60 protein-coding genes, 3 tRNA genes and 2 pseudogenes (1 of these 65 only partly in view) are annotated in these 53,549 nt (G+C 68.7%); 31 read left to right on the top strand and 34 right to left on the bottom strand.

Annotated features, from left to right (window positions below; genetic code table 11):
• Positions 1 to 21, bottom strand: the start of a protein-coding gene (locus BN1959_RS01730; RefSeq protein ID WP_053947001.1) for a DUF7544 domain-containing protein. 978 nt of this gene lie to the left of the window's left edge; the window shows 21 of its 999 coding nt (coding positions 1-21); it begins with the start codon at positions 19 to 21; its stop codon lies off the left edge, out of view.
• 303 nt (positions 22 to 324) lie between these two features.
• Here BN1959_RS01730 and BN1959_RS01725 point away from each other — a divergent pair, with 303 nt between their 5' ends.
• Genes BN1959_RS01725 through BN1959_RS01705 form a run of 5 tightly spaced genes read left to right on the top strand, consistent with a single transcriptional unit; the run spans position 325 to position 5,135 of the window.
• Entirely contained in the window at positions 325 to 1,560 is a 1,236-nt protein-coding gene (locus BN1959_RS01725; RefSeq protein ID WP_053949293.1) for an ABC transporter substrate-binding protein, read from the top strand.
• Positions 1,561 to 1,572: 12 nt separating this feature from the next.
• Positions 1,573 to 2,559: a branched-chain amino acid ABC transporter permease gene (locus tag BN1959_RS01720; protein ID WP_079978579.1), complete on the top strand. Its 987-nt coding sequence runs from the start codon at positions 1,573 to 1,575 to the stop codon at positions 2,557 to 2,559.
• Positions 2,560 to 3,666, top strand: a complete 1,107-nt coding sequence (locus tag BN1959_RS01715; RefSeq protein WP_079978578.1) for a branched-chain amino acid ABC transporter permease — start codon at positions 2,560 to 2,562, stop codon at positions 3,664 to 3,666.
• The gene (locus BN1959_RS01710) at positions 3,659 to 4,432 is read left to right on the top strand and encodes an ABC transporter ATP-binding protein (protein WP_053947000.1); all 774 of its coding nucleotides are present in this window, start codon (positions 3,659 to 3,661) and stop codon (positions 4,430 to 4,432) included. Before BN1959_RS01715 ends, BN1959_RS01710 begins: the two co-directional genes overlap by 8 nt.
• Positions 4,425 to 5,135, top strand: coding sequence for an ABC transporter ATP-binding protein (locus BN1959_RS01705; protein WP_053946999.1), 711 nt, complete (start codon positions 4,425 to 4,427; stop codon positions 5,133 to 5,135). Before BN1959_RS01710 ends, BN1959_RS01705 begins: the two co-directional genes overlap by 8 nt.
• A gap of 133 nt (positions 5,136 to 5,268) precedes the next feature.
• Here the strand turns inward: BN1959_RS01705 and BN1959_RS01700 are convergent.
• From BN1959_RS01700 to BN1959_RS01685, 4 genes are all read right to left on the bottom strand, one after another.
• Positions 5,269 to 5,343 (bottom strand) — tRNA-Val (locus BN1959_RS01700).
• A gap of 42 nt (positions 5,344 to 5,385) precedes the next feature.
• Entirely contained in the window at positions 5,386 to 5,649 is a 264-nt protein-coding gene (locus tag BN1959_RS01695) for a DUF7553 family protein (RefSeq protein ID WP_053946998.1), read from the bottom strand.
• 43 nt (positions 5,650 to 5,692) lie between these two features.
• A complete protein-coding gene (locus BN1959_RS01690) occupies positions 5,693 to 6,232 on the bottom strand; it encodes a cob(I)yrinic acid a,c-diamide adenosyltransferase (RefSeq protein ID WP_053946997.1) in 540 nt (179 codons plus the stop codon).
• Entirely contained in the window at positions 6,229 to 6,468 is a 240-nt protein-coding gene (locus BN1959_RS01685) for a glutaredoxin family protein (protein WP_053946996.1), read from the bottom strand. Before BN1959_RS01685 ends, BN1959_RS01690 begins: the two co-directional genes overlap by 4 nt.
• Before the next feature lie 600 nt (positions 6,469 to 7,068).
• Between BN1959_RS01685 and BN1959_RS14960 the strand changes: the two genes are divergently transcribed.
• Positions 7,069 to 7,236 (top strand): DUF7838 family putative zinc beta-ribbon protein, encoded by a 168-nt coding sequence (locus tag BN1959_RS14960; RefSeq protein ID WP_202594631.1) that lies wholly within the window; start codon positions 7,069 to 7,071, stop codon positions 7,234 to 7,236.
• Between the two features lie 24 nt (positions 7,237 to 7,260).
• Here BN1959_RS14960 and gcvPB read toward each other — a convergent pair whose 3' ends face one another.
• From gcvPB to gcvT, 5 genes are all read right to left on the bottom strand, one after another.
• Entirely contained in the window at positions 7,261 to 8,721 is a 1,461-nt protein-coding gene (gene gcvPB / locus BN1959_RS01680; protein WP_053946995.1) for an aminomethyl-transferring glycine dehydrogenase subunit GcvPB, read from the bottom strand.
• Positions 8,718 to 10,040, bottom strand: coding sequence for an aminomethyl-transferring glycine dehydrogenase subunit GcvPA (gene gcvPA / locus BN1959_RS01675; RefSeq protein ID WP_053946994.1), 1,323 nt, complete (start codon positions 10,038 to 10,040; stop codon positions 8,718 to 8,720). The genes gcvPB and gcvPA overlap by 4 nt, the downstream gene beginning before the upstream one ends.
• A gap of 127 nt (positions 10,041 to 10,167) precedes the next feature.
• Complete coding sequence (locus BN1959_RS01670; RefSeq protein WP_053946993.1) at positions 10,168 to 10,482, bottom strand: hypothetical protein; 315 nt, start codon at positions 10,480 to 10,482, stop codon at positions 10,168 to 10,170.
• Positions 10,483 to 10,557: 75 nt separating this feature from the next.
• Entirely contained in the window at positions 10,558 to 10,938 is a 381-nt protein-coding gene (gene gcvH / locus BN1959_RS01665) for a glycine cleavage system protein GcvH (RefSeq protein WP_053946992.1), read from the bottom strand.
• Positions 10,935 to 12,044, bottom strand: a complete 1,110-nt coding sequence (gcvT, locus tag BN1959_RS01660; RefSeq protein ID WP_053946991.1) for a glycine cleavage system aminomethyltransferase GcvT — start codon at positions 12,042 to 12,044, stop codon at positions 10,935 to 10,937. Before gcvT ends, gcvH begins: the two co-directional genes overlap by 4 nt.
• Before the next feature lie 89 nt (positions 12,045 to 12,133).
• Between gcvT and BN1959_RS01655 the strand changes: the two genes are divergently transcribed.
• The 5 genes from BN1959_RS01655 (at position 12,134) to BN1959_RS01635 (ending at position 14,635) form a co-directional block, all read left to right on the top strand.
• Positions 12,134 to 12,421, top strand: coding sequence for a hypothetical protein (locus BN1959_RS01655; protein WP_053946990.1), 288 nt, complete (start codon positions 12,134 to 12,136; stop codon positions 12,419 to 12,421).
• Entirely contained in the window at positions 12,418 to 12,810 is a 393-nt protein-coding gene (locus BN1959_RS01650) for a hypothetical protein (RefSeq protein ID WP_053946989.1), read from the top strand. Before BN1959_RS01655 ends, BN1959_RS01650 begins: the two co-directional genes overlap by 4 nt.
• On the top strand, positions 12,800 to 13,342 hold the full coding sequence (locus BN1959_RS01645) for a DUF7504 family protein (RefSeq protein ID WP_053946988.1): 543 nt from the start codon (positions 12,800 to 12,802) through the stop codon (positions 13,340 to 13,342). The genes BN1959_RS01650 and BN1959_RS01645 overlap by 11 nt, the downstream gene beginning before the upstream one ends.
• A gap of 76 nt (positions 13,343 to 13,418) precedes the next feature.
• On the top strand, positions 13,419 to 13,793 hold the full coding sequence (locus BN1959_RS01640) for a translation initiation factor IF-5A (protein ID WP_053946987.1): 375 nt from the start codon (positions 13,419 to 13,421) through the stop codon (positions 13,791 to 13,793).
• Positions 13,793 to 14,635 (top strand): arginase family protein, encoded by an 843-nt coding sequence (locus BN1959_RS01635; protein WP_053946986.1) that lies wholly within the window; start codon positions 13,793 to 13,795, stop codon positions 14,633 to 14,635. Before BN1959_RS01640 ends, BN1959_RS01635 begins: the two co-directional genes overlap by 1 nt.
• Before the next feature lies 1 nt (position 14,636).
• On the opposite strand, the gene BN1959_RS15185 is transcribed toward BN1959_RS01635, so the two are convergent.
• Positions 14,637 to 15,047 carry a hypothetical protein gene (locus BN1959_RS15185; RefSeq protein ID WP_237560294.1) on the bottom strand — a complete coding sequence of 137 codons (411 nt, stop codon included), beginning with the start codon at positions 15,045 to 15,047 and terminating at the stop codon, positions 14,637 to 14,639.
• A 255-nt stretch (positions 15,048 to 15,302) separates the two neighbouring features.
• On the opposite strand from BN1959_RS15185, the gene BN1959_RS01625 reads away from it, so the two are divergent.
• Positions 15,303 to 16,124 (top strand): MBL fold metallo-hydrolase, encoded by an 822-nt coding sequence (locus tag BN1959_RS01625; RefSeq protein WP_053946985.1) that lies wholly within the window; start codon positions 15,303 to 15,305, stop codon positions 16,122 to 16,124.
• Here the strand turns inward: BN1959_RS01625 and BN1959_RS01620 are convergent.
• Entirely contained in the window at positions 16,121 to 17,074 is a 954-nt protein-coding gene (locus BN1959_RS01620) for a DUF5787 family protein (protein WP_053946984.1), read from the bottom strand. The two genes, BN1959_RS01625 and BN1959_RS01620, sit on opposite strands and share 4 nt — an antisense overlap.
• A 131-nt stretch (positions 17,075 to 17,205) precedes the next feature.
• Here BN1959_RS01620 and BN1959_RS01615 point away from each other — a divergent pair, with 131 nt between their 5' ends.
• From BN1959_RS01615 to BN1959_RS01570, 10 genes are all read left to right on the top strand, one after another.
• Positions 17,206 to 18,444, top strand: coding sequence for a translation initiation factor IF-2 subunit gamma (locus tag BN1959_RS01615; protein ID WP_053946983.1), 1,239 nt, complete (start codon positions 17,206 to 17,208; stop codon positions 18,442 to 18,444).
• Positions 18,441 to 18,827, top strand: coding sequence for a twitching motility protein PilT (locus tag BN1959_RS01610; RefSeq protein WP_053946982.1), 387 nt, complete (start codon positions 18,441 to 18,443; stop codon positions 18,825 to 18,827). The genes BN1959_RS01615 and BN1959_RS01610 overlap by 4 nt, the downstream gene beginning before the upstream one ends.
• 1 nt (position 18,828) lies before the next feature.
• Positions 18,829 to 19,395 carry a DNA-directed RNA polymerase gene (locus BN1959_RS01605; protein ID WP_053946981.1) on the top strand — a complete coding sequence of 189 codons (567 nt, stop codon included), beginning with the start codon at positions 18,829 to 18,831 and terminating at the stop codon, positions 19,393 to 19,395.
• Positions 19,396 to 19,593, top strand: a complete 198-nt coding sequence (spt4, locus tag BN1959_RS01600) for a transcription elongation factor subunit Spt4 (RefSeq protein ID WP_049979771.1) — start codon at positions 19,396 to 19,398, stop codon at positions 19,591 to 19,593.
• A 1-nt stretch (position 19,594) separates the two neighbouring features.
• The gene (locus tag BN1959_RS01595; RefSeq protein WP_053946980.1) at positions 19,595 to 20,125 is read left to right on the top strand and encodes a GTP-dependent dephospho-CoA kinase family protein; all 531 of its coding nucleotides are present in this window, start codon (positions 19,595 to 19,597) and stop codon (positions 20,123 to 20,125) included.
• Between the two features lie 567 nt (positions 20,126 to 20,692).
• The gene (locus BN1959_RS01590; RefSeq protein WP_053946979.1) at positions 20,693 to 21,010 is read left to right on the top strand and encodes a 30S ribosomal protein S24e; all 318 of its coding nucleotides are present in this window, start codon (positions 20,693 to 20,695) and stop codon (positions 21,008 to 21,010) included.
• A gap of 6 nt (positions 21,011 to 21,016) precedes the next feature.
• On the top strand, positions 21,017 to 22,609 hold the full coding sequence (locus tag BN1959_RS01585) for a bifunctional N(6)-L-threonylcarbamoyladenine synthase/serine/threonine protein kinase (protein WP_053946978.1): 1,593 nt from the start codon (positions 21,017 to 21,019) through the stop codon (positions 22,607 to 22,609).
• Positions 22,610 to 22,661: 52 nt separating this feature from the next.
• Positions 22,662 to 22,949 (top strand): DUF5808 domain-containing protein, encoded by a 288-nt coding sequence (locus tag BN1959_RS01580; RefSeq protein WP_053946977.1) that lies wholly within the window; start codon positions 22,662 to 22,664, stop codon positions 22,947 to 22,949.
• A gap of 312 nt (positions 22,950 to 23,261) precedes the next feature.
• Positions 23,262 to 23,888 (top strand): non-canonical purine NTP pyrophosphatase, encoded by a 627-nt coding sequence (locus BN1959_RS01575; protein WP_053946976.1) that lies wholly within the window; start codon positions 23,262 to 23,264, stop codon positions 23,886 to 23,888.
• A 102-nt stretch (positions 23,889 to 23,990) separates the two neighbouring features.
• Positions 23,991 to 24,461: a GNAT family N-acetyltransferase gene (locus BN1959_RS01570; protein ID WP_053946975.1), complete on the top strand. Its 471-nt coding sequence runs from the start codon at positions 23,991 to 23,993 to the stop codon at positions 24,459 to 24,461.
• Positions 24,462 to 24,474: 13 nt separating this feature from the next.
• Here BN1959_RS01570 and BN1959_RS01565 read toward each other — a convergent pair whose 3' ends face one another.
• The gene (locus BN1959_RS01565; RefSeq protein ID WP_053946974.1) at positions 24,475 to 24,945 is read right to left on the bottom strand and encodes a DUF7384 family protein; all 471 of its coding nucleotides are present in this window, start codon (positions 24,943 to 24,945) and stop codon (positions 24,475 to 24,477) included.
• Between the two features lie 390 nt (positions 24,946 to 25,335).
• Here BN1959_RS01565 and BN1959_RS01560 point away from each other — a divergent pair, with 390 nt between their 5' ends.
• Both BN1959_RS01560 and BN1959_RS01555 read left to right on the top strand, forming a co-directional pair.
• A complete protein-coding gene (locus tag BN1959_RS01560; RefSeq protein ID WP_053946973.1) occupies positions 25,336 to 25,947 on the top strand; it encodes a hypothetical protein in 612 nt (203 codons plus the stop codon).
• A 42-nt stretch (positions 25,948 to 25,989) separates the two neighbouring features.
• Positions 25,990 to 26,361: a cupin domain-containing protein gene (locus BN1959_RS01555; RefSeq protein WP_053946972.1), complete on the top strand. Its 372-nt coding sequence runs from the start codon at positions 25,990 to 25,992 to the stop codon at positions 26,359 to 26,361.
• On the opposite strand, the gene BN1959_RS01550 is transcribed toward BN1959_RS01555, so the two are convergent.
• From BN1959_RS01550 to BN1959_RS01540, 3 genes are all read right to left on the bottom strand, one after another.
• Entirely contained in the window at positions 26,358 to 26,993 is a 636-nt protein-coding gene (locus tag BN1959_RS01550) for a hypothetical protein (protein ID WP_053946971.1), read from the bottom strand. The two genes, BN1959_RS01555 and BN1959_RS01550, sit on opposite strands and share 4 nt — an antisense overlap.
• Before the next feature lie 79 nt (positions 26,994 to 27,072).
• Positions 27,073 to 27,144, bottom strand: a tRNA-Thr gene (locus BN1959_RS01545).
• 53 nt (positions 27,145 to 27,197) lie between these two features.
• Positions 27,198 to 27,863, bottom strand: a complete 666-nt coding sequence (locus BN1959_RS01540) for a DUF7114 family protein (protein WP_053946970.1) — start codon at positions 27,861 to 27,863, stop codon at positions 27,198 to 27,200.
• 146 nt (positions 27,864 to 28,009) lie between these two features.
• On the opposite strand from BN1959_RS01540, the gene BN1959_RS01535 reads away from it, so the two are divergent.
• Entirely contained in the window at positions 28,010 to 28,732 is a 723-nt protein-coding gene (locus BN1959_RS01535; protein ID WP_053946969.1) for a DUF3105 domain-containing protein, read from the top strand.
• 22 nt (positions 28,733 to 28,754) lie between these two features.
• Here BN1959_RS01535 and BN1959_RS01530 read toward each other — a convergent pair whose 3' ends face one another.
• Positions 28,755 to 29,588 carry an NAD+ synthase gene (locus BN1959_RS01530; RefSeq protein WP_053946968.1) on the bottom strand — a complete coding sequence of 278 codons (834 nt, stop codon included), beginning with the start codon at positions 29,586 to 29,588 and terminating at the stop codon, positions 28,755 to 28,757.
• Between the two features lie 165 nt (positions 29,589 to 29,753).
• Between BN1959_RS01530 and BN1959_RS01525 the strand changes: the two genes are divergently transcribed.
• The 3 genes and pseudogenes from BN1959_RS01525 (at position 29,754) to BN1959_RS01515 (ending at position 31,559) form a co-directional block, all read left to right on the top strand.
• Positions 29,754 to 29,824: transfer RNA gene (locus BN1959_RS01525), tRNA-Gly, on the top strand.
• A gap of 80 nt (positions 29,825 to 29,904) precedes the next feature.
• Positions 29,905 to 31,160: pseudogene (locus BN1959_RS01520) on the top strand (RNA-guided endonuclease InsQ/TnpB family protein).
• A gap of 69 nt (positions 31,161 to 31,229) precedes the next feature.
• A complete protein-coding gene (locus tag BN1959_RS01515) occupies positions 31,230 to 31,559 on the top strand; it encodes a DsrE family protein (RefSeq protein WP_053946967.1) in 330 nt (109 codons plus the stop codon).
• Here BN1959_RS01515 and BN1959_RS01510 read toward each other — a convergent pair.
• The 5 genes and pseudogenes from BN1959_RS01510 to BN1959_RS01490 all read right to left on the bottom strand — a co-directional run bounded on the left by BN1959_RS01510 (position 31,556) and on the right by BN1959_RS01490 (position 34,731).
• The gene (locus tag BN1959_RS01510; RefSeq protein ID WP_053946966.1) at positions 31,556 to 32,461 is read right to left on the bottom strand and encodes an acyltransferase; all 906 of its coding nucleotides are present in this window, start codon (positions 32,459 to 32,461) and stop codon (positions 31,556 to 31,558) included. The genes BN1959_RS01515 and BN1959_RS01510 overlap by 4 nt on opposite strands.
• Before the next feature lie 259 nt (positions 32,462 to 32,720).
• Positions 32,721 to 33,155, bottom strand: coding sequence for a DUF5807 family protein (locus tag BN1959_RS01505; protein WP_053946965.1), 435 nt, complete (start codon positions 33,153 to 33,155; stop codon positions 32,721 to 32,723).
• Positions 33,156 to 33,333: 178 nt separating this feature from the next.
• A pseudogene (locus tag BN1959_RS01500) lies at positions 33,334 to 33,747 on the bottom strand (DUF7112 family protein); the annotation flags it as partial.
• Positions 33,748 to 33,765: 18 nt separating this feature from the next.
• Entirely contained in the window at positions 33,766 to 34,161 is a 396-nt protein-coding gene (locus BN1959_RS01495) for a 30S ribosomal protein S6e (RefSeq protein ID WP_053946964.1), read from the bottom strand.
• A gap of 75 nt (positions 34,162 to 34,236) precedes the next feature.
• Entirely contained in the window at positions 34,237 to 34,731 is a 495-nt protein-coding gene (locus tag BN1959_RS01490; RefSeq protein WP_053946963.1) for a DUF7529 family protein, read from the bottom strand.
• Positions 34,732 to 34,815: 84 nt separating this feature from the next.
• Between BN1959_RS01490 and BN1959_RS01485 the strand changes: the two genes are divergently transcribed.
• Positions 34,816 to 35,124 (top strand): DUF7573 domain-containing protein, encoded by a 309-nt coding sequence (locus tag BN1959_RS01485; protein ID WP_053946962.1) that lies wholly within the window; start codon positions 34,816 to 34,818, stop codon positions 35,122 to 35,124.
• A gap of 72 nt (positions 35,125 to 35,196) precedes the next feature.
• On the opposite strand, the gene mutL is transcribed toward BN1959_RS01485, so the two are convergent.
• Genes mutL through engB form a run of 3 tightly spaced genes read right to left on the bottom strand, consistent with a single transcriptional unit; the run spans position 35,197 to position 40,197 of the window.
• Complete coding sequence (gene mutL / locus BN1959_RS01480; protein WP_053946961.1) at positions 35,197 to 36,864, bottom strand: DNA mismatch repair endonuclease MutL; 1,668 nt, start codon at positions 36,862 to 36,864, stop codon at positions 35,197 to 35,199.
• Entirely contained in the window at positions 36,861 to 39,518 is a 2,658-nt protein-coding gene (gene mutS / locus BN1959_RS01475) for a DNA mismatch repair protein MutS (RefSeq protein ID WP_053946960.1), read from the bottom strand. The genes mutL and mutS overlap by 4 nt, the downstream gene beginning before the upstream one ends.
• A gap of 55 nt (positions 39,519 to 39,573) precedes the next feature.
• A complete protein-coding gene (engB, locus tag BN1959_RS01470) occupies positions 39,574 to 40,197 on the bottom strand; it encodes a GTP-binding protein EngB (protein ID WP_053946959.1) in 624 nt (207 codons plus the stop codon).
• Positions 40,198 to 40,331: 134 nt separating this feature from the next.
• Between engB and BN1959_RS14295 the strand changes: the two genes are divergently transcribed.
• Positions 40,332 to 41,768, top strand: coding sequence for a TIGR00341 family protein (locus tag BN1959_RS14295; protein WP_202594630.1), 1,437 nt, complete (start codon positions 40,332 to 40,334; stop codon positions 41,766 to 41,768).
• On the opposite strand, the gene BN1959_RS01460 is transcribed toward BN1959_RS14295, so the two are convergent.
• From BN1959_RS01460 to BN1959_RS01440, 5 genes are all read right to left on the bottom strand, one after another.
• A complete protein-coding gene (locus BN1959_RS01460; RefSeq protein ID WP_053946957.1) occupies positions 41,666 to 42,631 on the bottom strand; it encodes an NOG1 family protein in 966 nt (321 codons plus the stop codon). The two genes, BN1959_RS14295 and BN1959_RS01460, sit on opposite strands and share 103 nt — an antisense overlap.
• Before the next feature lie 71 nt (positions 42,632 to 42,702).
• Positions 42,703 to 43,872, bottom strand: coding sequence for a CBS domain-containing protein (locus BN1959_RS01455; RefSeq protein WP_053946956.1), 1,170 nt, complete (start codon positions 43,870 to 43,872; stop codon positions 42,703 to 42,705).
• A gap of 46 nt (positions 43,873 to 43,918) precedes the next feature.
• On the bottom strand, positions 43,919 to 44,689 hold the full coding sequence (locus BN1959_RS01450; RefSeq protein WP_053946955.1) for an ABC transporter permease: 771 nt from the start codon (positions 44,687 to 44,689) through the stop codon (positions 43,919 to 43,921).
• Positions 44,686 to 45,687, bottom strand: a complete 1,002-nt coding sequence (locus BN1959_RS01445; RefSeq protein WP_053946954.1) for an ABC transporter ATP-binding protein — start codon at positions 45,685 to 45,687, stop codon at positions 44,686 to 44,688. Before BN1959_RS01445 ends, BN1959_RS01450 begins: the two co-directional genes overlap by 4 nt.
• Positions 45,688 to 45,779: 92 nt before the next feature.
• Entirely contained in the window at positions 45,780 to 46,277 is a 498-nt protein-coding gene (locus BN1959_RS01440; RefSeq protein WP_053946953.1) for a DUF367 family protein, read from the bottom strand.
• A 77-nt stretch (positions 46,278 to 46,354) separates the two neighbouring features.
• Here BN1959_RS01440 and BN1959_RS01435 point away from each other — a divergent pair, with 77 nt between their 5' ends.
• The gene (locus BN1959_RS01435) at positions 46,355 to 46,705 is read left to right on the top strand and encodes a nuclear transport factor 2 family protein (RefSeq protein WP_053946952.1); all 351 of its coding nucleotides are present in this window, start codon (positions 46,355 to 46,357) and stop codon (positions 46,703 to 46,705) included.
• A 3-nt stretch (positions 46,706 to 46,708) separates the two neighbouring features.
• Here BN1959_RS01435 and serS read toward each other — a convergent pair whose 3' ends face one another.
• From serS to BN1959_RS01415, 4 genes are all read right to left on the bottom strand, one after another.
• Entirely contained in the window at positions 46,709 to 48,085 is a 1,377-nt protein-coding gene (gene serS, locus BN1959_RS01430) for a serine--tRNA ligase (protein WP_053946951.1), read from the bottom strand.
• Between the two features lie 609 nt (positions 48,086 to 48,694).
• Entirely contained in the window at positions 48,695 to 49,087 is a 393-nt protein-coding gene (locus BN1959_RS01425; RefSeq protein ID WP_053946950.1) for a hypothetical protein, read from the bottom strand.
• Positions 49,088 to 49,261: 174 nt separating this feature from the next.
• Positions 49,262 to 51,139 carry a cation:proton antiporter domain-containing protein gene (locus tag BN1959_RS01420; RefSeq protein WP_053946949.1) on the bottom strand — a complete coding sequence of 626 codons (1,878 nt, stop codon included), beginning with the start codon at positions 51,137 to 51,139 and terminating at the stop codon, positions 49,262 to 49,264.
• A gap of 87 nt (positions 51,140 to 51,226) precedes the next feature.
• Positions 51,227 to 53,209, bottom strand: a complete 1,983-nt coding sequence (locus BN1959_RS01415) for an AMP-dependent synthetase/ligase (protein WP_053946948.1) — start codon at positions 53,207 to 53,209, stop codon at positions 51,227 to 51,229.
• Positions 53,210 to 53,549: the final 340 nt, after the last annotated feature.

The following is a 53,549-nucleotide window of genomic DNA, read 5'->3' as shown; positions in this document are numbered from 1 at the left end:
CTCCAGAGCGTACAGCGTCATCGAGTTACCCCCATCGACGGGCTGGGCTCGGCGAGCAACACTCGGGGACCGCGTTGGAGGGACATACGCTCGTCTGTCGGTTCGCAACGAGATATAGCTTCGGCCCTGTTTGCGGCGTTCGGACAGTGACAAAGCGACGACGTGAGGCGTAGACGGGGACGCGAGTGGTGGCGGGGCGTGAGGGAACGGACGAGGGCCGTGACGCCCGTACGGCCCCGCACTCGAGACCCCGCGCCGTCGGGCACCGCCGACCCCGAGAGGGGCAAGGGGTATATGCGCTGCAGCCCATTTATGAACGTCAACATGGTACACAATACCAAACGTCTCAGCAGGCGGGACATGCTCCGAGCGACCGGCGTCGCCGGTATCGCGGCGACCGCGGGCTGTGTCGATCTCGGCGGCGGCGGCGAGAGCGGCCCCTACGAGATCGGGATGGTGGACTCCCAGACCGGATCGCTGTCCGCCTTCGGTGAGCGGAACCAGCGGGGTCGCGACCTCGCGCTGTCGGCCGTCAACGACGTCGGCATCGGCGGGCGCGAGCTCTCGATCAGCGTCCAGGACTCCCAGAGCCAGCAGTCGACCGGGGTGAGCGCCGCCCAGCAGCTCGTCAATCAACAGGGCGTGCCGTTCCTCATCGGCGCGGTCGGCTCCGGGGTCTCGATCGCGATCTACCAGAGCGTGATCGAGGGGACCGACGTGGTCCAGCTCTCACAGAACTCCACGAGCCCCGGCCTCACCGACTACCCGGGGCTGCTCCGGATGTCGCCGACCGGGCGCACGCAGTCCTCCGCGCTCGCGGACATCATCAGCGAGGACGGCAACGAGTCGGTCGCGCTGACGTACGTGAACAACGACTACGGCTCCGGCATCACGCAGGCGTTCCGGGACGCCTACGACGGGGAGATCCTCTACGACTCCTCTCACGACCAGGGGCAGTCCTCCTACAGCAGCGTCGTCAGCCAGATGGCGAACACGGACGCCGACGCCTGGCTGTTCATCACCTACCAGCCGGAGTTCACGACGATGACCCAGGAGGCGTACAGCAGCGGCGTCGAGGGGCAGGCGACCTGGTACGGCGCCGACTCCGTCCAGGGCTCGGACGTGCTCGACAACACGCCCGAGGGGAGCCTCGAAGGGATGAAGGTCGTCCTCCCGTCGGCGCCGGTCGATCAGGAGAACTACCAGTCGTTCGCCTCCGAGTTCGAGTCCGAGTACGATCGCGAGCCCACGGTGTGGGCGGCGTACGCCTACGACTGCGTGGTGACGGCCGCGCTGTCGATCCAGGCCGCCGACGAGTTCACCGGCGCGGCGCTGGGCGACGTGGTCCGGGACGTCACCCGCCCGGAGGGCGAGCAGGTGACCTCCTTCGAGGCCGGAAGCGAGATCCTCGCCGACAGCGGCAGCGCCAGCGACGTCGATTACCAGGGCGTCAGCGGCCCGATCGACTTCGACGAGAACGGCGACCCCGTGGCGTACCTCCAGATCCTCACCGTGCAGGATCACGAGTACGAGTCGACGGGCTTCATCACGGGCGAGTAACCCGATGCGCCAATGATCGGCAGTCTCTCCGCCGCCGGCGTGCTCGCGTCGGCAGTCGCACAGCTGGGCGGCAGCTACCTCCCACAGCTGTTGAACTACCTCGCGAACGGCGTCGTGTTCTCGGCGATCATCGTGCTCGGGGGAATCGGGCTCTCGCTCGTCTACTCGATCGCGAACTTCGCGAACTTCGCCCACGGCGACACGATGACCGTCGGCGCCTACGCCGGCCTCGTCACGCTGGGCGCCATCGGCACCGCCGGGCCGACGCTGTTCGCGCTTCCGCTGGGGTTCTACGCGGCACTGCTTGCGGGTATCGCCGTCGCGGCCGTCGTCGCCGTCGCCACGCACTACCTGATCTACGAGCCGCTGGACGTGGACTCGATCGGCCTGCTCATCACGAGCATCGGCGTGGCGTTCGTCTACCGGGCGCTCGTCCAACTCCGGTTCGGCTCGGGGACGTACGAGTACGGCATCACCGTGCTCCGACCGATCCCCTGGATCGAGGACCTCACGGGCATCACGCTCACCGAACACGAGGTCGCGATCGTGCTGGTCTCGGCCACGCTCGTCGTCGCGCTCCACGTCGTGCTCCAGTACACGACGCTCGGCCGGACGATGCGAGCCACCGCCGACAACGAGGAGCTCGCGAAGGTGTCGGGCATCCGCACCGAGCGCGTCATCACGTCGATGTGGGTGATCGGTGCGGGGCTGGCCGGCGCCGCCGGCGTGTTCCTCGGGCTGTACAACCAGCTCAGCCCCCGAATGGGGTTCAACCTCCTGCTCGTCGTGTTCGCGGCCGTCATCCTCGGCGGGATCGGCAGCGTCTACGGCGCGATGCTCGGCGGGTTCGTCATCGGGATGGTGAACCGACTCACGCCGGTGCTCACGGACGTCGGCATCCCCATCGAACCGGCGTACGCCAACGCGATCGCGTTCGTCATCATGGTGCTCGTGTTGCTCGTTCGCCCGACCGGCATCGCCGGGGAGGAGGTGACGTAGATGGCCGACGAAACACGCTCCGCCTTCGAGGAGAGCGAGGACACGAGACAGGCACAGATCGAGCGGGCGACGAACGCCGTACTCGTGGCGGCGGCGCTCGCGCTGGTCGGCGGCACGCTGGTCGGCCTCGTCTCGCCGTCCTACCTCGTCTTCCTCGTGTCGCTGGCTGCGATGTACGGCCTCCTCAGCCTCGGGCTGAACGTCCAGTGGGGGTACGCCGGCCTCATCAACTTCAGCGTCGCCGCGTTCTTCGGCCTCGGCGCGTACGTGCCCGTGTTGCTGTCGGCGAGCGGGTCGCCGATCACGGACGCGGTACCGCCCATCGTGGGGCTGTTCGCCGCGGTCGTCGTGACAGTGCTGCTCGCGCTCGCGATCGGGATCCCGACGCTGAGCCTGCGCGAGGACTACCTCGCGATCGCCAGCCTCGGCCTCGCGGAGGTCGTGCGGTTGGTGTTCCGGAATCAGGAGAACTGGACCGGCGGGACCAGCGGCGTCGGCGGCGTCCCGCTGTTCTTCGAGGGCGTCCCCGTGCTGGAGACGCTCCCGCGGGACATCGGCACCGTCGACTTGGGGATTTACACCCTCAGCTTCCAGTTCTGGAACGGGCTGCTGAACGCCCTCGTCGTCGGCAGCTTCGTGCTCGTCTCCTACCTCGTGCTGCGGCGGGTCCACCGCTCGCCGTGGGGGCGCGTCCTGCGGACGATCCGCAGCGACGAGGACCTCGCGGAGGCGCTCGGGAAGAACGCGTACGCGTTCCGGATGCAGGCGTTCGTGCTCGGCAGCGTCGTCACGATGCTCGCCGGCGTCTACTACGCGTACTCGAACTACTTCCTCACGCCCGACATCTTCGACCCGATCTACACGTTCTACGCGTGGATCGCGGTGATCCTCGGCGGCAGCGGCTCCAACCGCGGCGCGCTGTTCGGCGGCGTCGTCATCGTCGCCATCATCGAGGGGACGCGGGCCTTCGGCCTCAGCGCGTCGTGGCGGCTGTTCGCGGTCGGCCTGCTGATCATCCTGGTGATGCGGTTCCGGCCGCAGGGCGTGCTGCCGCCCCGCGACGAACTCATCTGGCCGGGCGCTCGCGGGGGTGGGAGCGATGAGTGACCCCGTGCTCCGCACCGAGAACCTCCGGAAATCCTTCGGCGGCCTCACGGCCACCGACGACGTGACGATGGAAGTCGAGCGCGGCACCATCACGGGGATGATCGGCCCCAACGGCGCGGGCAAGTCGACGTTCTTCAACCTCGTGTCGGGGTTCTACGAGCCCGACGGCGGCCGCGTCGTCGTCAACGAGACGGAGACGACGGGGATGGAGCCCCACGAGGTGACCGAACACGGGCTCGTCCGGACGTTCCAGACCCCCCGGAAGCTGGAGGGGATGACCGTCCGGGAGGCGATGCTCGTCGGGCCCCAGAACCAGCTCGGCGAGTCGTTCCTCCCGCTGTTCACCCAGCCCGGGACGGTCGCCGCGGAGGAGCGCCGCAACCTCGAACGCGCCGAGGCGCTGCTGGAGCGCTTCGAGATCGACCACCTCGCCGGCCAGCCCGCGACCGACATCTCGGGCGGCCAGCTGAAGCTCGTCGAGCTCGCGCGGGCGATGCTCGCCGAGCCGGATCTGCTGCTGCTGGACGAGCCGGTCGCGGGCGTGAACCCGACGCTCGCGAACAAGCTCGCCGACATCATCGAGGAGCTCCACGAGGACGGGATCACGTTCCTCATCATCGAGCACGACATGGGGTTCATCATGGATCTCGCGGACCCGATCGTGGTACTCAACCAGGGCGCCGTCCTGATGGAGGGCAGCGCCGAACAGGTCCGCAGCGACGACCGTGTCGTCGAGGCGTACCTCGGGGGTGGGAGCGATGTCTGAGCCCGTCCTCGACGTCGACTCGGTCGACGCCGGCTACGGCGACGTCCAGGTGCTCGACGACCTCTCGATGCATCTCCAGTCGGAGGAGATCGTCTGCCTCGTCGGGCCGAACGGCGCCGGGAAGTCGACCGTCCTGAAGACGGTGTTCGGGCTGTTGACCCCGTGGGAGGGCTCGGTGCGGTTCCGCGGCGAGGAGATCTCCGGCGCCGAGCCCCCGGATCTCGTCCGGCAGGGGATGGGGTACGTCCCGCAGGTCGACAACGTGTTCGGCTCGATGACCGTCGACGAGAACCTCCGCATGGGCGGGGTGTCCCGCGACAGCGGCGTCGAGGAGACGATGGACCAGCTGTACGACCGCTTCGACATCCTCGACGACAAGCGGCGGGCGAAAGCCAGCACGCTCTCGGGCGGCCAGCGGCAGGTGCTGGCGTTCGCCCGTGCACTCATGACCGAGCCGGACGTCCTGCTCATCGACGAGCCCTCGGCCGGGCTCGCGCCGAACATCGTCCAGGACGTGTTCGAGAACGTCCAGACCGTCAACGAGCTGGGGACGGCGATCTTGATGGTCGAACAGAACGCCGTGGAGGGACTGGACATCTCCGACCGCGGCTACGTCCTCGATCAGGGGACCGTGCGGTTCGAGAACGACGCCGACGCGCTGCTTGACAACCCCGAGGTCGGCCAGCTCTACCTCGGCGGCTGACCGCCGGGGCGAAGATACCGACCTCGTGGCGTCGGCGCTCGCTTACTACCGAGTCGGGAAACACAGCCGCTTCGGCGACGACGACAGGCCGCCGGAGATACGGGACCCTCACTGATCGACGACGCAGAGAAAGTGGGTCGGCCAAGATTTGAACTTGGGGCCTGCTCCGTGTGAAGGAGCCGTCATAACCGGACTAGACCACCGACCCTTCACCACGAACAACGCCGAGGGCGGACTTAAGCGTACTGTCTCACTCCTCGCGCTGCTCCCGGAACGCGGTCACCCGTTCGCGGGCGTTTTCGATCGCCTCCCGGGCTTCGCCCTCGGCGCGCTGCTCCAGTTCCTTCAGGTCGGACTGGAGCGTCTCGAGTCGGCTCGGTTCGGGCACTTTCTCCGTGCCCGTGAGCTTCCGAACTCGCTCCTCCAGCGGTTCCAGTTCCTCCTCGACGCCGGCCTTGGCGTGTTCGACTGCCCGACCCAGGTAGTAGCGCGCGTCCTCGAAGTGACTGGCCATGTCTAGTGTTGGGTGTTCGAGGTCGAAAAGCTTTGAGGCCGCCTCAGTACGTCGGCGACTCCTCGGGCACGCCGTCGCGCTGGTTCACGAGCCGCGCGGCGGTGAACAGGTAGTCCGAGAGACGATTCAGGTAGCGGATCGCCTCGGCGTTGACCGCCTCGTCGTCCTGTTCGGCCAGCGCGACCGCGCGGCGTTCCGCGCGACGGGTGACCGCGCGGGCCTGATGGAGGCGCGCGCCGGCGTCGCCGCCGCCGGGGAGGATGAAGGAGGTGAGCGGTTCCAGTTCCTCGTCGGCCTCGTCGATCCAGTCCTCCAGTTGGTCGATATCCTCCGGGCCGATCTGCGGGTCGTCCTCGCCGGTGTCGGGGTTGGCGAACTCCGCCTGCACGACGTGGAGACAGTTCTGGACCTGCTTGAGCTGGTCGTCCACGTCGTCGTACCCCGTCGGGCGCACGCGACCGACGAGCGCGTTGGCCTCGTCGACGGTGCCGTAGGCTTCGATGCGGTGGTCTGTCTTCGAGACGCGTTCGGCGTTGCCGAGGTCGGTCTGGCCCTCGTCGCCCCGGCCGGTGTAGACGGTCACGCGAGGGTCCGCTCCACGTACTCGACGATGTTCGCGCTCTCGGCCATGGTGACGCCGTGGGCCTCGTCGACGAGCACGGGCACCGCGCGCTGATTGCTCACGCGGGCGACCTCGTCGCGCTCGGAGTGGAGCGCGTCGACCCAGACCGTGTCGTACTCGACGCCCGCCGCTTCGAGGGCGTCGTGTGCCTTCTCACACCACGGGCAGCCGTCCAGTGCGTACAGCGTAACGGACATACGTGGGGGTTGGGTGGGATGGGGGAAGTAGCTTGTTACGACGGTGTTCGGTGTGGTTGGTCCGGTTGGGTGTTTTCTGCTTTTTTCGTGATTGACGTCGAACTGGGGACGACGATCGTGACCGTGATCCGAGACCTCGGTGTTTTGACCGCGAACAGCAACAGCAGCTCGGTGCGAGACCACTTGCGACCGCAACCGCCCCGCACAGCCCTCAATCCTCCCCAGCCGATTCGCTCACTTCGTTCGCTCATCCCTCGCGCGCTCGTTCGCCCACGGAGGGGCTCACGTCGCGCGCCGACAGCCACCGCGGTGCGGTGGCGGTGGACGCCTTGCCGGCGCCAATCACGGCGCCGGCGGGGGGAGGGGTGGGGACTCCGTGCTGCGCCGAACCTCGTGTTCGGCGCACTGCGGTCACAAGTGGCCAAGCATCGAGCTGCTGTCGCCGTCGCGGTCGCTGTTCCATGTGCCAACGACCGAGATACCGTTGCTGTCGCGGTCGCAGTCACGTACACACCCCTCGAACCGACCAATTCGACCGTACTCACGGCGTCGATGGAAGAAACGACATCTTCAACACGCCCACGACCGAACTCCACAGCCATGAGCCTCGAAGCCGAACACGAGTGTCCGGACTGTGGGGGAACGCGGACGTTCTGGAAGACCGCGTCGATGAACCTCCACCTCGGGAAGAAGACGAAGTGGCAGTGTGAGGACTGCAACTACGGCTTCATTCAGGTCAACGGGATCAGCACCCAGCAGACCGCATAGCGCGGACCCCGTTTTCTCGGCTCGCTACTCTTCGCCCAGCGCCTGCCACGAGAGTCGCGGGTTCCGTGCGGCGCCCGTCTGGTCGATCCGCCGGGCAGTCGTCCGATTCGGCGCGTCGTGACGCTCTGCCTCGGTCGACCCCAGCGCGTTGTCGAACGCCGCCGCGAGGTCGTCCAGCGACTGCTTGCTCTCGATCTCGGTCGGCTCGGTCAGCATCGCTTCGGGCACCATCTCCGGCCAGTTCGTCGTCGGCGGGTGGACGCCGAAGTCGAGCATCCGTTTGGCCACGTCGGCGGCCGCGGCGTCGCCGGCGGTCGCCGCGAACTCGTGGTGGAACGGTCCGTACGGCACGTCGAGGTCGATCTGCTCGGCGAGGTAGTTCGCATTCAGCACCGACTTCGCGCTGGCGTCGCGTAGGCCCGCGTCGCCCAGCCGGGCGATGTAGGCGTACGCCTTCACGAGCACGAGCCAGTTCCCCTGGAACCCGTGGACGCGCTCGATCGCCTCGTCGGTCTCGGCCAGTTCGTAGCCCGAGTCCGTCTCCTCCACCCGGGGGTTCGGGAGGTACGGTGCGAGTTCCTCGGTGACGCCGACCGGGCCCGCCCCCGGCCCACCGCCGCCGTGGGGCGTCGCGAACGTCTTGTGGACGTTGTAGTGCATGATGTTGAACCCCATGTCCCCGGGCCGCGCACGGCCGAGCAGGGCGTTGAGGTTCGCGCCGTCGTAGTAGAGCAGGCCGCCGGCGTCGTGGACGACGTCCGCGATATCCTCGATGTCGCGCTCGAACAGCCCCACCGTGTTCGGGTTAGTGAGCATCAGCGCCGCCGTGTCCGAAGAGACCGCAGCCTCCAACGCCTCCATGTCGACTCGGCCGTCGTCGCCGGAGGGGAGTTCGACCACGTCGTAGCCAGCCAGCGCCGCCGTCGCGAAGTTCGTCCCGTGGGCGGAACTCGGGATCAGCACCTCGCTGCGGTCCTCGCCGTTCGCGCGGTGGTACGCCCGGGCGATCGCGATCCCGGTGAACTCACCCGCCGCGCCCGCGGGCGGCTGGAGCGTCACGGCGTCCATCCCGCCGATGCGGGCGAGGTAGTCCTGTAGCCCCGCAAGCAGCCCGAGCGTCCCCTGAATCGAGTCGGGCGAGCGGTCGGGGTGGACCGCCGCGTTCGGATCGGCGGCGACGTCCTCGGTCACCGGGGGGTTGTACTTCATCGTACACGAGCCAAGCGGGTACGGCCCCGACTCGATGCTCCAGTTCATCTGGGAGAGCCGGGTGTAGTGCCGCGCCACCTCGGGCTCTTCGGGGTTGGGCAGCGTGAGCTCGTCACGGGTCAGCTCCTCGGGCAGCGCGTCGCCGGGTTCGACGGTGTCGCTGCGCTTCTCGCTCAGCAGCGGCTCGTTCTCGTCGTCGCCGACCGCGTACCTCGCCTGGTCGTACGTTCGTCCCGGCTCGCGGTCGCTCGTCCCGTCCGGTCCGTTTCCGCTCATGCCGCCACCTCCTCGAACGCCGCGACGAGATCGTCCGCCGCGTGGGCGTTCGCGTCGGTAATACAGACCTGCAGGCGGTGATCGCCGATCACGTGGACCGCGAACCCCTCCTCCTGCAGGTCGTCGGCGATCGCCTTCGCGGGCTGGTCGGTGCCGACGACGAACTCGCGGAAGTGGTGACGGTCGTCGACGGGCGCGCGGAGGCCGGTGATCTCGTCGATGTCGTCGGCCAGATCGCGGGCGAGCGTCACACAGTCCTCCGCGAGGCCGACGAGCCCGTCGGCGCCCAGATACGCCGCGTGCATCGCCGCCCGGAGCGCGACCCACGCCTGATTGGTGCAGATGTTCGAGGTGGCGCGCTCCTTGCGGATGTGCTGCTCGCGGGTCTGGAGCGTCAGCGTGTACGCCCGGGTGCCCGATTCGTCCTCGCTGGCGCCGACCAGCCGCCCGGGCACCTGCCGAAGGAACTCCTCCTTGCAGGCGAACAGGCCGAGTCCCATGCCGTAGGCGGCGGGCAGGCCGAGCACGCCGGCCTCGCCGACGACGACGTCGGCGCCGACGCTGGCCGGCTCTTCGAGAATCGACAGCGCGACGGGGTCCGAGCCGAGACAGAACATCGCGTCCGCCTCCTCGGCGATCTCACCGATCTCGGCGAGGTCGGGCTCGATACAGCCCCGGACCGTCGGCGTCTCGGCGTAGACGAACAGCGTCTCTTCGTCGACCGTGTCGGCGAGCGCATCGATGTCGGCGGTTCCCTGCTCGGATGGGTACTCTTCGATCCGGAGCGCTGCGCCGTCGACGTAGTTCGCGAGCACGGAGCGTTTCCCCTCCCGGAGCTGCTCGGGCACGAGCACGACCTCGCCGTCGGCGCTGCGAACGCGCTCGGCGAGCAGCGCGGCCTCGCCCAGCGCGGTCGCGGCGTCGTACATCGAGCAGTTCGCGATCCCCAGCCCGGTGAGCTCCACGAGCATCGACTGGTACTCGAACAGCGCCTGCAGGAACCCCTGCGTGATCTCGGGCTGGTACTGCGTGTAGGACGTGAGGAACTCCGAGCGCTGCGAGAGGCTGTCGACGACGCTCGGCACGTAGTGCTCGTAGTGCCCGCGACCGAGGAACTCAGTCAGGTCGTCGTTCTCCGCCAGCAGCCCCGAGAGCTCCCGGCGAAGCGCCTGCTCGCTCCGCGCGTCGATGCCGAACTCGCCGTCGAACGCGACGGGCTCGGGGATGTCGAACAGTTCGGCCTCGTCGTCGGCGCCGACGGCGTCGAGCATCGCCGCCGTCTCGGCGTCGGTGTGAGGGGCGTACGGACTCCCGCTCATCGTCTCCCTCCGTGGTGAGAACTGCCGTTGCTCATGGTCGAAACCGTGGTCCCTCGGGGACAAAGACGTGCCGACTCCGGCGCGTGACTGGGGGTGCCTGTACAGGGTCGTGGTGACTGGGGACGGCTCAGCTCCCGATGCTCTCTCCCGACTCGAAGCTCGCGACGTTCACGGCGACGAACAGCGCCAACAGCACGGCGCCGCCAACGCCGAAGACGAGCGCGGTGGTGCGTTGCTGGGCGGGCGTGAGGTCGAACCGACCAGCCGCCCACGGGGTCGCGACGGCCCCCGAGAGAAGCAGGAACAGGCCCGAACCGCCCAGCCACACGCCAGCCAGCGGCGACGCGCCGACCACGGGCACGCCGTAGCCGAGCAGGGAAACGCCGAGGGCGGCGACGACGACGGGGAGGAACCCGATCGATTGCTGGCTGGATCTGGTCACGACTGTTCTCTCTGTCGCTCGGGTGTAGCTATTGCGGGGCGTTGAGGACCCGAAGAAAACGGTGCTGCCGGCGGCTCAGGCGATCTGCGCTTCGTACTCTTCGGCGTCCATCAGCTCCTCGAACTCCGACTCGTCGCTGGGCTCGACTTCGAGCAGCCAGCCGTCGCCGTAGGGGTCCTCGTTGACCAGTTCGGGCTGGTCGTGGAGCGCCTCGTTCACGGCGACGACCTCGCCCGAAACCGGGGCGTAGAGGTCCGACACCGCCTTGATCGACTCGACGACGCCGAACGCCTCGTCGTGGCTGATCTCCTCGCCCTCGTCGGGCAGTTCCACGAACACCACGTCGCCGAGTTCGTCCTGCGCGAAGTCGGAGATGCCGATTCGGGTGGGCTCGTCGGTGGTGACCCACTCGTGCGATGCGAGGTAGTTCCGGTCGTCGGGTACGTCGAAGCTCATTGGTCGATGAAGGGGGGTGTGGTGACTGCCGCTCGTTTCTCCTCGCCGCGGATCACGACGTGGAGTTCGGTGCCGTCCTCAGCCAGCTCGGTCGGGAGGTAGCCCAGCGCGATCGGCTCGCCCAGCGTGGGGCTCATCGTCCCGCTGGTGACCTCGCCGACGGGCTCGCCGTCGTGGGTGATCTCGTAGCCGTGGCGGGCGACGCCGCGCTCCTGCAGCGTGAGCCCGGTGAACGTCACCGCGACGCCGGCCTCCTGCTGGGTCGCCAGCGCGTCCCGGCCGACGAACTCGGTGTCGAGGTCGACGGTGAAGCCGATGCCGGCCTCGTACGGGGTTCGGGGGTTCTCCTCGGGGTGGAAATCCTGCCCGGAGAGCAGCAGGCCGGCCTCCATCCGGAGGGTGTCCCGCGCGCCGAGCCCGCAGGGCTGGCAGTCGAACGCCGCCCAGACCGTCTCGGCGTCGTCGGTCGAACAGAGGATCTCCACGCCGTCCTCGCCAGTGTAGCCCGTGCGGGCCACCAGACAGTCGACGCCGGCGACGGTCGCCTCCGTCGCCGTGAACCGCGAGAGGTCGGCGATCGCGTCGCTCTCCTCGGCCAGTGGAGCGCCGACGGTGTCGACTGCGTCCGCGGTGAGCCCGATCGCGTCCGGACCCTGTACTGCGAACATCGCCCAGTCCGCGGTCTCGTTCTCGACCGTGGCGTCGAGTTCGTGCTCGTCGCGGTAGTCGACCCACCGCTTCTCGGCCGCCTCATCGTGGCCGGCGTTGGGGACGAACAGGTAGTCGCCGTCGGGCAGGCGGTAGATCATCGTGTCGTCCTGGATGATCCCCGACTCGTCCGTGATGCAGGTGTACTGGGCGTCGCCCGCCCCCATCGCGGAGACGTCGTTGGTCGTGAGCCGTTGCATCAGGGTCTCGGCGTCGGGGCCCTCGACGCGAATCTCCCCCATGTGGGAGACGTCGAAGATCCCGGCGGCCTCCCGGACGGCGGCGTGTTCGTCCCGGATGGAGTCGAACTCCACGGGCATCTCCCAGCCGCCGAAGTCGGTGAACCCCGCGCCGCGGTCCTCGTGGACCCCGTACAGCGGTGGTCGCCGTGTGGCCATAGAGGCAGTGCCGGTGGCGGGAAGTAATGTCTTGCCATCCGCCCCCTGCGGTCACAAAGGCTAACTACGATACGGTTCAGCAATCCCGTGTGCCAGCGCTGGTCGAACTGTTCCGGGTCGGGCAGATCATCGTGCTGTCGGCGACGCTGCCGTTCGCGATCGTCGCCGCGCGCGGCTTCCGCGGGACGCCGTTCGGGCGGGTCGTCCGCCCACTCGTCCCGATCACCGTCGCGTACCTCGCGATCGCGACGACGAAGCTGGTGGCCCCCGCCGCGGCGACCACCGCCAGCCGCGCCTTCGGCACGCTCGCCGTCGTCCTGATGGCGTGGACCGCCGCGCAAGCGATCCTGCTCCTGAGCGGACGGAGGGCATTATGAGCAGCCACCTCCTGCTGACGGTCCAGACCGCCGTCCTAGTCACGATCTCGCTGGCGATCCTCTACCCGGTCGTCGCCTACTCCCGCTCGGTGCTGCACACCGAGGCGATCGTGGCGCTGGCGGCATCGACGCTTGTGTTCACCGTCGGCTCGCTAGTCGAACAGGCGCTCGGACGCCCGGTCGTCGCCGAGGGGATCTACCTCCTCTCGGGGATCGTGCTCGGGCTGGCCGTCTGGCTGTTCGCACGGGAGTTCGTCCGCCCCGGAGAGACCGCGTTCGGGGCGGACGACGACCCGGCGCAGGGGCCTCCGTCAGAGTTCACCGACGTTCGATCAGACGCGGCCGAGGGCGGGTTCGCGGGTGCCACGGAGGAGGACGATGGCGAGTAGCGAGTACGACAGCCCCGCCGGCCCGAGGCTCGATATCGCCCCCGGCGAGGCGGCGTTAGCCCGGCTCTCGGGCCGGACGTCGGCGGTCGAGCGCCTCCCACAGGACGTCTACGAGAACCTCCTCGTCGTCACCGTCGACGCGCCGGAACGGATCGAAAAGGCGGTCAGAAACGGCGGCGGCGACCCCGCGAACGTGGGGATCGTCCCGGTGTCCGCGTCGCCGGTGCGTTACGACGGCACCTGCTGGATCGCCGATCGAGTGTCACCGTCGGATCTGACGGGGATCAGCATCCAGTTTTCCCGCGGCGAGCGCTACCTCCGCGAGGGGTCGGGCTGGGTCGTCGTCGACGGGCTGGGGACGCTGCTGATGTACAACGAGGAAGGGAAGCTCTACCGCTTGTTCTCCCACCTGATCAGCCGTGCTCGGGAGCGACAGCTCCGGCACGTCACCGGCGTCGACCCCGACGTACTCACCTCGGAGACGCTCGCGCGCTTCCAGGGGCTCCACGACCGATCGATCGAGATCGAGTGATCGGCGGAACCGCGCCGACGGCGGGCTCTCGGCCCGTTCCAAGAGGTTTATACCGTTCACCCGGGAATCCGCAGGTATGGCGAAAGAGCAGAAGCAGGTGCGTGAACTGCAGGAGGGGAGCTACGTGATGATGGACGAGGCCCCCTGCGAGATCAACCACTACAGCACTGCCAAGCCGGGGAAACACGGCAGCGCGAAAGCCCGCGTCGAGGGCGAGGGCGTGTTCGACGGGAAGAAGCGGAGCCTCTCCCAGCCCGTCGACGCGAAGATCTGGGTCCCGATCGTCGAGCGCAAGGGCGGCCAGGTCGTCTCCGTCGACGGGGACGACGCCCAGATCATGGACCTCGACACCTACGAGACGTTCACGATGCGCGTCCCCGAGGACGAGGAGCTCAGCCCGGACGACGAGATCGAGTACCTCGAGTACGAGGGCCAGCGGAAGATCGTGTGATGGGGTTTCCCGGCGCCGTCGCCGAGCGCGAGCACGCCGACTACGCGATCGTCGGCGCGCCGCTCGACGTCTCGACGACGTTCCAGCCGGGAGCCCGGTTCGGCCCGGAACAGATCCGGCGGTTCGCCGCGTCCTACGACGACTACGACCGCCGCACCGACCAGCAGTTCTCCGAGGTGGGCGTCCACGACGCCGGCGACGTGCGGGCGTGGGACGACGCCCCCGAGTACCTCGACTTCCTCGGCGGCAGCCTCGCCGATCTCGTTCGCGACGACGTGACGCCGCTGCTGCTTGGCGGCGAGCACACCGTCACCGCCGCGGGCGTCCGCGCGACGGACCCCGATACCCTGGTCGTCCTCGACGCCCACCTCGACCTCCGGGAGGCGTACGACGGCAACCCGTGGAGCCACGCCGCCGTCACGCGACGCGCACTCGACGGCGACCCCGAGGGCGAACCGCTCTCGACCGTCTCGGGGACCGCCGACCGTGCGGTGATCCTCGGCGCTCGCACCGGTTCGGAAGCCGAGTGGGAACGCGCCGAGCGCGACGACGTGACGGTCGTCCCCCCCGAAGACGTGAGCGACTGGACCCCCGACTTCGACGACGAGTCGGTGTACCTCTCGGTCGATATCGACGGCGCGGATCCTTCCGTCGCGCCCGGAACGGGGACGATGGAGCCGTTCGGCCTCGCCGCGCGGGAGATGCGCGACGTGGTTCGAGAGGTCGCGCCGTACGCGATCGGCTTCGACGCCGTCGAGGTGAACGACCGGGACGACGGGCAGGCCGCCGCGCTGGCGGGGAAGCTGCTCAAGGAGTTCGTGTTCGCCCACGCCGACGACTGAGCTAGCTACCCAACGCTACCTTCTCGACTGCGCCGATCACTGCGTAGAGCACCACACAGCCGGGCCAGAGGAGGAGGTAGAAGCCGAACGCGGTCGGATCAACAGGTGTCGCTCCGGAGGCGACGACTCGGTACGTCCCGAAGGCGGAACCGACGAGCAGGAACACTGAGATGGCTCCCGGTGCACGCAGGCCGTACCGCGCGTAGAGCACTGCCGGCACGAACCCGAGTGCGAACATCCCGCCGACGAGGTAGAACACGTACAGCGGCTCGGTACCGACGGAGGCCAGCAGATCCTCGAAATCGAAGAGCGACCACAGCAGGAACGACAGCAGGGCGTGGCCGCCTCCCACTGCGAGGCTCGACGAGAGCGGTCGTTCGTCGACGTACTCACGGAGGGTATTCGGGGACACGCGTGCCACGTACCGTGTGGGAAATAAATCCTTTCTGGGGAGATCAGCAGCGGACTGGACCGCTCGGTGCGGTAGCCGGCTCACCGCAACCGAACTGAACCCCCGTTTCAACCGACCCCGAAAGACGGACCAACGAAGCGAACGTGACGCCTTGTGCCTCTCCGTTGCTCGTGACCGAACGGGCGTAGAGTGGAGGTCACGTCGAATTAACACGACCCCGACCACTAAGTCCTCGGCCGCCCCCTCCCGAACTGAATGCGCGTCACCCTCCTCGGCACCGGCGACACCACCGGCACCCCGACGGTCGGCTGTGACTGTGCCACCTGCGAGCGCGCCCGGGAACGCGGCGTCGAGCGCTCGCGGTTCTCGGTCCACGTCGAGAACGAGCGCACTGGCGACTGTCTGCTGATCGACGCCTCGCCCGACTTCCGCCATCAGTTCGCCGAAACCGGCGCCGACCTCCCTGACGCGGCCGTCGTCACCCACATCCACTTCGACCACCTCGACGGATTGGGCAACTTCTACCGCCTGCTCGACGACCTGCCCGTCCACGCCGCGAGTGAGGTCGACCCGTTCACCGGCGAGAGCGTCGCCGACTCGGTCCGGGAGCGCTACGACTACCTCGACGTCGTGGAGGTCTTCGGGCAGGAACCTCTGACGACCTTCTCGGTCTGCGGCTTCGAACTCACGCTCGTCCCCGTCGAACACCCGCCGATGGCGTGCTACGGGCTGGCCGTCGAGGACCCCGAAACCGGCGCGAAGCTCTCGCTGTCGGGCGACACGAGCTACGATATCTCCGAGGCGAGCCGCGACGCGCTCCGGGACCCGGACCTCCTGCTGGCCGACGCGATCGTCCCGGCGTCGCTGGCGCCGAAACACCCCATGGGTGGCTCGGACATCGTGGACGACGTGCCGATGACGTTCGGCACGAAACACATGACCCGCGAGGGGGCGATCCGGCTGGGCGAGGACCTGAACGCGAGCGAAACGCGGCTGGTCCACCTCGCACACTACTACCCGCCCGAGGAGGCGTTCGAGGAGCCGCTGGCCGTCGACGGCGAGGTGTACGAGCTCTAGAACCGATCGAGCCCGGCCTGCTCGCGTCCGACGCCTTCCGGGTTCTGGACCCACGCGCTCCGTTCTTCCCGGCGTCCTTCTGGATCTCCGTTCGACACCTCCCCGGGCTCGTACCCCGGGCAGTCGCTCCCGCAGTCCATCGACGGTGCGACCGGGCGGTCGTGGAACGAACAGTGGGGAACGCTCGCATCTGTCGCCGAGCAGCGCGTACAGCCCGGGAACGACTCGGGGCGCCACCCCTTCCCCCACGCGCGCTCGGCGATCCGGCGACGCTGGCGGGCTTTCGCGTCGGCATCGACGATCGCCACGTCGGTCCGCAGCGGCTCCTCGGCGCGAAGTTCGACCCCCAGCTCCTCGACGGGGAGCGACGACGCCTCGCGGACGGCTTCACGCTCCCCGGTCTCGGGGTCGAACCGCCAGACGCCGACCGGGTCGGGGATACGGTTCAGGTGGGCGCCGGTGACGTAGCTCTCGGTCGCGAGCCACACCTCGTCGAACAGCGCCAGTGCGGTGTCGAACCGCAGTTGGAACTCGAGATCGCCCGGGCGGCCGAGGTCGGGCTTGTTCTCGATCCCGACGAGTCGGTCGACCCAGTCGGGGTAGCGGGCAGTCTGCCGGACGTACGTGCGGCCGCCCCGGCGATCGCGCTCGAAGAAGCCCAGTTCGGCGGCGCGCTCGGCGACGGCCGCCGCGCGTTCGGGGCCACAGTCGAGCGCGTCGGTGACGGGCACCGCCTCGCCGGCGCCGACGGCGCCCTCGATGGCGAGCGGGGGGATTGTCTCGCTGGTGACGGCCGCGCGGTCCGTCACCGCCTCGGTGGGGACGACGCCGACCACGTCCATCACGCGGGCGCCGGGTTCCTCGACGGCGGCGCCCAGTTGGCGGGCGACGATCCAGTCGGTCGCGGCTTCGAGGCGGGCCGACAGCGCGAGTTCGAACGCGACCTCCACGGGCGGCCGTGGGTGGCCGGCGGACAAAAGCGCGTCTCTCCCGCCGACGCGGCCGCCGCGAGGCCCGGAGAACAGCACCTTTATCAGTCGCTCGGGGCGAATTTAGAGTAGAATTCCTCTCAGGAGGTCACATGGTGACGGAGAACTCAACACAACCGGAGGTGAACATCGGACTGGTCGGTCACGTCGACCACGGGAAGACCACGCTCGTGCAGGCGCTGAGTGGTTCGTGGACCGACAAGCACAGCGAGGAGATGAAACGCGGGATCTCCATCCGACTGGGGTACGCCGACGCGACGCTGCGTCGGTGCCCCGAGGAGGAGGAGCCCGAGTGCTACACGGTCGAGGAGCACTGCGACGAGCACGACGTCGACACCGAGGTCGTCCGCGACGTGTCGTTCGTCGACGCCCCGGGTCACGAGACCCTGATGGCGACGATGCTCGCCGGCGCGGCGATCATGGACGGCGCGGTGCTCGTCGTGAGCGCCACCGAGGACGTGCCCCAGGCCCAGACCGAGGAGCACCTCATGGCGCTGGACATCATCGGCATCGAGAACGTCGTCATCGCCCAGAACAAGGTCGACCTGGTCGACGGCGAACGGGCGCGAGAGAACTACCGGCAGATCCAGGAGTTCGTCGAGGGGACCGTCGCCGAAGACGCGCCGGTCGTCCCGATCAGCGCCCAGCAGGAGGTCAACATCGACCTGCTGATCGACGCGATCGAGCGGGAGATCCCCACGCCCGAGCGCGACCCCACCGCGGACTCCCGGATGTTCGTGGCACGGAGCTTCGACATCAACAAGCCGGGGACGACCGCCGACTCGCTGCTCGGCGGCGTCGTCGGCGGCTCGCTCGCCCAGGGGACCCTGAGCGAGGACGACGAGATCGAACTCCGCCCCGGCCGGGAGGTCGAGGAGGGCGGCGAGAGCGAGTGGCGGCCCATGACCACCACCGTGCGCTCGATTCAGGCCGGTGGCAACCCCGTCGAGGAGGCGACGCCGGGCGGGCTGCTCGGCGTCGGCACCGGACTGGACCCCTCCTACACGAAGGGCGACGCGCTCGCGGGGCAGGTCGCCGGCGAACCCGGCACGCTCCCCCCAACCGTCGAGGGGTTCGAGATGGACGTGGAGCTGCTCGAGCGCGTCGTCGGCGAGGACGAGGAGGAGGTCGAGGAGATCTCGACGGGCGAGCCGCTGATGCTCACCGTCGGCACCGCCACCACCGTCGGCGCCGTCACCAGCGCCCGCGGCGGCGAGTGTGAAGTGTCGCTCAAGCGCCCCGTCTGTGCGGAGGCCGGGGCGAAGATCGCGATCAACCGCCGCGTGGGCGCGCGCTGGCGGCTCATCGGCATCGGCACCCTGAAGGAATGAGGACGACGGCGGTGCTCGACACCAACGCCCTGATGATGCCGGTCGAACTCGACGTGCGCGTGTTCGACGAGCTCGACCGGCTGCTCGGGGCGTACGACGCTGTCACCCCCCGAGCGGTCGTCGCGGAGCTGGAGAAACTCCGCGACGGCAACGGGGAGGCGGGCACCGCCGCCGCGGTCGGCCGCGATCTGGCCGACCGCTGTCGGATCGTGGAGACGGAGGAACCGTACGCCGACGACGCCGTCATCGCGGCCGCGAAAGCGGCCGACGGCGACGTGTACGCGGTGACCAACGACCGCCCGCTTCGCGACCGCCTGCTCGATGCGGGCGTTGACGTAATCGGTTTAAGGGGGCGGAACACACTGGAGATAACTGAAACCTAGCATGTACAAACGGGTACGACTCAAGGACACGGTCGAGGTGCCGCCGCGGAACCTCGCCGACGTGACGGAGGAGCGGGTGAAAGCCCTGCTCCAGGACAAGCTCGAGGGACGGATGGACGAGGACGTGGGTAGCGTCGTCAGCGTCGTCGAGGTGCACGACATCGGCGACGGTGCCGTGTTGCCCAACCGGCCGGGCGTCTACTACGAGGCGGAGTTCGACGCCATCACCTACGACCCGGACATGCAGGAGGTCGTCGACGGCACGGTCGTCGAGGTCGTGGAGTTCGGCGCGTTCGTCGGGATCGGCCCGATCGACGGCCTGCTCCACGTCTCCCAGATCTCCAACGAGTATCTGGCGTACGACGGCGAGAACCAGCAGCTCGCCTCCTCGGATACGAACAAGACCCTCGGCGTCGACGACGCCGTGCGCGTCCGGATCGTCACCAAGAGCATCGACGAGCGCAACCCCCGGGACTCCAAGATCGGCCTGACGGCCAAACAGCCCGGGCTCGGCAAGCACGAGTGGCTGGCCGAGGAGTTCGAGCAGCGACAGGAGGAGGAAGCGTAGATGGCCGACCCGCGACTGGCGTGCCGGGAGTGTCACTACGTCAACGACCCGGACAGCCAGAGCTGTGACTACTGTGGCTCCTCCAGCCTGACCGAGGACTGGGCGGGCTACGTGATCATCAACCACCCCGAGGAGAGCGACGTGGCCGACGAGATGGAGGTCACCGAGCCGGGGAGCTACGCGCTGAAGGTTCGCTAACGTGCTCACGCTGCCGCCCGAGCTTCGCGAGGCGTTCAAGGAGCCGTTCGGCCCGCTCTTTACCGACGTCGAGTCGCTGCTCGCCGAGGCCGAGCCGCCGATCATCGCCGTCGGCGACATGGTCACCTACCACCTCCGGCAGGCGGGCCACGAGCCACACGTCTCGGTCGTCGACGGGCTGACCGAACGCGCCGCGATCCCCGACGACGTCCGGGAGGCGCTCGAGGACGCCGGCGAGCACCGGACCGAAGTCGTGAACGAGCCCGCAGAGCTCTCCCGAGAGCTACTGCTCGCGCTTCGGGAGGCCGTCGACGCCGAGGCCGACACGCTGCTAGTCGTCGAGGGCGAGGAGGACCTCGCGACGCTGCCCGCGGTGCTGGCGGCGCCGCTGGGCGGGAGCGTTGTTTATGGCCAGCCCGGCGAGGGGATGGTGTTGATTCGCGTGACGGAGGCAGCCCGGGCGGAGATGCGCGATCTGTTAGTGCGGTTCGACGGTGATGCGGACGCGGCGCTTGCGGCGTTAAGTGTGTAGGTTCGGAGTTTTCTACTACAGAGTCGTGGGGTGGCAGTCGACGATGGAACAGCGACGGCACCAGCATCTCGACGCGAGACTACTTGTGACCGCACCGCCCACAGACCTCCCCAGCCGACTCGTTCCTTCGCTACCGCTCAGTCACTCGTCCCTCGCGCTCGGCTCGCGCACGGAGGCGCGAGCGCTTCGCGCCGACAGCGACCGCGGTGCGGTGGCGGTGGACGCCTCGCTGCCGTCGGCGAGAATCGAAGATTCTCGTCTGCCAATCAGAAATCTTCGATTTCTGATGGCGGGCCTCGTGCCCGGCACACTGCGGTCGCAAGTGGTCCAGCGTCGAGATGCTGTCGCGGTTGCTGTCTCAGTCACCAACGATCGAACTGCTGTCGCGGGTGCTGTCCCAGTTGCCAACGATCGAACTGCCGTCGCTGTTGCTGTTTCCCCCGTCGACAGCCCCTCCGCCACGACCACCGAATGTTCCACACCGACACCCATCCGACACGACACAGCCTGACAGTAGCCCTTCGAAATCCTTTTGCCGTTTTCCGGCGCATCTTCGGGCAACTGACCATGGAGATCGAAATCGTCGACGAGACCGAGAACCCGATGTTGCACCGCACCGACGTCCGCTTCGAGCTCACCCACGAGGACGCCACGCCCTCGCGCCTGCAGGTCCGCGACAGCCTCGCGGCGACGCTTGACAAGGGCTCGGACGAGGTCGTGATCCGCAAGCTGGACACGAAGTTCGGCATGCGCAAGACGATCGGCGACGCGAAAGTGTACGAGTCGGCCGACGACGCCCGCGACGTCGAGCAGGACCACATGCTCCAGCGGAACAAGATCGAAGCCGACACCGAGGCCGAGGAAGCCGCCGCGGACGCCGAGTAACGCCGGATGCGCGTTCTGGGTGTCGAGGGCACGGCGTGGTGTGCGAGCGCCGCCGTCCACGACACCGCGACCGACCAGACGTTTATCGAGTCCGACGCCTACGAACCGGAGAGCGGCGGCATTCACCCGCGCGAGGCCGCCGAGCACATGGGCGACGCGATCCCGCGGGTGATCGAGACCGCGCTCGCCCACGCCGACGGCGACATCGACGCGGTCGCGTTCTCGCAGGGCCCCGGACTGGGCCCGTGTCTGCGCGTCGCCGGCACCGCCGCGCGGGCGCTCGCCGGTACGCTCGACGTGCCCCTCGTCGGCGTGAACCACATGGTCGCCCACCTCGAGATCGGGCGCCACGAAGCGAACTTCGACTCGCCGGTCTGTCTCAACGCCTCGGGCGCGAACGCCCACCTACTCGGCTTCCACGACGGCCGCTACCGCGTGCTGGGCGAGACGATGGACACGGGCGTCGGCAACGCGATCGACAAGTTCACGCGCCACCTCGGCTGGAGCCACCCCGGCGGCCCTAAGGTCGAGGCAGCCGCCAAAGACGGCGAGTACGTCGACCTGCCCTACGTCGTCAAGGGGATGGACTTCTCGTTCTCGGGGCTGATGAGCGCCGCGAAGGACACCGTCGACGGGGGGGCAGCCGTCGAAAACGTCTGTTTCTCGCTGCAGGAGCACGTCTTCGCGATGCTGACGGAGGTGAGCGAGCGCGCGCTCTCGCTGACGGGCAGCGACGAGCTCGTGCTCGGCGGCGGCGTCGGGCAGAACGACCGCCTGCGGGAGATGCTCGCGGCGATGTGCGAGCAGCGCGGCGCCGAGTTCTACGCGCCTGAGCCGCGCTTCCTCCGGGACAACGCGGGGATGATCGCCGTCCTCGGTGCGGAGATGGCCGCCGCCGGCGACACGATCGAGATCGCGGACAGCGCGATCGACCCGAACTTCCGCCCGGACGAGGTGCCCGTGACCTGGCGGGAGAACGAGTCCGTGGCGGTGGGCCACGGCGCGACCGCGGGGGGGCCCTCGGGGCTCACCGATCCTCGCCGCGGCGCGGAGGCCGTCGTCGACGTGCAGGACGGCGTGGTGGTGAAACGCCGGATACCCAAGGCGTACCGCCATCCCGACCTCGACGCGAAACTCCGCCGGGATCGGACCGTCCTCGAAGCGCGACTGCTCAGCGAGGCGCGTAAGGCGGGCGTGCCGACGCCGCTGGTCCACGACGTGGACGTGCCCGAAGCGACCCTTCGACTCCAGCACGTCGGCGACACGGACCTCGCAGACGCGCTCACGACCGAGCGGGCGCGAGTGCTCGGGGAACACCTCGCCCGGCTGCACAGGCGGGAGCTGGTCCACGGCGACCCGACGACGAAGAACGTCCGCGTCGGCGACCGACTGTTCCTGATCGACTTCGGGCTGGGGTACCACTCCGGCCACCCGGAGGATCACGCGATGGACCTCCACGTGTTCGAGGGCTCCGTCGAGGGGACGGCCGCCGAGCCGGCGCCGGTCTGTCGGGCGTTCGAGGACGGTTACGCCGGCGTCGGCGACGACGCGGTGCTGGAGCGCCTCGCGGAGATCCGCGGACGCGGCCGCTACCAGTAGCTGCCGGCGCGCGGTCCAAAACGATTTATCGCCGCCGGTCCACGGTTCGCCCATGGGAGACAACGAGAGCGGCAAGCCCGAGTCCGGCGAGCTGTTCGGTATTCCGTACAACTTCGAGGAGCCGAGTATCGGTCGGCTGCTGTCGAGCCACTGGCAGCCCGACGAGGGGATGTTCGTCGAGCAGCCGTTCGGCGTCGGCTACACGCTCAACCTCGCCAACTGGCGCTCGTGGGTCGTGGCCGCCGTCGCGGTCGGGCTGTGGTGGCAGGAGAGCCAGAAGCACCGCGACGAGGCGGCCGACGAGGAGGAGCCGGTCGAAGTCATCGTCGACGACGACTGATCTGCCCGGCGACGGTCGGCCGGGCAGGGCGGCTGATCTCGCCGGCACGCGGTCAGCCGGCGTGGACGACTGATCTCGCCGGCACGCGGTCAGCCGGCGTGGACGACTGATCTCGCCGGCACGCGGTCAGCCGGCGTGGACGACTGATCTCGCCGGCACGCGGTCAGCCGGCGTGGACGACTGATCTCGCCGGCACGCGGTCAGCCGGCGTGGACGACTGATCGCCACGGTAACGGTCAACCGTGGCGGGCGACTGATCCCGGCGATCCGGAACCGCGAACCCTTTTCGGAGCCGCGACGACGGTCCGGTAGATGCTGCGCTACGTCACCACCAACCCCGGGAAGGTCCGCGAGGCCGAGGCGTACCTCGACGACGGCTCGGTCGCCCAGCTCGACTACGACTACACCGAGATCCAGAGCGACGACCTCGGCACGATCGCCGCCCGCGGCGCGCGTGAGGCGTACCGCCACGCCGGCGAGCCGACGCTCGTCGACGACGCCGGGCTGTTCGTCCGCGCGCTCGATGGATTCCCCGGCCCCTACTCCTCCTACGCCGAGGAGACGATCGGCGTCGAGCGAACGTGGGAGCTCGCCCGCGAGGAGGCGGACCGCGCGGCGTCGTTCCGCTGCGTGCTCGCGTACTGCGACGGGGAGGGGTTCGACGCCTCGCCCGACCCCGTGGACAAGGACGACCGCGTCGCCGCCGCCGCGGCGGGGCCGGACGCCGACGACGACGCCGAGACGCTGCCCGTGAAACTGTTCGAGGGCCGGGTTCGGGGGACGCTGGTCGAACCCCGCGGGGAGGGCGGGTTCGGCTTCGACCCGATCTTCGAGCACGAGGGGACCACGTTCGCGGAGATGGACGAAGCCGAGAAAAACGCGATCTCCCACCGCGGGCGGGCGCTCGCGAAGTTCGCGGAGTGGCACGCCGAGCGGTAGCGTCCAGCGCGAGGCTGTGGCACGCCGAGCGGTAATCGAGGAGCGCGAGGCTGTGGCACGCCGTGTCGACCGATTTTTGCCCCGCGCCGCCGCCGTGCCCGCATGGAGATCCGTCCGCTCCACGAGTCGGAAGTCCCCGCGTTCGTCGACGGGCTCTGGGTGCCGTTCTGTCGGGAGATGGCCGAACACGACCCCTACCACGCCCTCGCCGACGAGTACCGCGAGGGCGTGATCGAGTTCCGCTGTGAGCGTCTGAGCGACGAGGATCGAATCGACCGCGTGGCAGTCGTCGACGACGAGTTCGCCGGCTACGTCTCCGCCGAGGTGCAGGAAGCGCCGCCCGTGTTCGCCCACGACGACACCGCCCACGTCAACGAGATCTACGTCCGGCCGGCGTTCCGCCGGGAGGGGATCGCCGACGAACTGATGGCGGCCGCCGAGTCGTGGGGGGAAAAGCGGGGCTGTGCCCACGTGACGCTCACCGTCGACGCGTGGAACGAGTCCGCACAGGCGCTCTACGAGGACCGAGCGTACGACGTGAAGCGGTACACCATGCGTAAGCCGCTGGACTGATCGCGCGCGGCGATCAGGCCCGCGGCTCCCGGTCCGGCCCCGGATACTCGCCGCCGACCACTTCGGGGTAGAGCGTCTCTGGGTCGAACAGCGTCGCGAACGCGTCCGGTGTCCGGACTGCCGTCTCGACGCGGTCGCGGACCATCGTGTTCCCCTTCGGCCCGGTGAGCCGCTCGTCGAAAGAGAGGACGTGCATCGCACCGCCGTGGTACGCAGAGGCCAGCGCGGGGTGGTCGCCCTCCGGCTGGTCGACCGGCTCCCGGCGGTCGTCGATGCGGTCGCGCCAGTCCGCCGCGAGCTCGGGGTCGGCGAGGCGTTCGATCACCGCTTCGGCGTCGTCGAGCAGCGGGTCGCTGGCGACCAGCGTGAGCCACGAGTGGCTCCGGACGTGATCCAGACACGTCCGCGCGTCGCCGCCGACCAGCAGATCCGCCGCGAGCACGTCGCTGTCGGCGACGATGCGTTCCGGCGAGGGATCACTCATTCCTGACCTCCGCGAGTGCGTTCCTGACGGCGGTCTCGTCCGCCTCGTACTCGGCGGCGCGGGCGAACAGCGACTCCCAGCGTTCGGGCATACGCCGTGATCGGCCGACGTGCGTATCGGTGTTGCGGCTCGCGGGGCGCTGTGGTTCCGGCCTGCTCGGCGATCGCGCCGGTCGAACGTTCGCGCGTCTGACGCGGGTTTAAGTTCTCCCGATCGCTGTATCCCGACGGGCGCACACCTACAGTTCCCATCCTCGCAGTGTGCCCGACACGACTCCACCGACGACGCCCGCCCGTCGATTTTCCCCCCGCCCCCGGTGACGGGTTCGGACGTCGTCGTCTTTCCCCCTAGGCGTGAGCGTTATCCGCCACTGGCGCCTATCTCCAAGAGATGATGGCCACGACCCACGCGCTGGCAGGGCTGCTCCTCTCGGTGCCGGTGGCGCTGGTCGCGCCGGAGTTCGCCGTCGTCGCCGCCGTGGCGGGGTTCGCTGGCGGGGTGTTCCCGGATCTCGACATGCCCGGCGAACACCGCCGGACGCTCCACTTCCCGGTGTACTACACGCTGGCCGCCGCGGCAGTCGGCGTCGCTGCCCTCCTCCTCCCGTCGGTGTGGACCGTCGGCGCCGCGCTGTTTCTCGCCGCCGCGGCGGCTCACTCCCTCACCGACGCCCTCGGCGGCGATCTCGAACTCCGGCCGTGGGAGCAGCGCGGCGATCGGGCGGTGTACAGCCACTACCACCGCCAGTGGTGGCGGCCGCGTCGTTGGGTCCGGTACGACGGCGCGCCCGAGGACGCCATCGCGACGGTCGGGCTCGGCCTCCTCGTACTGCTGGCCTACGATGGCGTGTTCGACGCGATCGTCGCCGGGACGGTCGCCGTCGGGTTGGTCTACGCCGTACTCCGGCGCCGCATCGTCGACTGGGGGGAGCACGCGGTCGACGCGCTCCCCGACGAGGCGGTCGACCGGATGCCGGACTCGCTGATCGAGGACCTGCGCTGACGCCGGCGACGCGCTTTTCGCCCCGGCAGACTGTCCTCCGCCATGGAGACCGTCGACATCGACGACGCGTTCGACGCGTTCGAGGAGCGGTGGGCGCCGCGACTGCTCGCATCGCTCAACGGACAGGAGCTGAAAGCCGCCAAGCTGGAGGGGGCGTTCGTCTGGCATACCCACCCCGACGCCGACGAGCTGTTCTGGGTGATCGAAGGGGAGCTGACGCTCGAACTCGAAGGCGAGTCCGACCAGCGCCTCACGGACGGCGAGCTCGGGGTCGTCCCGGCGGGCGTCGAACACCGCCCGGTCGCCGACGGGCTGGCGAAGGTCGTCCTCTTCGAGCCCGCCGGCACCGAGAACACGGGCAACGCCGACGCCGAAGACCGGAAGCGGGAGGTACAGACGCTGGAAGAGGACTAGAGCGGGTCGATCTCGGAACCGTCCTCGCCGGGTAGTCGGTCCAGCGCGAGCGCGCCGGCGAGCACGACCACGGCGACGACGAGCCCGCCGACTGCCTCGCCGACGGTGTGGGCGCCGGTCGCGATCCGACTCCAGACGAGCAGCGGTGCCACGAGCAGCAGCGGCGTGAACCGCCGGTCGGCGGCGACCAGCGCGCCCGCGGGCACGGCGGCGTAGATGACGTGGCTCGACGCGTCCCACAGCGGGACGACGACGAGGTGGAGCAGCGAGGTGACGATCAGGAGCACCGCGTACGGCGGGACGAGCCCGCCCCAGTCGAACTGCCGCCACGCGAAGGCAATTCCCGCGAAGGCGACGATCAGGCCGAGTGCGGCGAAGAAGTCGTCGCCGCCGGGGACCGCGGTGACGGTCAACCGCGCATCGCCGCCCGGAACACCGGTACCGACGATCGTTGGGCCGCCCTGATAGACGGCGAACGCGAGCGCCCACGCGCCGACGACGGCGCCGAGCCGGGGGGCGAGCGACTTCGGGGCAAGGTTGTCGCGTCTCTCGTAGCCGACGAGCAGCAGGGTCGCGAGGAGGACGAACAGTTCCGGAGCGAAGACGGTGGAGACGGTGTCGGCGACGGCCATACGCGTGGGGGTGAGTCGGTCGAAAAAAAGGCGTTTCGTCACGGCGTGGCTGTCGCTGGTCGGTTCGGGGTTCGGAGAAAGCCTAGGCCGGGATTTGAACCCGGGCTCTCGTCCTTACCAAGGACGCGCTTTACCGCTAAGCTACCCAGGCGCGCACCTCCTCGTACTGCGGTTCCGGGTATAGGGATTTCGATTCGACCCGAATCAGGGATCCGTTCCCGCACTCCGCGTCGCCGAGCCGACGTAGCCGTCGGAGAAGCCCGCGAGCCGATCCCGCGTCGGCTCGGCGAGCAGCTCCGGCGCCGCCGGGAGCGCCCCCTCGTAGGAGTGAGCCAACTCCGCCGCGAACCCCAGCAGCTCCTCGGAGGGGGTGCCGTCGACGGCTGCGACGCCGGCGACGACCGCGAGTTCGAACACGTCGGCTTCGAGGTTCCGGTCGATCGCTGCGGGGTTGTCGGTCCGCTCGCGGTCGGTCTGGTCACGGCCGAACGCCCGGACGGTCTCGACCGCGCGGTCGGCCGCGGGCGTCCGGGCGAGCAGCGAGAACCCCCGGGAGACGAGCACGTCGGCGGCGACAACCGAGAGATCTGCCTCGATGTCGTTCTCCGGATCGATCGCCCACGGCTCCTCGTGGGCCAACTGTCGGGTGAGCGAGAGTCCCTCGTAGATCAACTGCACGCCGGCGGCGAGTTCGCCCAGCGCGGTCACGTCGACGCTGTCGTCGAACGCCCGGGCGGTCGACAGCGTCAGCGCCCCCGGGACCATCGACGCCGCTGCCAGTCGCTGGTCGAGCGTCTCGCGGAGAGGCTCGGGCTCGATCTCCCCCAGCGCATCCCGGGCCGAACGGCGGGCCACGGCGGCGTCGTCCATCGTCTAGGGTAAGTCGCGGCGGACGCAAATGCCTTTGGAAAGCCCCCGAAAGCGCCACGAGCACCGGCCAGCAGCGGCGGTTCGTCGATCCGTTTGCGACCACCCGATAGCGAAGGGTTATGGGCGCCGGGGGCGGTGGTGGTGGTATGGTCGAGTGTGAGTACTGCGGGGCGGCCTTCGACGACGAGGAGGCCCTCCTCGAACATCTCGGCGACGAGCACGCCGAGGAGCTCGGACCGATAGACCAACGCCGGGTCGACGCCGCGAGCGACGACGAGGGAGGGCTCCCGATCGTCGGCCTCCTCTCGGGCGCCGCGGTGCTCGTGGTGTTGGTCGTCGCGATCTGGTTTTTCTTCCTGAGTGGCGCGGGTGGCGGCACGGATCTCGACGCCGAGCCGGCGGGCATGGAGGACGAACCGCTGCCGAACCGCGGCGCCGACGAGTGGATCTCGCAGGTCGAGACGTTCGAGAGCCAGGGGCGTGAGCACCGCTCGGGCGACGTCGACTACGACACCGTCCCGCCGCTTTCGGGCCCCCACTCCGGCGACTGGGCGTCTGCAGGCTACTACACCGAGACGCCACGGCTGGAGGAGCTGGTCCACTCGCTCGAACACGGTGCGGTCGTGATCTACTACGACGAGGGGAACCTCTCCGACGAGGCGGAGGCCAGCCTCCGAGCGTGGACCGCGAACAAGGACGGCCAGTGGCAGAGCGTCATCGTCGCGCCGAACCCCAACGAGAACCCACGCGGCGACTACGTGCTGACGGCGTGGACCCACCGGCTCGTGATCGACGACTACGACGCCGAGTCAGTACAGGCGTTCGCCGCGGAGTACCTCGGTCGCGGGCCGGAGAACCCGGTGCGGTAGGTCGGCCTTCGCGGTTCCCGTTCTACTCCCGCACTGAGAGCCCCGGCACCGGCGGCATCGAGCGCTTGTGTGCGCTCCCCTCGACCAGTTCCTCGACGCGCTGGACGTGCTCCTCGGTGACACCGTCGACGTAGCGCACCGTCGCGGCCGTCGACAGCGGGCCATCGACGTGCAGCGCGAGCACGGCGTCTAGGTGGTCGTAGTTCAGCCCCATCTCTTCCTCGTCGGTCTGCCCCTCCCACATCTCGGCGGTGGGGGTCTGCATCACCAGCTCGTGGGGGACGCCGACGTGGGCGGCGAGCTGGCGGACTTGTTGTTTGTACAGGTCGCCGATGGGGTTGCAGTCGACGGCCTGATCGCCGTACTTCGTGAAGTAGCCGGTCATCGCCTCGCTGCGGTTGCCCGTCCCGAGGACGACGCGGTTCTCGGTGTTCGCGACGTAGTAGTTCAGCACCGCCCGCGTCCGGACGCGGACGTTCCCCGCGGCGGTTTTGTCCTCGATGCCCTCGGGGTACGCCTCGTCGAACGTCTCGGCGATCGGCTCGATCTCGATCACGTCGTAGGGGATGCCGAGCGACTCGGCGACCGCCTCGGCGTCGCTCATCAGTTCCTCGTCGCTGACGCGGGCGGGCATGGTCAGCCCGTGGAGCCCGTCCTCGCCCAGCGCTTCGACGGCGAGGTAGGCCGTCAGTGTCGAGTCGATCCCGCCCGAGAGGCCGAGCACGGCGCCCTCGGCGCCGGCGGCGTCGACGGTGTCCCGGATGAACGAGACGATCTCCTCGCGGGCGGCTTCGAGCTCTGCCTCCGAGAAACGGATGTCCAGCGGCGCGTTCTCCGTCAGGACGTCTTCGGGCATGGGTCGTCGTTCTGTCTCGGGTGACAAATAGGCACTCCCCGACCGCGGGAGGTGGACGCGCGTCCGGTTCCGGTACGGGGTGGCGGAATCCGAAACCGACTTACCGGAGGCTGGCGTTCGCTCATGCACGAGCGCAGTAGGCCTCGTGAACGAGAGACCACTAACGCGGATGTGGTCCAGTGGTAGGACAGTAGCTTCCCAAGCTACCGGCCCGGGTTCAATTCCCGGCATCCGCATTTTGTGTCTTCGTGTGTCTATACTCGGAGGAATCCACCTGAGAATCGCTTATAAGTAGTCACACGTTCACATTGAAACCGTGGCGGACGACTACGTGCGTCGGACGGCAATCACTCGTCTCGAAGTAACTGACGAGCAACGCGAGCTTCTCGAAGAGACGATTACTGCGTGGAAGCGCGGTTGTCAAATCGCCACGGACATGGCGTGGGGGAAGTGCAACGCGAAAAGCGACGTACAGCCCCTCGCTTACGATACTGTGCGTGAACAAACCGACCTCGGTAGTCAGCACGCGGTCCTCGCCACCCACCAAGCCGCCCAAGCCATCACCGGCTGTATCGAACGCCGATCAAAGGCAAGACGGTAAGCAAGCCGATCTTCACCGCACCCACGGTGAAGTACGACACCCGGACCATGACGGTGTTCGACGACGGTACGGTGTCACTGTCCACAACGGAGAGTCGTATCCGGTGTGAACTTGCTTTGCCCGAGGCCGCCGACGGATACCAACGGCAGTACCTCGATTCTGAGGAGTGGAACGTCACGGAAAGCACTCTCACTGCCCGCAACGGCGACTACTTCCTGCATATCGGCTTCCGCCGACACAAGAACGACACCGAACGGAACACTGCCGAGGACGGAACGGTTCTCGGGGTCGACCTCGGTATCGAAAATCTCGCTGTCACCAGTACGGCCTACTTCTTCAGTGGGCGGGAGCTAACTCACAACCTCCGCGAGTTCGAGAAGGTACGGGAGGGACTCCAACGGACCGATACTCGAAGCGCCCATCGAACGCTCGAACGGTCGAGTGGGCGCGAACTTCGGTACATCCGGGACGTACTTCATCGGGCGTCGAACGCTATCGTGGATGAAGCACTTCGGTACGAGTGCGACGTGATCGCGTTCGAGGACTTGACGCACATCCGCGACCAAACGGGCGCGTCGTGGGGGCACAAGTGGGCGTTCCGAACGCTCTACGAGCAAGTGGAGTACAAAGTCGAAGTGGTTGGGATCTCGGTGGAACAAGTCGGTTCGGCGTACACGTCCACGCGGTGCGCCGAATGTGGGTTCACGGCAGACGAGAACCGCCAGAGTCGTAACGGTTTCCAGTGTCAAAAGTGCGACTCGGAAGCCAATGCGGACTACAACGCGGCGAAGAACATCGGGATGCGGTACGTCCGTCGAGGCCAACAGTCGTCTCGGCGGACGGGCAACAGTCAGCTTGCCCTGAAGTCCGGAACCGTGACGCCGAGCGGCGGATTCACCGCCCACCCGGAGGGGTTCGAGGCCGAGTTCACGGACAAGCCCCTCCCTCCACGAGCGAACCCGTCAGGGTGAGCGAAGTAGGGTGGGGTAGCTGATTTCCCGGACGGCGCTTTCTTGCCTGTCTCTCCCCAACCCGTCCGTATGCGCACCGTGTTCCACGTCTCCGACGCCGACGCCTATCGAACCGCCAAGTCGAAAGTCAGGAGCCTCCTGGAGGACGAAACGATCGATGTCGACGCTGTCGCGATCGTGATCGATCACCCCAACAGCATCGACGCCGCCGCGGGGCGGCTTCGTGGAACCACCGAATCACTGCTCAGCGACGGCGCGAAGGTAAAGCTCTGTACGAACTCCCTCGGGCTTGCTGACACGTCCGAGTCGGCGTTCCCGCCGGGCGTCGAACTCGTCTCTTCGGGGATCGGAGAACTGGCACGACTACAGGATTCGGGCTGGAACTACATCCGGCTCTAACGGCTGCCCGGCGGATTGAGGTCCCGCTCGAACTCGTCGAACACTTCGAGATTGTCGGGCAGGTCGTACTCGATCCGGCGCTGCTCCTTGTTGCGCTCCAGCCCGTCCTCGATCGGCGCGGCTTCGGACTCCCAGCCGGGTTTCACGCGGACGGATTTCGCGGGCTGGCCGACCGCGACGTGGTGGGCCGGCACGTCGCCGTCGACGACGGCTTTCGCGCCGACGACGGAGTTCTCGCCGAGCTTCGAGCCCGCCCGCACGAGCGTGTCGTAGGTCAGTCGGGCATCGTCCTCGATGATCGTCCGGTAGTTCACGACCTCCGTCTGGTCGACAATGTCGTGGTCGTGGGAGAGCACCTGCGCGGAGTCCGAGATCGAGACGCGGTCGCCGATCTCCAGCGCGCCGCGGTCGTCGAGGTGGACGTCGTCGTGGACGACCACGTTGTCGCCGACGGTGATGTTGTGGCCGTAGGTGAACGTGATCCCCTTGAAGAAGCGGCAGTTCTCGCCGACCTCGTCGAACAGGTGTTCGGCGAGCATCTGCCGGAACCGCAGCGCGAACTCGATGTTGTCGGCCATCGGCGTCGCGTCGAACTGCCGCCAGAGCCACTGGAGGTGTTTCGAGCGCTGGAACCGGTCCTCGTCCTTCTCGGCGTAGTACTCCGACTCCAGCGTCGCGTTGCAGGGGTCGTACCCCTGCAGGCGGACGCGCTCTGCGGGCGTCACGTCGCCGCCGTCCTGCCAGCGCTCGTAGGCGTCGCGGTCGCCGAACAGGTCGACCAGCGTGTCCTGTACCACGTCGCAGGTGTCCTCGTCGGCCGCGAGCCGCTCGTCGACCTCCTCGACGAAGGCGTCGACCCCGGCCTCGGCATCCGGCGGGAGCGAGGCGTGCCGTTTGGTCATGCCCGGAGGGTGGGGTGGGCCGGCCAAATGGGTTCGGGTGTCCACACAGTGTGCACGTCCGGTAGATCAGGGCTGTTTCGGACACGGAGTATGACGGCCACGGACGCCGATCACGGAGACACCCTGAGAGGTTACCGCGAGCAGCGCTAGCGCCACGGTCGTCGACGGCGTGGGCCGCTGTTGATCGGATGTGAGACCCGGCAGCAGAAATCGAAGTTCCCGGCACCGGCCCAGCGCCGACCCGCGAAAACGCCTCGGCTTACGCCCCGGAGCGCGACCCGGCAACCCACTTCTCGGAGTACGACTCCCCGCAGGCACACTTCGCGTAGGCGTGGATCACGTCGCCGTCGGCGTACAGCCCGCCGACCCCGGGATTCTCGGCCTCGGCGAACGCGAACACGTACTGAACTTCGTGCTCGTCGCCGTCGCCGGCGGGACACTCTCCGCCGGCTAAATCGGCGTCGACGCTGCCGCCTTCGCCCATCGCCTCCTTCGCGAACTGCATCGCGTCCTGCCCGGTGCCGGCGTCGAACAGCTTCCGCCCCTGCTCGCCCGGGCGCACGAGCACGACCCCGCCGTCGACTTCCTCGCCGGCGTCGGCCAGCTTGCCCGCCTCGTCCAACTGGTCCTCGGCGAGGAACAGCGCCACGTCCTCCAGCCGCTCGCCCGCGAGGAACTCCGAGAGCTTGCTCATACCCCGACGAGGCGCCTGAACGGGAAAAAGCGACCGCGTTCCGGTCGGCTCAGTCGAAGTCGAACGGGTCGTCGCTCCCCGCGTCACTGCTGGTGCCGGCGAGATCCTCACCCTCGCTGCCTGACTGCGTGCCGGCGAGGTCCTCACCCTCGCCGCCTGACTGCGTGCCGGCGAGGTCCTCCGCGATCCCCTGCAGCGACCCGCCCGGCCCGCTGGTGTCGCGGTAGAACGTCCGCTCGCCCGGCAGCCGGAGCCCGTAGCGCTCGCCGGGCTGGATCTCGTCGATCTCCACGGGGTCGCCGGGCTCGCGCTCCCGTTCGCGCAGCCACTCGACCAGTCGGTTCTCCGCGCGGCCCGGGTCACGAGCCTCGCTCTTGAGGTCGTAGGCGCCACGGAGCAGGAACCCCGGGCGGCCCTCACGCACCTCGGCGTGGCGCTCCTCCCCGTCGATCACGACGCGGACGAACGAGCCCGGCTCGAGGTCGAGCTCCCCCGGCAGGCGCAGGCAGGGCCGGCGGGTGCCGCCGTTGCGGGCCACCTCCGCCCGCTCCGTGCGGACGCTGGCGTGGTCGCTGGGGATACGATCGGGCATCGAGAGGTGAGAGAAAGCTTACTCCTCGGACTCGTCGTCGCCCTCGCCGAAGGCGGCCGCGACGTCCTCGTCGCCGATCACCTTGGCGTTGACCTGTGCGCTCTCCTCGCTGAACTCGGCGCCACGGACCGTGACGCGGCGTCGCTCGCCGTCCTTCTCGGGGTGGTAGCCGACACCGCCTTCGAGCAGGAGCTGTTTGAGGTTCGAGCCGGCGACGTCCTCGCGCATCGGTCGGCCGGCGGCGTCCGAGCCGCCGGTGAGCTGCAGCGTGGACTCCGAGAGCCCGACGACGTCGGCGTCGACCTCCTCGCCCAGCGAGCGCCCGATGAAGCGGTTGGCGTCCTGTCCGTCGACCTCCGTCTGGTACGTGTTGCCCGTGTCGGGGTCCGACACGACGAGCTTGAGTTCGGCCATACCCGAAAATCTCGGCCGCGGCTGAAAAACACGTCGAAACCGCCCGTTCCGGCAGGGGTGGGCCGAACGCGGCCGCTACGCCTCGCCCGGCAGCAGCGCCTCGGGCTGTTGCTGGACGAACAGCACGCGCTCGCTATCGTCGAGCGGCCGGACGTACAACCGGCTCTCGCCCTCGGCCTCGATCCGCCGGGCCGTCTCCTCCGCATCTTCGACCTCGTAGTAGATCGGGATCAGCACCGCCCGCCCGGCGTCGGCCGCCTTCATCACCACGACGACGAACACGACGTCGTTGGCCTGGGCGTTGTACGCCTCGTACTCGTCGAACTCGGCGCCGTCGACGGCGTTCTGCACCGCCTCGAACTCGTTGCCCGGCACGAGCACGTCGAACCCCGTCCGATCGTCCTCGTAGCCGTCGTCGGTCTCCAGTCGGGGCAGCGGCGTCACCGCGCCGGGCCGGAGCTCGACGGTCTCCCAGCCCGCCTCCCGGAGCTCTTCCGCGGTGGCCTGCATGTCGTCGATGGTGTCGTCCCAGAGGTCGGTCATGCCCTGTAGCGGGTGTCCGGGGTCCATGCCCGGGTAACGGCCCGTCACGGGTGAAAAGGGTTCGCTTGCGGGACGCCACCGCTAAACCCCCCGCCGCCCACAGTCCGGGGTATGAGCGACGACGCCAACCTCACCGACTTCGCCGGGCGTGGGGACGGCGCGGCGGAGGCGGACGACGACGGGGCAAGTGATCCCGAGGACGGCGCGCTCGGGCCGGACGACGGCGCGAATCCCGACGACGCTACCGACGCCGAGCCCGAAACGCCGACGTTCACCTACACGTCAACGCCCGACGGCGCCGAGTGTGCGGCCTGCGGGACGACGGTGGAGAAGCGCTGGTACGCAGGCGAGGACGGAACGGCGGAGAACCCGGATCTCGACCCGGACGCGCTCGTTTGTCCGGACTGTAAAGTGTGGTGAAACGCGACTCCGGCGAGTGACCGACGACGAGCGTCGTCTCGTCGTCCCGGAGCGGATGCCGGAGTCGGGTCGCTACGACCGCTCGAACCCGGCCGCGAGCGTCTCCTCGTTCACGCTGAGCACCGTCGGCCGGCCGTGCGGGCAGGCGAAGGGCTGTTCACACTGCCCGAGCCGATTCACGAGTGCCTGTGCGTCCTCGGCTTTCAGCGCGTCGCCGGCCTTCAGCGACGGGTGACAAGCCAGATCCGCGAGCGCCGTCTCGCGGGCGTCCTCGATATCGTCACCGCTCGCGAGCGCCGCGAGGGTCTCCCGGAACGCCCCCGCGTCGGCGGGGCGACCCAGCGGCGCGGGCACCGCCGAGAGCTTCACGGTCGTTCCACCGAACGGCTCGGCGTCGAACCCCAGCGCCGCGAGCTCGTCGGCGCGCTCCGTGACGATCGCGGTCTCGGCGGGCGACAGCGAGAGCGTCTCCGGCGGCGAGAGCTCGGCGCGTTCGATCGCTTCGCCCGAGAGGGAGGCCCGCAGGCGCTCGAAGTTCACCCGCTCGTGGGCCGCGTGCTGGTCGATCACGAGCAGGTCGTCGCCCTCCGCACAGAGGATGTACGTCTCGCGGAACTGCCCGAGCACCTCGGCGTTACCGAGCGCGGAGTCGCTCTCCTTCGGCGCGAGAGATTCTTCCAAGCCCATCGCGACCTCGCCGGAGCGCCGGAGATCCGCGGTCGTGAGCGCGTCGTTCACGCCGGTCTCGACCGCTGCTTCCACCGGATCCCGTACCGAGAGTGCGACCTCCGCCTTCGCGGGGTGGACGTTGGCGTCGACGGTTTCCGGCGGGAGCGAGACGGAGACCACTGCGATGGGGTGGCGGCCGTCGGGCAGCAGTGTGCCGTAGCCGCGCTCGATCGCACGACGGAGCCCGCCGTCGACGACCGGGCGGTCGTTGATCGCGGTCCAGAGGTGTGAGCGGTCGGCGCGGGTCGTCGAGGGGTACGCGAGGACGCCCTCGACGTGGATCGTCTGCCCGTCCTCGCCCCCCGAGAGCGTCGTCTCGTGGGCGAACGTCGTCGATCGCGCGGCGACGTGGCGGTCGTAGACGGCCGCGAGCGCGTCCTCGTGGGCACCGCTGCCGGGCGTCTCGAACACCTCCCGGCCGTCGTGGGCGAGCGAGAACGATACGTCCGGCCGGGTGAGCGCGTAGCGCGCCACCAGCTCGGAGATCTTCGCGAACTCCGCGCCCTCACTACCGAGGGACTCCCGGCGTGCCGGCCGGTCGGCGAACAGGCCCCGGACCGTCACGGTCGTCCCGCGGGCGCGCCCGGCGTCGGTGACTCGAACGTCGCCCTCGTCGTCGACCACGAGCCGCGTTCCGGGCTCGCTCCCGTCGCTGGTGACGAGTTCGAGTCGCCCCGCGTCGGCGATGCTTGGCAGTGCTTCGCCCCGGAAGCCGAGGCTCGTCGTCGCCGGGAGCGCCGCGGCGTCCCGGAGCTTGCTCGTCGCGTGGCGCTCGACCGCGCGGGCGGCGTCGGTGCGGGCCATCCCGTGGCCGTCGTCGGCGACCCTGATCCGTTCGGTGCCGTCGCCGTCGACCTCAACCCGGATCGAGTCGGCGCCGGCGTCGAGCGCGTTGTCCAGCAGTTCGCCCACGACCCGCGCGGGCCGAGTGATCACCTCGCCGGCGGCGATGCGGTCGATCGTCTCCTCGTCGAGATGTTCGACCGCCGGCGGACCGGCCTCGCCGCTCATCGCGAGACACGGTCCTGGAGCTCCTGTAGGCGGTTCAGCGCCTCGATGGGAGTGGTCCGAGCGAGGTCGACGTCGCGGAGTTCGGCCGCGATCTCGTCGGCGTCGGTCCTCTCCTCAGATTCGGTTCCGGGCAGTGTCTGCTGGCCCGGGGGTGGGGATGGTTCGGCATCGTCGGTGTCGATCGTGGCGGCGGTATCGACGCCGGCACCGTCCGTGGCGGCCTGCGTCGGTTCGGCCGCGTCGGCCGACGCCGTGGTCTCCTCGTCCTCCACGAGCTCCCGCGAGCGTTCGACGACTGCCGCCGGGACGCCGGCCATCCGGGCGACTTCGACGCCGTAGGAGGAGGACGATGGCCCCTCGTCGACGCGGTGGAGGAACGTCACGTCGTCGCCGTCCCGGATTGCCGTGAAGTGGAGATTGAACACCTCCTCGCGTTCGTCGGCCAGCGCGGTGAGGTCGTGGTAGTGGGTCGCGAACAGCGTCCGGGCGCCCACCTCGTCGTGGAGGAACTCCGTGGCCGCGCGGGCGATCGCGAGCCCGTCAGCGGTGGACGTACCCCGACCCACCTCGTCCAGCAGGACCAGCGAGTCCGCGGTCGCGTCGTGGAGGATGTCGGTGAGCTCGCTCATCTCGCGCATGAACGTCGACTGCCCGCCGGCGATGTCGTCGCTGGCGCCGACGCGAGTGAACACGCGGTCGAGCACGGGGAGGCTCGCGGACTCGGCGGGGACGAACCCCCCCGCCTGCGCGAGCACGCAGATCAGGCCGACCTGCCGCATGTACGTCGACTTCCCGCTCATGTTGGGGCCGGTGATCAGCGCCACGCTGCCGGCCGGGAGGTCGGCGTCGTTGGGGACGAACTCCGCCTGTGCCTGTGCGACCACGGGATGGCGCCCGGCCTCGATCTGGAGCGGGTCGTCGCCCTCGTGGAACGTCGGCCGGCAGAACTCCGGGCCGACCGCGACCGTCGCGAGCGACAGGAGGGCGTCCAGATCCGCGAGGTCGTCCGCGAGCGCCTGCAAGCGGTCGGCAGCGTCCGCGACTTCCGCACGGACCTCGCGGAAGATGTCGTACTCCAGCGCGTCGGCACGCTCGGCGGCGCCCAGAATCTCGTCCTCGCGCCGGCGGAGTTCGGGCGTGACGAACCGCTCGGAGTTCTTCAGCGTCTGCCGCCGGCGGTACTCCTCGGGCACCGAGTCGAGGTGGCTGTCGGTCACCTCGATGTAGTAGCCGTGGACCTGATTGTGGCCGACTTCGAGGTTGTCGATTCCCGTCCGTTCGCGTTCCTTGGCTTCGAGGTCGGCGACCCACTCGCGACCCTCGCGTTCGGTCGCGCGCACCTCGTCGAGTTCGTCGTCGAAGCCCTCGGCGATCACGCCCCCCTCGGTGATCTCCTGTGGGGGGTCCTCGGCGATCGCGTTCTCGATCAGCTCCCGCGTTTCGGCGAGTTCGTCGAGGCCGTCGCGGAGTTCCTGTAGGCGGTCAGATTCCGCGTCCGAAAGCGCCGCTTTCAGCTCCGGGACGATCGCGAGCGTCCCCGCGACCGAGCGCAGGTCCCGCGCGTTCGCTCGCTCGCGGGAGACCCGCGAGACCAGCCGTTCGAGGTCGTAGGCGGCGCTGAGTTCGTCGCGCAGTTCCTCACGCAGCAGCGTTCGCGTCGAGAACTCCTCGACGGCGTCGAGCCGGGCCTCGATCGCGCGGCGGTCGACCAGCGGGCGGCGGAGCCACGACGCCAGCCGGCGGCGCCCCAGCGCACAGACCGTCTCGTTCACCGTCTCGAACAGCGTGTCGCCGTCACGATCGCCGCCGGCGCGGTTCTCGAACAGTTCGAGGCTGCGCAGCGCGGCGGCGTCCAGCCGCAGGCAGTCCGCAGGGTCGTAGCGCTGGATTCGGGAAACGTAGGAGAGTGGGCCGTCGTCGCCCTGCGTGTACTCGGCGTAGGCGAGCAGCCCGCCCACGGCGCGGGTCTCGACGCCGGCGAAGCGGTCGGGATCGGCGTAGGCTGAGAGGGTTTCGTGGGCCGCGTCGGCGGCGAAGGCGTCGTCGTCCCAGTCGGTCGTCGGGCAGGGGGCATCGATATCGGGTGCGCCCGGCCCCGAGAGCAGTTCCGCGGGACCGACGCGGGCCACCTCCTCCCGGGCGCTCGCGGGGTCGGGCGCGGGGGCGACCCGGCACTCGCCGGTGGACACGTCGACGCTGGCGACCGCGAACTCCTTCTCGCCGCCGACCACGCTCGCGACGTACGTCGAATCGGGCGACAGCAGTTCGTCGTCGACGACGGTACCGGGCGTGATGATCTGGGTGACCGCGCGCTCGACGATCCCGTTCGTCTCGCTGGGGTCCTCGACCTGATCGGCGATCGCGACGCGGTGGCCGGCGTCGAGCAGGCGCTCGATGTACTCCGCGGCGTTGTCGACGGGGATCCCCGCCGCGTCGTAGGTGCCCGTGGAGTCCTCCCGCTCGATCATCGTGAGTTCGCAGGTCCGGGCGACCTCCTCGGCGATCTCACAGAACGTCTTGTAGAAATCCCCCACTCGGAACAGCACGAGCGCGTCGTCGTGCTCCCGGCAGCGATCCACGTACTGCTGGAGCATCGGCGTGAGCTCGTCCCGGCGCTCGTCCAGTTCCGACGGGGGGCCGACGACCGGGGACATGGCCGAAAGAGGGGTGCCGAAGCGGAAGAGCGTTACGCGAGGCGTCGATCCACGTTCAGCTGACGAACTGCAGGAGCTCGTCGCGCTTGGCCTCGCGGAACCGCTGGCCCAGCGCCTCCGTAAGCGGCTCGATGCTGCCGGTCTTTGCGGTGATCGGACAGATCGTCTCTTGATACTGTTGCCACGGCGGGAACAGCCCGAGCCGGTCACAGAGGTCGTCCAGCCGCTCGTCGCGGTCGTCGACCTTGTCCATCTTGTTGACCGCGACGATCGGGTCGACGTCGACGTCCTGCAGGAAGTGGAACATCTCCACGTCGTGGGGGATGTCGCCCTTCTCCTGATGGCGGTCGATGATGTCGATCACCGCCTTCCCGTCGACGACCAGCACGCCCGCGAGGATGTCCTCGGCGTTCTCCTCAACGTAACGCACCACGTCAGTCTTGATCTGCTCGCGCTGCTGTTCGTCGACGCCGGACATGAACCCGAACCCGGGCAGGTCGGTGAACATGAAGTCCTGTCCCGCCCAGTCGTAGTGGTTGGGCTGGCGGGTCACCCCCGGCTTCCCGCCCGTATCGAACTTGTGACCCGTCAGCTCCCGCATCAGCGTTGACTTCCCGACGTTCGACCGCCCGACGAGGACGACCTCGTCCCCGCGGTCCGGCCGGTTCTCGAAAGGCATGGCCGTCGGTAGCCGCCTGCCGGGGTTAACGCTCACGGGTCGAAGGGACGGGATAATAAACCAGAGAGTGCGATAGCGAAGCTACCGGTCGGCGCCACCGCCGGCTATTTGCCCGGTCCGCGAGAGGCACGCCTGTGCGACTCGTACAGGTGATGATCCCCGCCGGGAAGCGGGAGGCCGTGCTCTCGGTGCTGGACGAGAACGGGATCGACTACGCGCTGTCGGACGAGACCAGCGGCCGGCGCTACACCGGCGTCGTCTCGTTCCCGCTGCCGACCAACGCCGTCGAGCCGATCCTGGATCAGCTCAGAGAGGAGACGGGCATCGACCGCGAGGCATACACGGTCGTGCTCGACGCCGAGACGGTTGTCTCCGAGCGCTACGACCAGTTGGAGAAGGAGTGGACCGAGGGCGAGGAGGGCGAACGCATCGCCCGCGACGAGCTAGTCACGCGTGCGGCCGACCTCGCGCCGGACTGGGTGCCGTTCCTCGTGATGACCGCGATCAGCGCCATCGTCGCGACCGCGGGGCTGTTGCTCGACTCGGCGGCGGTCGTCGTCGGCTCGATGGTGATCGCGCCGCTGATCGGGCCAGCGATGGCCACAAGCGTCGGCTCGGTCGTCGACGACCACGAGTTGTTCGTGCGCGGGATCAAGCTCCAAGCGGCGGGCGCGCTGCTCGCGGTCGCGAGCGCGGCCGCATTCGCGGGGCTGTTGCGGTTCGGGAACGTCGTCCCGCTGGGGACGAACGAGGTGCTCGCGATCGGCGAGGTCCGGGAGCGGCTCTCGCCGGGCGTCCCGTCGCTGGTGGTCGCGCTGGCGGCCGGGATCGCGGGCGCGCTCTCGCTGTCCTCGGGGGTCTCCTCGGCGCTGGTCGGCGTGATGATCGCCGCGGCGCTGGTGCCGCCGACCGCGGTCGTCGGGATCGGGGTCGCGTGGGGGCGGCCGGGCGCCGTCGTCGGCTCGGCGGTGCTGGTCGCGGTGAACTTCCTCTCGATCAACCTCGTCGCGCTGGCGGTGTTCTGGTACCAGGGGTACCAGCCCGAGCAGTGGTTCGACGTGGGGGAGGCTCGGAAGGACACCGCCAAACGCATCGGCGCGCTGGCGGTCACGGTACTGATCCTCTCGACGGTGCTCACGGGCGCGACGTACGCCTCCACCCAGCGCGCAGCGTTCGCGGACGACGCCCGCGCAGAGACCGAGTCGCTGCTTTCGGGGGAGCCGTCGCTGTCGCTGATCGGCTTCGAGGTGGAACACGGCGCCGCGTTCCCGTTCCGCAGCCCCGAGCGGGTGGTGGTGACTGTCGGCCACCCGCCGGGTGAGGAGCCGCCGGCGTTGGCCGGTCGACTGGCCGACAGAATCGAGGACATCAACGGCGGACCGTTCGGCCTCAGCAGCGGGGAGAACGTCGAAGTCGCGGTGCGGTACACCGCCGTCGAGACGGCGGGCGGCGACGGCTCGGGGACGGCTCAGGCGTTGCGCGAGGGCGGGATGTCGGGCTCCCAGTCGACGGCTGCGACGATCGTGTCGAGCACGCCCTCGACGTTCTCGCTCTCGGCCACGCTCATGTAGGCGTCGGCGTCCACGTCGGTCGACACGTCGGACTTGTTGCAGACGGTGACGACCGGCGCGTCGAATCGCTCGTCGAGTTCGTTCCGCAGTTCGAGCTGGGCGTCCAGCGGGTAGCCGCAGTTCCCGGAGGCGTCGACGACGAACAGCACGGCGTCGGCGAGGTGTCGCAGCGCGGAGACGGCCTGGGCCTCGATATCGTTGCGCTCCGCTTCGGGGCGGTCGAGCAGCCCCGGCGTGTCGACGATCTGGTAGCGAATGTGGTCACGCTCGAAGTGGCCGACGTGGACCGCCGTCGTCGTGAACGGGTATGACTCGATCGCGTTGCTCGCGTTGGTCACCGCGTTGACGAAGGAGGACTTCCCCACGTTGGGGTAGCCCGCGACGACGATCGCGGGCTCGTCGGGGCGGATGTCCGGCAGCGTCTTGAGTTCGTCCCGGGCCTCGCCGACGACGAGCAGGTCGTCCTCGATCTCCTCGACGATGTCGGCCATGCGAGCGAACGCCTGCTTGCGGTGCTTGCGGGCGGTGTCGGTGTCGCTGTTGCGGATCTTCGAGGCGTACTCGTCGCGGAGCTGCTCGATCTGGTTGCCGGCCCACGTCACCTCGCTCAGCGCCTGTCGCAGCCGGTCCACGTCGACGATCGCGTCGGCGAGCTCGTAGTAGAACGGGTCGACGTAGTCGAAGTCGGGCCAGGCGCCCGCGACGTTCTGGAGGTTGTCCGAGAGGATGTTCCCCGCCGTTCGCAGCATCGCTTCCTGTGCCTCGTAGGGGTCTTTCGCCCGCCCCGTCCGCGACGCCCGGGAGAACGCCTTGTCGAGGAGCTCCTCCGACCGGGGCGTGGTCGGTAGATCTTCGAAAGTCATCGATTACGGGAGTGTAGCCGGCCAGCGCGTAAAAACGCGTCCGTTCGGGGAACAGCCGATTCCCGTTCGATCTACGGCTGTCGGGGGAGTCCCTGCCCGCCCAGCCCGGCGAGCCCGCCGCTACTCTGGGAGATGTTGAACGCCATCACGAGGTCGGTCTGGGAGAGCAGGCCGACGAGGTTCCCGTCCTCGTCGGCGACGGGGAGCCGGCCCGTGCGGTGGGCCTGGATGGCGTCGAGCGCGTCCATCAGTTCGCTGTCGGGGGAGAGCGTGGGGACGTCGTAGTTCATCACGTCCTCGACGAGGTAGGCGTCACGCTCGACTTCGGGGACGGATTTGGTGTCGTCGAGCGTGACCATGCCGACGAACTCCCCGTTGCGCAGCACGGGGTAGCCGACGTGGCGCTCCCGGAGCATGCGCTGGATGAGTTCGGCGACGGTGGTCTCCTCGTCGACGGTCTGGAGCTCCGCGGCGGGCGTCATGATCTCCCGAACGGTCACGCCCTCGAACGCCGCCTTCACCACGGTGCGCTGGGCCTCGCTGGAGGCGCCCATGTAGATGAAGAAGGCGATCGCGACGAAGATCAGGTCGAACCGGAGCAGTCCGATGAACCCCAGCAGGATCGCGAACCCCTTGCCGACGGTCGCCGCGATCTGGGTCGCGCGGACGTGCGAGCGGTTCCGCGCGAGCAGCGCCCGCAGCACGCGCCCGCCGTCCATCGGGAACCCCGGCAGCATGTTGAACGCCGCGAGCATGACGTTCACCAGCGCGAGGTAGCCGAACACGAACTGGACGGCGGGGAGGCTCCCGGGTGTCGCGACGAACGCCGCGTAGGAGAGCACGCCGACGCCGACGCTCACGATCGGCCCCGCAACGGCGACCGAGAACTCCTGTTTCCAGTCCTCGGGCATCTCGGTGAACTGGGCGACCCCGCCCAGCAGCCAGAGCTTGATGGAGTCGATCTCGAACCCGTAGCGCATCGCGACCAGCGAGTGACCCAGTTCGTGCAGCAGTACGCCCACGAACAGGCCGATCGCCGACGCCGACCCCAGTATCCAGGGCGTGTTCCCCTCGGTCAGGGGCGCCGTCCCTGGCACGTCCGTCGGGAGGATGCCGAGTATCTCGACCCAGAACTCGACCTGTGAGCCGATCACCCACGCGAACAGCGGGAGCACCAGCAGGAACGTCACGTCGATCTTGATCGGGATTCCGTAGATCCGCCCGATCTGGAAGCTCGCCATGGGAAACGTACTGTGCGACCGCAAGTAAAACGACTGGTCACCCCATCTACACGGCCTCGACGCGCTCGAACAGGTAGGTGCCGAGCGCGACGGTGACGATCGAGGAGACGACGAGCGCGCCGAGGTCGAGCGCGAGCGGGAACCGCGAGCTCCCCACCAGCACCGCCCGGAGCCCGTCGACGCCGTAGGTCAGCGGGTTCGCGAGCGCGATCGCTCCAACTGCGTCGGGGAGGCTCGATAGCGGGTAGATCGCGCCCGAGAGGAAGAAGATCGGGAAGATCACGAACTGGACGACCAGCCCGAACCCCTCGCTGTCGCTGAACTGCGACGCCAGCGCGACGCCGAAGCCGACGAACGTGGTCGCGATCAACAGCAGCACGACGACCGCCATCGGCAGGGCGAGCAGGCTCCGGATCTCGAACCCCAGCGGGATCGACAGCAGGAGGATCAGCGCCGCCTGCACCAGCGCGGTCGTCGAGCCGCCGGCGATCCGCCCGAGCACGATCGACGTGCGGCTGACGGGCGCGACGAGGATCTCCTTCAGGAAACCGACCTCCTGGTCCGCGAGGATCGACATGCCGGCGAAGGAGGCGCCGAACAGCATCGTGAACCCGACCATCCCGGGGACGAGGTACTGGAGGTAGTCGACGCCCTCGGGCAGCCCGGGGATCGCCGCGCCGCTGAAGCCGAAGCCGAGGAAGACGAGAAACAGCAGCGGCATCGCGATCGAGCCGACGATCCGTGAGGGCGTCCGGGCGAAGCGCTTCACGTCCCGGAGCCAGAGCGCGTAGATCGCCAGCGGGCCGACGCGCCTCATCGGTCACCCCCGGCGGTGCCGACGACCGCCTCCCCGTCGTCCGACGCCGTGCCGTCGGCCTCGCGCTCGGCCATCGTCGCCCCCGTGAGCGAGAGGAACGCCGTTTCGAGGTTTGGTTCGCGCACGTCGACGGCAGTGACCGGGACGCCGGCGTCGTCGGCCAGCCGGACGAGATCCGCGATGCGCTGCCGGCCGTGATCGACCGTGATCCGCAGGCCGCCGTCGTCGGCCGAGAACTCAGACACCCACGACTGCGCCGCGAGTCGGTCCCGAAGCGCGTCCGTCCGTCCGTCGAGTTCGAGGCTGACCACGTCGCCGCCGATCGACTCGGTGAGCGCGTCCGGCGAGTCGATCGCGGCGATATCGCCGTCGTCGACGACCGCGACGCGGTCACAGAGCTGTTCGGCCTCCTCGATGTAGTGGGTCGTCAGCACGACCGAGACGCCGGCCTCCTCGTTGAGCCGGCGGATGTACTCCCAGGAGTCACGGCGCGTCCGCGCGTCGAGTCCCGTGGTCGGCTCGTCGAGGAACAGCACGGCCGGCTCGTGGAGCAGCCCGCGGCCGATCTCCAGCCGCCGCTTCATGCCGCCGGAGTAGGTGCCCACGGGGTCGTCTCGTTCGTCCTCGAGCCCCACGAGATCGAGGATCTCGTCGATGCGCTCCTCGCGCTCGCTCGCGGACTGCCCGTACAGCCGGGAGTGGAAGGCGAGGTTCTCCGCGCCGGTGAGCTCCTCGTCGAGCGCCTGCTCCTGAAACACGATCCCGATGCTGTTGCGGACCGCCGCGGTGTCGTCGACGATGTCGTGCCCGTCGACGGTCGCTGTCCCCTCGGTGGGCCCGAGCAGCGTCACGAGCATGTTGATCAGCGTCGACTTGCCCGCGCCGTTGGGGCCGAGCAAGCCGAACAGTTCCCCGTCCTCGACGGTGAACGAGAGGCCGTCCACCGCGACCGTCTCGTCGAAGCGCTTGGTGAGGCCATCGACCTGAATCGCCGCCATCGGGCTGAATAAACGTTCAACGGGGAAGTAGCTGCCGGCACGGGGAGCGATCGATCGGCTCGCGAATGAAATTCGATATCGCTCTCTCGGGTTTATCGGTCCAGATACTCCTGTTGGATCGCGACGGCCTCCGCGGAGTCCGCACACTCCGAGTAACGCTGGAGGGGTTCCTCGTTGAGTTCGAGGAACGTCTCGCCCCACGTGAACTTCGCGAGGATCTCCTCGGCATGGTCCTTCTCGCCCAGGATCACGAGCGCGCCGGCGAACGCCTCGACGGTCGTGAGCTGCATCGGCTTCCCGAAGTTCACGGGGTTGGCGGCGACGAGGTAGGGGAGCGCGCGGTGGTCGCCGTCGATCGTGAACTGCTTCTCACCGGCGGACTCCCACGAGCAGTCGAGCGCGACCAGAGCGTGCTCGGCGGCCTCGCGGTCGGCGGGCGAGAGCGCGCGCTCGGCGTGGGGGTTGAGCACGACCCCGTACGGCGTCGCGCGGTCCGAGCGGTGCAGTTCGGCGAGGTCGAACCGCGCGAGCTTCCGGGCGGTACACTTCTCGGGGTCGTCGTCGCCCTCGTACCGGACGTGCAGGTCCACACCCACGCTCGGCGCCCGAGCGACAAATGCCCCCCGGAGACCCGCGCCTTCTTGGCCCCACTGGCCGGACGTGAGGTATGAGCCACACCGAGCCGGTGGAGCGCTACTACGAGGCCATCGACGCGATGGACGCCGACGGGCTCGCGGCCGTGCTCGCCCGCGATTTCCGCCACGACCGCCCGGACCGGACGATCGAGGGTCGCGATCGGTTCGTCGCGTTCATGACGGACGAACGGCCTCGGACCGACACGGTTCACGCGGTGGACACGCTGTTCCTGCCCGAAACCGACGGCGACGACGCTCGCGGACGCGAGGTCGCGGCCCACGGCCAACTGTTCGCCGAGGACGGCGAGGAGCTGTTCGCGTTCGTGGACCTGTTCACCGTCGAGGGCGGGAAAATCGTCGATCTGCGGACGTTTACCAAATAGCGCTCAGTTCCCGTCGCCGACCGCGCTCTCGCCGACCGGCTCCTGGCCCTCGATGACCTCCTGCCCGCCCATGTACGGCTGGAGCGGTTCGGGCACGTCGACGGTGCCGTCGTCGTTCTGGTAGTACTCCAGAATCGCCACCAGTACGCGCGGGACGGCGACGCCCGAGCCGTTGAGCGTGTGGAGGTACTCCGCCGACTCGTGCTGTTCGGGCCGGTACTGGATCCCCGCCCGTCGGGCCTGGAAATCTCGGAAGTTCGACACCGACGAGACTTCGAGCCAGCGGCCGCCCTGCTCCGGGCCGTCGTCCATGTCGTCGCCGGGGGCCCAAACTTCGAGGTCGTACTGCTTGGCCTGCGTGAAGCCGAGGTCCCCGGTACAGATTTCGAGCACACGGTAGGGCAGCCCCAGTGCCTGCAGCACCGACTCCGCTTCGCTCAACAGCCCTTCGAAGCGCTCGTCGCTCTCCTCGGGCCGGACGAAGTTGACCATCTCCACCTTGTTGAACTGATGGACCCGGACGATGCCCCGCGTCTCGGTGCCGTGTTCACCGGCCTCCTGCCGGAAGTTCGGCGAGTACGCCTGATACTTCAGCGGGAGATCGTCGTCGAGCAGGATCTCGTCGCGGTGGAGGTTCGTGACGGGGACTTCGGCGGTCGGGAGCAGCCACAGGTCGTCGTCGTCGTACTGCTCGTCGTGGCTGCCTTCGAGGCGGTAGGCGTCCTCGGTGAACTTCGGGAACTGGCCGGTCCCCTCCATCGACTTGCTGTTGACGGGGATCGGCGGGAACACGTCGGTGTACCCCTGCTCGCGGTGGGTCTCGAGGAAGAACTGGATCAGCGCGTGTTCGAGCCGGGCGCCCTCACCCTTTGCGAAGTAGTAGCCGCCGCCGCTGACCTTCGCGCCGCGCTCGAAGTCGAGGATGTCCAGCTCCTCGCCGAGGTCGTAGTGTGGCGTCACCTCGTTGGGCAGCTCCCGCAGGTCGTCGAACCCCTCGCGCCGACGCTCGACGTTCTCGCTCTCGTCTGCCCCACGGGCCACATCGTCGTCGGGGAGCATCGGGATGCGCATCATGCGCTGTTCGAGTTCGGCTTCGAGCTCGTCGGCGCGGTCCTCCACCTCGTCGAGGCGTTCCTTGAGTTCGCTCGATCGGTCGATTGCCGCCTGAGCCTCTTCCTCCTCACCCTCGCGTTTGAGCTCGCCGATCTCCCGGCTGACCTCGTTGCGCTCGTGTCGGAGGTCGTCGCCCTCGGCTTTCAGGTCGCGCCACTCGTCGTAGATCTCGAGGATCTCGTCGAGGTCCACGTCGTCGACTCCCTTGGCGTCGAGCGCGTCCCGGACGCGCTCTGGCTCCTCCCGGAGCGTCTGTCGGCTGATCATGGGCGGGCTTCTCGGTGATTCGGGAAAACCGTGTCGGGTCGATGGGAATCAGTGGCAGTCGTGGATGTCGGTTGTTGGGGTGGTACGAGCGACGGAACGGTATGCGGACCATCGGCAACGGCAACCGCAACAGCATCTCGGTGCTAGACCACTTGTGACGGCAGTGCGCCGGGCATGAAGCCCGGCACAGCGCCGAGTCCCCACCCCTCCCCCCGCGGCCGGCGACGATCGCCGTCATCAGAGATCGGAGATTTCTGATTGGCAGACGAGAGCTTCGCTCTCGTCGACGGCCGCGAGGCGTCCACCGCCACCGCACCGCTGAGGCGGTCGGCGCGCGACGTGAGCAGGGCGGGACCGGCGGTCCCGGGCAGTGCGGGCGACGCGTGGGTCGCCCGCACGACGCCTCCGTGGGCGAACGAGCGCGCGAGGTCCTCGTGAGTGAACCGAACGAGGGCACGAGGGAGCTCCGCTCCCTCGGAGGACGAGTGACCGAGCGAAGCCAGGGAAGGAGTCGGCTGGGGAGGGGAGAGGGCGGTGCGGTCGCAAGTGGTCGACGGTCGAGGCGCTGTTGCTGTGGGGTTCCGCCAGAACGACCAACCAAACCCCGAATCAGTCCTTCGCCGCGAAAAACGCGTCCAGCCCGTTCCGCGTGATCCGCACGTCGATCGTTCCGGTCCCAGTCACGTCAACCCGCAGGACGTCCTCGTAGGGACCGGCGACGACGTGGACCCGGGTGGGGATCGGCGCCGCCCCCTCGTCGGGGGAGGGAGCCACGTCCGGAACCAACTGCCGGGAGCCCGGCGGGACCGTCCCCTCGAAGTCCGGCTCGGGGGGATCGCTGCCGTCGTACTCGGCGACGGGCGTCACCGTCGCGGTCACGTCCCGCGCGCCGCCGCTGCGGTTCTCGATAGCCAGTTCGACCAAGTCGTTGGTGAGCGACGTACAGCCGGCGAGCGCGAGCGCGACCGGGAGGGGGAGGAACGAACGGCGTGAGAGCGCCATCACCGACTGTCGGGGTTCAGGAGAGAAACCGTCGTCGGTATCGGTCGTCGACGCGAGGACCCGACAGGGGGTGCACGGCTACCGCGGGTCGCACGCACCCCGTCTCGCACGGCTCAGTCTGTTCGCCGTTCCCCGGGGGCAGTTTGCCTCCCCTCCGGGGGGTTTTCTGCCTCACTACTCCTCGGGGTGGGCCCACTTCATCGCCTCGCGGACCGCCTCCTTCCGGCCGATGAACGTCACGCGGTCGCCGCGTTCGAGCGTGAAGTCGGCCTCGGGGACGAACGCCTCCTCTCCCCGACAGACCAGCCCGATCAGGCAGCCCTCGGGGAGCTGTGGGCCGAGATCGCGGATCGTCTCGCCGATCAGCGGGTCCGCGGTGACTTCGATCTCCTGCACGTCGCCGGACTCGCCGATCCCCTGCATCCAGTTGGCGAGCGCCGGGCGCTCGATGTAGTTGTCCATGGCCTGTGCGGTGGCCATCGCCGAGGAGATCGTCCGGACGCCAAGCTCCTCGAAGGCCTCGACGTTCTCGGGGTTGTTCGTCCGCGCGATCACGCGCTCCGGCGAGAACTTCGACTGGGAGAGCTGGGAGATCAGCAGGTTCGCGTCGTCGTCGCCGGTGGCAGCGACGATGATCTTGGCGTTGTCCGCGCCGGCCGACCGGAGCACCTCGGTGTCGGTGCCGTCGCCGTGGTGGGCGGTGAACCCGGCGTCGCGGGCTGTCTGGATCCGGTCCTGGTTGTTCTCCACGATGACGACGTTCTCGCCTCGGTCTTCGAGGCGGGTCGCGAGCTCGCGCCCGACCGACCCGCCCCCGACGATGATGACTCGCATGGGTATGACGTTGAGTTTCTCCGCGATCTGGCGGGCAAGCCCCGCCTCGAACAGCACGGTCAGCAGGATAGTCAGGAAGACGGTGCCGACGAGCACGTCGGCCGCCTCGGGCATCCCGATCGCCTCGCTCCGGAGCTCGATAGCGAACAGCGTCGCCACCGACGCCGGGATGATCCCGCGCGGGCCGACGAAGCTCATGAACAGCTTCTCCTCCGTGGTGATCCGGTCGCCCGCGCTGGAGACGAACACCAGGAGGGGCCGGAGCACCAGCGCGACGACGACGACGACACCGATCCCGGCCAGCCCGAGATCGAGCAGCACCTCGAAGTCCAGCAGCGCCGCCAGCGTGATGAACACGAACGAGAGCACGATCAGCGTCACGTCGCCTTTGAACGCCGAGATCTCCTCCTCGTAGGGGACGTCGGCGTTGCCGAGCAGGATCCCCGCGACGGCGACGGCGGCGACGCCGGCCTCGCTGGCGAGGTAGTTCGCGGCGGCGTAGGCGACGAGCGCGCCAGCGAGTACCAGTAGCCGGGCGTTTCGGGGCGCGTTTCCGGGAGAGAGGTCGACGTACTGCAGCATGTAGTACAGCAGCCCGGCGACCGCGATACCGACCAACAGCCCGTAGCCGAGCCGCTCGGCGAACAGGGTCACGAGCGCGCTGGGGCCCGACGCGCCGGTGGTGATGATCTCGAAGATCACCACCGCGGAGATCGCGGCGGTCACGTCGTTGACGATCCCCTCGGTGTCGAGTGCGACGCCGACGCGGTCCCGAACCGGAACCACGTCGAGGATCGGCGCGATGACGGTCGGCCCGGTCGCGACGAGTAGCGAGCCGACGAGGAACGCGACGAGCCAGCCGACCCCGAGCAGGTAGTGGACCGCCACGCCCGTCCCGATCAGCGCGATCACGGCGCCGACAGTGACGAGTCGGAACGCCGTCTTCGGCGCCTCCCGGATCTCCTCGATCCGGAGGTGGAACGCGCCCTCGAAGACGATGATCGCGACGGAGAGCCCGACGATGGCCGACAGCGCGGCTGTCCCGAACTCCTCGGGGTTGAGCAGCCCGGTCACTTCCGGGCCGAGCAGGATCCCCGCCGCGATCAGGAAGACGATGCTCGGTACCCGGAAGCGGTCCGAGAGCACCTGTGCGATCACGCCGATACCGACGATCCCGGCAACGACCGCGATCAGCACGGCTGCCTCGTTCCCGGCCATCTACGGCACCTCGGCTATCGCGAGTCCGTTCGCCCTCACACGGTGAAAGTCCAGTGGGCGCGGCTTAAGGCTGACTACCGCGGCCGGTTACTCGTAGAGGTCTTCGACCTCGTCGCTCCAGCGATCGAGAATCTTCCGCCGTTTCTTCTTCATCGTCGGCGTCAGCAGGTCGTTCTCGGGGGTGAACTCCTCGGGCACCAGCCGGAACTGCTTGATCTGCTCGTGGCTCTCGAACCCGTCGTTGATGGTCGCTACCTCCTGCTGGATCCGGTCGCGGACGCGGTCGTCGTGGCAGAGCTCGGCGTCGTCTGCGGGGAGGTCCAGCCCTTCGCGCTCGCCCCACGATCGAACGGCGTCGAACGCGGGGACGATCAGCGCGCCGACGAACTTCCGGGCGTCGCCGACGACCATCGCCTGCTCGATCAGCTCGTTGTCGGCGAACGCGTCCTCGATGGGGCCCGGCGGCACCATCTTCCCCGTCGACAGCTTCAGCAGCTGTTTGGCTCGCTCGCGGAACGCGATGTAGCCGTCGGGGCGGATTTCGACGACGTCGCCGGTCCGGAACCACGGCTCACCACCGTCGTCGGCCTCATCAGCCTCGACGAACGCCTCGTCGGTGGCCTCGGGCTTCTCCCAGTAGCCGTCGGTGACGTTCGGCCCGCGGACGAGCAGTTCGCCGGTGTCACCCGCGATGTCGTCGCCCATCACGCCGATGGACGTATCGAGTTTCGTCTCCACGTCGACGACCGGCGGGCCGATCGTGCCGGGGTTGGGGTCCTCGATGGGGTTGACGCTGAGCACGGGCGCGGTCTCCGTGAGCCCGTACCCCTCGAGGATCGGGATCCCCATCCCGTGGAACAGCCGACAGAGGTCCTCCGAGAGGCTGCCGCCGCCGGAGACGAAGAAGTCGACGTTGTCCCCCAGCGCCTCGCGGACACTGGAGTAGACCAGCTTGTCGCCGATGTCGTGTTTCAGCGAGAGCAGCGTGCCGGGGTTCTCGGCCCGCTCGTACTCGCGGGCCACGTCGACGGCCCACTCGAAGATGCGCTGCTTGATCGGCGACTCGCTGGCCTGCTCCCGCACGGCGGCGTACAGCTTCTCGTACACGCGCGGGACGCTAGTGAACGTCGTCGGCTCAACGAGTTTGAAGTCCTCCCGGAGGGTGTCCGGGCTCTCGGCGTAGGCGATGGTCGCCCCGGCCGCGAACATCAGGAAGTGACCGGAGAGGCGCTCGAACACGTGGGCCAACGGCAGGAACGAGAGCGCCATCGTGTCGGTGTCGGTCGTCGGCATGTCGGGATCGCGGTCCGGGCGCGGGCCGAACCGCCGGAAACACTGGTTCACGTTCGACCGGAAGTTCCAGTGGGTGAGCTCGACGCCCTTCGGCTGGCCGGTCGTGCCGGAGGTGTAGACGAGGCTCGCGAGATCGTCGCCGTCGCGCTCGTCGAGCCAGCCCTCGTAGGCGTCCTCGTCGAACGCGTCGGCGCCGCGCTCGTGGAGCTGCCCCAGCGTGAGCACGTCGTCGCGGTCCCGCACCGCCGCCGCAGCGCCGCTGCCGTCGGCGGGCTCGTCCATCACGACGATAAACGAGAGGTCCAGCTCGTCCTCGACGTTCAGCACCTTGTGCAGCAGGTCGCCGTTCTCGACGACCACGCCCTCCGAGCCGGCGTCGCCCAGCAGGTACTCGGTCTGGCGCTCCGAGGAGCCGCTGTAGACGGTGTTGACCACGCCGCCGGCGGCGAGCACGCCGAAGTCGCTCTGGGCCCACTCCATCCGGGTGTTGGCGAACAGCCCTACACGATCGCCGGCCTCGATCCCGAGCTCACGGAAGCCGGTCGCGAGGTGGCGGACGATCTCGCGTGTCTCCTCGTAGCGTAGTTCGGCGTAGTCGCCCGCGGGCGCCTCGGAGATCGCGCCCTCGGCGACCAGCGAGCGGTCGTAGATCCCCCCTTTGTAGCGCTGGGCCACCTCCCCGGCGTTGCGCTCGGCGCTGGCCTCGAACATCGCCGGCAGCGTGTCGTCGTCGATGACGGGGTGGTCGAACCCCTGTTCGGCGTCGCGAATGTCCATAAGGTGCGGGTGAGCGGGGAGCGACCATAAAGCTCCGTACACGACGGGGGTGTTGCTCGGGGTTGATTCGCGGGGCGTCGACGGCGGTTTCGGCCACGCGAGTTCCGTTTCTCGGCGTTGTTTCTCGCTCGGCGGCATATCGGCGAAAACGACCGACGGAACCGGTTTCGGCGGCCGCATCAAGAGTCGATTACGGCGCACTCAGACCGGGTCTGTGGGTCCGGGAGTCGTTCTCAAACGGGGGCTGATACATCTTGTATATCCAACTAGTTCGGCCTGAATCGTGTCAGATGAATCAATACTACTTACAAAGGGGGGTATGTGGGGAATGAAGCGTTCC

Origin of the sequence: Halolamina sediminis, from assembly GCF_001282785.1 — an archaeon.
Taxonomy (GTDB): domain Archaea; phylum Halobacteriota; class Halobacteria; order Halobacteriales; family Haloferacaceae; genus Halolamina; species Halolamina sediminis.
Note: the sequence above shows the minus strand (reverse complement) of the source record. Positions and strands in the feature narration are given on the sequence as shown.

Bases quoted from the DNA above. Each gene is read 5' to 3' on its own strand.
- BN1959_RS01725 (WP_053949293.1), top strand. From the start codon at position 325: ATGGTACACAATACCAAACGTCTCAGCAGGCGGGACATGCTCCGAGCG.
- BN1959_RS01720 (WP_079978579.1), top strand. From the start codon at position 1,573: ATGATCGGCAGTCTCTCCGCCGCCGGCGTGCTCGCGTCGGCAGTCGCA.
- BN1959_RS01715 (WP_079978578.1), top strand. From the start codon at position 2,560: ATGGCCGACGAAACACGCTCCGCCTTCGAGGAGAGCGAGGACACGAGA.
- BN1959_RS01710 (WP_053947000.1), top strand. From the start codon at position 3,659: ATGAGTGACCCCGTGCTCCGCACCGAGAACCTCCGGAAATCCTTCGGC.
- BN1959_RS01705 (WP_053946999.1), top strand. From the start codon at position 4,425: ATGTCTGAGCCCGTCCTCGACGTCGACTCGGTCGACGCCGGCTACGGC.
- BN1959_RS01695 (WP_053946998.1), bottom strand. From the start codon at position 5,649: ATGGCCAGTCACTTCGAGGACGCGCGCTACTACCTGGGTCGGGCAGTC.
- BN1959_RS01685 (WP_053946996.1), bottom strand. From the start codon at position 6,468: ATGTCCGTTACGCTGTACGCACTGGACGGCTGCCCGTGGTGTGAGAAG.
- BN1959_RS14960 (WP_202594631.1), top strand. From the start codon at position 7,069: ATGAGCCTCGAAGCCGAACACGAGTGTCCGGACTGTGGGGGAACGCGG.
- gcvPB (WP_053946995.1), bottom strand. From the start codon at position 8,721: ATGAGCGGAAACGGACCGGACGGGACGAGCGACCGCGAGCCGGGACGA.
- gcvPA (WP_053946994.1), bottom strand. From the start codon at position 10,040: ATGAGCGGGAGTCCGTACGCCCCTCACACCGACGCCGAGACGGCGGCG.
- gcvH (WP_053946992.1), bottom strand. From the start codon at position 10,938: ATGAGCTTCGACGTACCCGACGACCGGAACTACCTCGCATCGCACGAG.
- gcvT (WP_053946991.1), bottom strand. From the start codon at position 12,044: ATGGCCACACGGCGACCACCGCTGTACGGGGTCCACGAGGACCGCGGC.
- BN1959_RS01650 (WP_053946989.1), top strand. From the start codon at position 12,418: ATGAGCAGCCACCTCCTGCTGACGGTCCAGACCGCCGTCCTAGTCACG.
- BN1959_RS01645 (WP_053946988.1), top strand. From the start codon at position 12,800: ATGGCGAGTAGCGAGTACGACAGCCCCGCCGGCCCGAGGCTCGATATC.
- BN1959_RS01640 (WP_053946987.1), top strand. From the start codon at position 13,419: ATGGCGAAAGAGCAGAAGCAGGTGCGTGAACTGCAGGAGGGGAGCTAC.
- BN1959_RS01635 (WP_053946986.1), top strand. From the start codon at position 13,793: ATGGGGTTTCCCGGCGCCGTCGCCGAGCGCGAGCACGCCGACTACGCG.
- BN1959_RS01625 (WP_053946985.1), top strand. From the start codon at position 15,303: ATGCGCGTCACCCTCCTCGGCACCGGCGACACCACCGGCACCCCGACG.
- BN1959_RS01615 (WP_053946983.1), top strand. From the start codon at position 17,206: ATGGTGACGGAGAACTCAACACAACCGGAGGTGAACATCGGACTGGTC.
- BN1959_RS01610 (WP_053946982.1), top strand. From the start codon at position 18,441: ATGAGGACGACGGCGGTGCTCGACACCAACGCCCTGATGATGCCGGTC.
- BN1959_RS01605 (WP_053946981.1), top strand. From the start codon at position 18,829: ATGTACAAACGGGTACGACTCAAGGACACGGTCGAGGTGCCGCCGCGG.
- spt4 (WP_049979771.1), top strand. From the start codon at position 19,396: ATGGCCGACCCGCGACTGGCGTGCCGGGAGTGTCACTACGTCAACGAC.
- BN1959_RS01590 (WP_053946979.1), top strand. From the start codon at position 20,693: ATGGAGATCGAAATCGTCGACGAGACCGAGAACCCGATGTTGCACCGC.
- BN1959_RS01585 (WP_053946978.1), top strand. From the start codon at position 21,017: ATGCGCGTTCTGGGTGTCGAGGGCACGGCGTGGTGTGCGAGCGCCGCC.
- BN1959_RS01580 (WP_053946977.1), top strand. From the start codon at position 22,662: ATGGGAGACAACGAGAGCGGCAAGCCCGAGTCCGGCGAGCTGTTCGGT.
- BN1959_RS01575 (WP_053946976.1), top strand. From the start codon at position 23,262: ATGCTGCGCTACGTCACCACCAACCCCGGGAAGGTCCGCGAGGCCGAG.
- BN1959_RS01570 (WP_053946975.1), top strand. From the start codon at position 23,991: ATGGAGATCCGTCCGCTCCACGAGTCGGAAGTCCCCGCGTTCGTCGAC.
- BN1959_RS01565 (WP_053946974.1), bottom strand. From the start codon at position 24,945: ATGAGTGATCCCTCGCCGGAACGCATCGTCGCCGACAGCGACGTGCTC.
- BN1959_RS01560 (WP_053946973.1), top strand. From the start codon at position 25,336: ATGATGGCCACGACCCACGCGCTGGCAGGGCTGCTCCTCTCGGTGCCG.
- BN1959_RS01555 (WP_053946972.1), top strand. From the start codon at position 25,990: ATGGAGACCGTCGACATCGACGACGCGTTCGACGCGTTCGAGGAGCGG.
- BN1959_RS01550 (WP_053946971.1), bottom strand. From the start codon at position 26,993: ATGGCCGTCGCCGACACCGTCTCCACCGTCTTCGCTCCGGAACTGTTC.
- BN1959_RS01540 (WP_053946970.1), bottom strand. From the start codon at position 27,863: ATGGACGACGCCGCCGTGGCCCGCCGTTCGGCCCGGGATGCGCTGGGG.
- BN1959_RS01535 (WP_053946969.1), top strand. From the start codon at position 28,010: ATGGTCGAGTGTGAGTACTGCGGGGCGGCCTTCGACGACGAGGAGGCC.
- BN1959_RS01530 (WP_053946968.1), bottom strand. From the start codon at position 29,588: ATGCCCGAAGACGTCCTGACGGAGAACGCGCCGCTGGACATCCGTTTC.
- BN1959_RS01515 (WP_053946967.1), top strand. From the start codon at position 31,230: ATGCGCACCGTGTTCCACGTCTCCGACGCCGACGCCTATCGAACCGCC.
- BN1959_RS01510 (WP_053946966.1), bottom strand. From the start codon at position 32,461: ATGACCAAACGGCACGCCTCGCTCCCGCCGGATGCCGAGGCCGGGGTC.
- BN1959_RS01505 (WP_053946965.1), bottom strand. From the start codon at position 33,155: ATGAGCAAGCTCTCGGAGTTCCTCGCGGGCGAGCGGCTGGAGGACGTG.
- BN1959_RS01495 (WP_053946964.1), bottom strand. From the start codon at position 34,161: ATGGCCGAACTCAAGCTCGTCGTGTCGGACCCCGACACGGGCAACACG.
- BN1959_RS01490 (WP_053946963.1), bottom strand. From the start codon at position 34,731: ATGGACCCCGGACACCCGCTACAGGGCATGACCGACCTCTGGGACGAC.
- BN1959_RS01485 (WP_053946962.1), top strand. From the start codon at position 34,816: ATGAGCGACGACGCCAACCTCACCGACTTCGCCGGGCGTGGGGACGGC.
- mutL (WP_053946961.1), bottom strand. From the start codon at position 36,864: ATGAGCGGCGAGGCCGGTCCGCCGGCGGTCGAACATCTCGACGAGGAG.
- mutS (WP_053946960.1), bottom strand. From the start codon at position 39,518: ATGTCCCCGGTCGTCGGCCCCCCGTCGGAACTGGACGAGCGCCGGGAC.
- engB (WP_053946959.1), bottom strand. From the start codon at position 40,197: ATGCCTTTCGAGAACCGGCCGGACCGCGGGGACGAGGTCGTCCTCGTC.
- BN1959_RS01460 (WP_053946957.1), bottom strand. From the start codon at position 42,631: ATGACTTTCGAAGATCTACCGACCACGCCCCGGTCGGAGGAGCTCCTC.
- BN1959_RS01455 (WP_053946956.1), bottom strand. From the start codon at position 43,872: ATGGCGAGCTTCCAGATCGGGCGGATCTACGGAATCCCGATCAAGATC.
- BN1959_RS01450 (WP_053946955.1), bottom strand. From the start codon at position 44,689: ATGAGGCGCGTCGGCCCGCTGGCGATCTACGCGCTCTGGCTCCGGGAC.
- BN1959_RS01445 (WP_053946954.1), bottom strand. From the start codon at position 45,687: ATGGCGGCGATTCAGGTCGATGGCCTCACCAAGCGCTTCGACGAGACG.
- BN1959_RS01435 (WP_053946952.1), top strand. From the start codon at position 46,355: ATGAGCCACACCGAGCCGGTGGAGCGCTACTACGAGGCCATCGACGCG.
- serS (WP_053946951.1), bottom strand. From the start codon at position 48,085: ATGATCAGCCGACAGACGCTCCGGGAGGAGCCAGAGCGCGTCCGGGAC.
- BN1959_RS01425 (WP_053946950.1), bottom strand. From the start codon at position 49,087: ATGGCGCTCTCACGCCGTTCGTTCCTCCCCCTCCCGGTCGCGCTCGCG.
- BN1959_RS01420 (WP_053946949.1), bottom strand. From the start codon at position 51,139: ATGGCCGGGAACGAGGCAGCCGTGCTGATCGCGGTCGTTGCCGGGATC.
- BN1959_RS01415 (WP_053946948.1), bottom strand. From the start codon at position 53,209: ATGGACATTCGCGACGCCGAACAGGGGTTCGACCACCCCGTCATCGAC.